Here is a 56,715-nt window from a genome sequence, read left to right as displayed (position 1 = left end):
CGCCGACGCCGCCATCGCAGGAGCGCTGCTGCAGGGACACGCGGTGCTGGCCGACTGCTCCTACACCACGTTCGGCACCAGCGTGATCCACGATGAGCAGACCGGCCGCACCCTGGTGGTCGCGGTGCTGGCCGGACCCTAGCGGCGTAGGTCCATCCACGGCGGGGTGAGCCAGGACCCGGCCGGGGTGAGCGCAAAACGCAACGGGCCCCGCTCGCAGTAGGTGGTGGCGTTCTCGGCGACCGCGCAGGTGGTGCCCTGATGTTCGATGGAGGTGCGTTCCGGCAACGACTTGGCGGCGACGGTGGCCGGCATCCGGAACGGCACGGTCCAGTCGTAATGCATGGCTCGGTCGCCGGTGACCCAACCCAATGCCTGGGTTCCGGGCGGGGCGCCCGGGATGTCACCGCGGCAGGCGAAGCTGCCGCGCCCCCAGATCCCGCAGTTCTGTTCGGTCGGCGCGGTGAACCAGACCCCGTCGGCACCGGGCACCGTGAACGTTGCGGCGTCGGCCTGGTCGAAGAACCGGATGGTGGGCCACGGGTCGACGACGTCGGGTTCGGCGTGCGCGGGGGCCGCCGCCAGGATCAGCGCCGCGGTTGCCAGCACGGTCCCCACCAGGCGTCGCTGAGACTTCACCCCGCGACCCTACCGCGGTCGAACGACGATTTGCTCGCTCACGATAGGCTATCTCGACCCGCACGCACATACGGAGGAGGTGTATGGCAAAGCAGCTGACTGACGAGCAGATCGTCAGCGAACTGGAGCCGATCGCCGAGGCTAACCTCAATCGGCACCTGTCTGCCACCACCGACTGGTACCCGCACGACTACGTGCCGTGGGACCGCGGTCGCAGCTACTCCGCCACCGGCGGCAACGACTGGGATCCGGAGCAGAGCGAGCTCAGCGACGTCGCGCGCGCAGCGCTGATCACCAACCTGTTGACCGAGGACAACCTGCCGTCCTACCACCGTCAGGCCGCCAAGTACTTCACCCAGGACGGCGCCTGGGGCACCTGGGTGGGTCGATGGACCGCTGAGGAGAACCGGCACGGCATCGTGATCCGGGACTACCTGGTGGTGAGTCGTGGCGTGGACCCCGTCGCGCTCGAGCAGGCCCGCATGGTGCACGTCACCAACGGCTTCGCGCCCACCGCCGAAGAAGAAGAGACCCACCGGACCGACTTCCTGCTGTCGATCGCCTACACCACGTTCCAGGAGTTGGCGACCCGGGTGAGTCACCGCAACACCGGCAGGGTGTGCAACGACCCGGTCGCCGACCGGATGTTGCAGCGGGTGGCAGCCGACGAGAACCTGCACATGATCTTCTACCGGGACATGTGTGGGGCGGCCCTGGAGTTGACGCCTGACCTGGCCATGGACGCCGTCGCCGCGGTGATCGAGAATTTCCGGATGCCCGGGCGAGGCATGCCCGACTTCCGCCGCAACGGCGTGCTGATGGCCAAGCACGGCATCTACGATCCGCGCCAACACCTCGAGGAGGTGGTGCGACCGAACCTGCGCAAATGGCGGATCTTCGAACGCAACGACTTCACCGCGCTCGGTGAGCGGCGTCGCGACGAACTGGCTGCCTACCTCGACGACCTGGAGCGGCAGGCCACCAAGTTCGAAGCGCAGCGCGACCGGCTGCTGGCTCGGGAAGCCGCCAAACGCCAAGCCGGCTGAGCAGAGTTCGGCGGCCGGGCTCGGTCGGCGCGACGCTGCCCGGATCTCGTGCGGTAAGTGCTACCGGGGGTCTGCATCGGTCGCCACCATTTCCAGGTAGGCGGCGGCGATGGCAGGTAGTTGGTAGGAGGTGTCGCTGTTGCTGCCCAGCGGGACCCGGTTGGGATCCAGATCGGACACCGCGTCGTGCAGATCAGCCGGCACGCCGTGCGCACGGTCCCGCAGTAAGGCCGACCGGGCAGCGCTGGAAAGCCGCCGCCACCATTGGGTCAGCCGGAGGCGTTCTTCCTCCAGGTGGATTGCTTCGGCCGAGCGAAGTTGCCACTTGCGCTGCGCTTCGTCACGGAAGAGCTGCCGTGCCCCTTTGGGGATCGCCGCGGCCACCGCGTCGGGGAGATAGCCGTGCGGTCGGGCCAGCAAGTCGGCTCGAGCCCGCAGGTCCAAATCGTCGAACCATGAGTGTGATTGTCTGCGGGGCATATTCAACAGTAGCGCAGCCGGCGTCCGGCACAGTCCGCTTCCTCGGTGGGCGGTGCAAGTGGATTGGCTGCGGGCGTCATCGTGATCGGTGACCTTGCGCCGTCGCGAAGAAACGCGACAGTCCCGGTAACGCAAAGAGCTGGCACGGCTGATGCCGTGCCAGCTCTGCGAAGTCTGAGTTACCCTCAGATGACGGAAACTCCCACCGCCTGAGGGCCTTTCGCGCCCTGCTCGATCTCGAACTGAACTCGAGCGTTCTCCTCCAGCGTGCGGAAGCCGCTACCGCTGATCTCGGAGTAGTGGACGAAGACGTCGGCGTCTCCGCTGTCCGGGGCGATGAAGCCGAAGCCCTTCTCGCCGTTGAACCATTTCACAGTGCCCTGTGTCATTGAAACTTACTTCTCTCATTTTGCGAGCGCGACAAGAAAATGCGCGCGACTGACGGTAACACGAATTCGATGCGTCGTCCTCATCGCGGCACTCGGCGGCAGGCTCAGACCACCGGGTTGGGCCGGGCCGGGCTGGCTCGGCCGACGGATCGCACCGTGCCATAATGCCTCGGTAAGGTGACGACGAAGTAGGAAGCCGGTGTGAGTCCGGCGCGGTCCCGCCACTGTCATCGGGGAGCGACCCTCAACCGCCACGGCGCAAGCTGGAAGGCGAGGCGAGCAGTGATCCGAGAGCCAGGAGATTCACGTCGTTGCATCCTGCTACCCGGGGCGGTGCACCCCGAGAAAGCCGATGAGCGTCCGTGTCAGTTCGAACGTGCGGTGGTCGGCTGTGACCGCACCCATGTACATGTCCGCACCGCCGGAGGTCTGGTCCGGCTTGCTGTCATCTGGACCCGGACCGGGTGCACTACACGCAGCCGCCGTCGCCTGGAGCACGTTGAGTGCCGAATACGCCGAGATTGCCGCCGAGTTGACCGCACTGCTGGCGGCGGTGGAGTCGGCGAACTGGGAAGGGCCCAGTGCTGCAACATATGCCGCAGCCCACGGCCCGTATCTGGCCTGGCTGACCCAACAGAGCGCGGAGAGTGCGGTACGCGCCGCACAGCATGAAACCGTTGCAGCGTCCTACAGTAGCGCGCTGGCAGCCATGCCGACGTTGGCCGAACTGGCCGCCAACCACGCCACCCACGCGGTGCTGATCGGCACGAATTTCTTTGGCATCAACACGATTCCGATCGCACTCAATGAAGCCGACTACCTGCGGATGTGGATTCAGGCCGCGACCGTGATGGGGGCCTACGACAGTGTCGCCACCACGACGCTGGCTGCCACCCCGGAAAGTATTGTGGCGCCGCAGATCCTGAACGCCAACACGTTGGCCGCCGCCGACCCGCCGCCGGATCAGACCAACGACTATCTGGAATTCTTCGACCAGATCGGCTACACCGAGTTCTACAACAACGTGCTGGATCCGCTGATCCAGGGCGTCTACAACGACCCGTTCTTCGCCGAACTGTTCGCCGGCATCGACCCGTATCTGCCCTGGACCGGCAATCCGCTGGCCTTCTTCCATCCGTTCAATCTGGCGTTCGCGCTGGGCTATCCGATGGACATCGCGCAGTACGTGGCCTACATCTCGCAGACCGCCGGCTACGTGGCGGCCGACCTCGGTATCGCGTTCGCCTCCGGCAACCCGGTCGCGATCGCCTACACGCTGCTGTTCGGTGCCGGCGCGATGTTCGTGGCGATCACCACCGACACCATCGCGCTGCTGAAGACCACGCTGCAGCAGGTGCTGCTGGCGGCGCTGCCCGCGCTGATACCGATCCTGGCCGCAACCGTCGCGGTGGCGCCGTTTTTGACCGCCGGCGGTCTACTGGGCGCGGGCGGGCTGGCCGCGCTGCACAACCCGGTGCCGGTGCTGCCGATGACGCCGCCCCCGGCACCGCCGCCGGTGGCGTTCTCGATGACGTCGGGCGGCGCGGCCCCGCCGCCCACCGCACCGGCGTCGACGCCGGCGACCTCGACAGTGACGGCCCCGCCGGCACCCAGCTCCGTGGCCAGCGCGCCGCCGACCGCCTCGCCGCCCACCCTGGGCAACATGGATGCCTTCGGCTATCTGCTCGGCGGGATACCGGCCGATGCCCGGCGCGCGGCCAGCAGCCGGGCCCGGCGGCGCTCAGCAGAGCGCCGTGACGCCGAGAACCCGGAGGGTTCGCCGGTCGCCGAGGAGCAGGAGCAGCAGCAGATGCAGCGCCGCCGGGCCAAGGCCCAGCAGCTGGGCCGTGGCTACGAATACATGGACCTCGAGCCCGAGACCACAGCGTCGGAGCAGGGCGCCGGACCGATGGGGTTCGCCGATGCCGTGGCGCGCCCGGACGGCGCGCAACCCAGTGGGTTCGCTTCGCTGCGTGGTGACGCATTCGGCAACGGTGTGCGCCGGCCCATGCTGCCGAGCAGTTGGGGCGAGTAGTACCCGTCGTTCAGATAGTGCCTGGGTAGGCCCGCGAGCCCACTTCGCCTACCTGGGCGCTATCTCGATGACATAGAGATCAGAAAACCCCGCCTACTCGCGTAGGCGGGGTTCCCGATATCGGGGTGGCTGACGGGACTCGAACGCGCGCAGGAGACTGATCGCAGTGCGTGAAACGCCCGTCAACCGCTTTGACCAGCGGCGCAGCTAGTGCTGACCAGCATTGTGGGATGAGTAATAGCGAAGAAGCCCTGTTGCAGAAATCGCGGCTCAGGTGTAGGCGACGTGGACGCCGTGGATGTGCCCCTCGAAAGGGAAGGGGGCCCGTTCTCGGTAGTCCAGCGAGACCGGCGATCCCAGACATATCCCGATGTCGAAGCAGTCGTTGGCGGTGAACAGCAGCGGAGCGCTGATGGGCACCTGCGCCTGCCCTACCACCTCACCGTCGACCCGCAGCGTGACGTCGAGCGGCCCGCCGGGGCGCTGCTCGGCGTAGCGCGTCTCGACGACAATCGTTGCGCGCCCGCCGGGCAACTTCGCAGTCGAGCGAATCTTGGTGCGCTGCAGGATGAACAGGTTGTACTCGTAGCACAGGTGACCCTCGTCGAGGTAACAGGTCAGCCCGCCGGCGCCCGCCCCGAGTGCGTACAGCACACCGTTCGCGCTGTCGGGCAGATCGGCCCCGATGGTAACAGTGTTGTTCTTGTTTCCCAATGCGGGCGCGCAGAATTCGGGCATTCGGACGGTGTCGCCGGAGAACTCCCATTCCCGGTAGGGCGGCGCGATGCGTAACTCGGGGTGGTAGACGGGGACCCACAGCCCGCCGCCGATGGGCAGCACCGAGTTCCGGGCGGCCTCGATCGCGAACATCTCCCGCATCTGGAGCAGTTTGTCGGGGTGTTGCTCGGCGAGGTCTGTCGCTTGTGACCAGTCTTCGTCCAGATGGTAGAGCTCCCACGTGTCGTTGTCGGGAGTCCACGACTCGATGCCCTCGGGCGCACCGGGCAACCAAGGCAGCCGAGGACCGCGCGCGGACGCGAGCCAGCCGTCGTGGTAGATCGCCCGGCTGCCCATGATCTCGAAGTACTGGGTCGGCTTCCCGCCGGAGGCGGCACGGTCGACCAGCGTGCTGGCGAAGCTTGCCCCGGCTATCGGGATCTGCGGTTCTCCGTTGACGGTGCGCGGCGGAACGATGCCGATGACGTCGTAGACGGTCGGCACGACGTCGTTGCAGTGCAGGAACACGTCACGAGGCGTCGGGTCGGGGTCGACTTTGGCCGGCCACTTAACCGCCATCGGGTTGCGGGTGCCGCCGAGGTGCGATGCCAACAGCTTCATGCCCTTGTACGGCGTGCTGCCCGCCCACGCCCATGCCGCGTGGTACTGGTTGTCAACCAGCGGCGACCCCAGCACGTCCAGGCCGCCCAGTTGCTCGAGGGCGTCGATGTGCTGGCGAACGGTGGTCGGAATGCCGTTCTGCGCCAGCAACTCTGCGATGGTGCCGTTCTGTCCCTCGCCGGACGAGCCGTTGTCACCCCAGATGTAGAAGAAGAGCGTGTTGTCGCCGTAGCCGAGCCGGTCGAGCTCGTCGGCGATGCGGCCGACCTGTACGTCGACGTGCTCGGCGTAGCCCGCCGCCACCTCCATGAGCCGACGTTGAAAGGGCTTCTCGTCGTCGGGGATGCTGTCCCACGAGGCCAGCGTGGCGTCGCGCTCGGTGAGTTGGCAGTCCTGCGGGATCCAGCCCTTCGCCTTGGATCGGGCGAACACCCGCTCTCGGTACGCGTCCCAGCCGTCGTCGAACTTGCCGGCGTACCGGTCGGCCCACTCCTTCATGACGTGATGCGGTCCATGAAGGCAACCGCTGGCCCAGTACATGAAGAACGGCTTGTCGACGCTGAAGGCCTTGTGCCGCCGCAGCCAGCCGATGGCGTCGTCGGCCAGATCCTCAGACAGGTGGTAGCCCTCTTCGGGAGTCTTCGGGGGAGCGACCACCGTAGTATTGCGCACCAGATGCGGCTCGTACTGCGACGCCTCGCCGGCGAGGAAGCCGTAGAAGTACTCGAATCCCAAGCCGGTGGGCCAGTTCTCGAACGGACCGGCCGCCGTCGTCTCCTCGGCCGGGGTGTTGTGCCACTTGCCGAACGCCGACGTGGCGTAGCCGTACTGCTTGAGCACCTCGGCCATCGTTGCGCTGCTGCGCGGGATCCTGCCGGCGTAACCGTCCCAGTCATTGGCCAGCTCGGCGATTTGGCCGTTGCCGATTTCGTGGTGGTTGCGCCCGGTCAGCAGTGACGCCCGGGTGGGTGAGCACATCGCCGTGGTGTGAAAGCGGTTGTAGGACACACCCTCCGAGCAGATTCGGTCCATGGTGTCGGTGCGGACCTCGCCGCCGAACGTGGTGGGCAGGCCCGGACCGGCGTCATCGATCAGCACGATCACTACGTTGGGCGCCCCGTCGCCCAGTCGCCGCGGGACGGTGCGCTGGGCGTAGGTGGATTCCTGCAATGTGCGTCCGGCGACACTCGCCGAGGGGACGGGCGCGAACGGCAGGGTCTCACCGCCGGGCAGTTTCGGAGCCACCACATCGTTGGTCATCGTCGTCCCTTCGCCGTGTTCGGGTGCGTTGTCACTGTAGGGAAGTCACATGGCGTTCGCTCGTTGGTCCAGGAACGGATTGTGTGACGGGAGCGGCTTGATCAGTGGATCGAGCAGTTTGGCCGACTGCTCGGTGTCCAGTACGTCGCCGGGCTGCAACGGGATGATCTCGCGCACCGTGTCGTCGTACTCCCAGACATCCTCGCCCGTCAGCCGGCCGCGGTCGTCATACGGCCAGATCATGTGCTCGGCCGTCTTCACCAGGAAGTACGCATTGGGGTCGACCGCGACGCCCTCGGCTGCCAACACGTGGCCAGGCGTCTGCTGGTAGATCAGCGAAGTGGAGACGATCATGTGGTCGCTCACGGCCAGCTTCTCGTCCTCCGCGTAGAAGATGCACTGCGCGGATTCCGACCATTCGTGATACACGGCCTTGACCGCCTCGGCGCCGTCAAGCGTGAGGGTCTTGCCCAACATGTTGAAGTGGTAGACGGGACTTTCGACGGTCATGTCGGGCGCGAAGATCTCCTCATAGCGGCCGGCCATCTCCAGGTAGCGGTGCCGGTTGTAGGCGTGCAGCAGATAAAGATGACGGGGGTTCTCCGTCGTCTCGATCAGTCGCTCCACCGCGCGGTTGGTCTGGGTGATGTCGAAGCGGTTCATGTCGGTTCCTTTCATGCTGTCGCGAACATCGTTCGCAGCTCGGTTTTCTTGAATTTTCCGGTGGCGGTGCACGGAAGCGCTTCCATGAACTCGAAGCGATCGGGCAGTTGCCACTTGGCGAACTCCTTGGCGAGGTGTTCGCGCAGTTCTTCAGACGACGCCTTCGCGTTGTCCCGTAGCACCACGACCGCGAGCGGACGCTCGCCCCACCGGTCGTCGGGCACCGCGATCACGGCGGCCTGCGCGACCGAGGGGTGCGACATGAGTTGGTTCTCCAGGTCGACCGAGGAGATCCACTCACCGCCGGACTTCACGAGATCCTTGGAGCGGTCGCAGATGCGGATGCAGCCGCGTGGATCGATGCGCACGACGTCACCCGTGCGGAACCAGCCGTCTTCGGTGAAGTTCTCAGTGCCTCGGCCACCGTGGTAGCCGGCGGCCACCCAGGGTCCGCGGACCTCGAGTTCACCCATGGCCGCATCGTCCCAGGCGATGGTCTCCCCGTCGTCGTCGCGGGCGCGGATTTCCACGAACGGGCTGGCCACCCCTTGGCGGCTGCGGTAGCCGTACCGCTCGTCCTGACTGCACGAGTCGAGCTGCTCCGGCAGCCGGCAGACCGCGCCGAGGGGGGCGGTTTCCGTCATGCCCCACGCCTGCACGACGGTCAGCCCGTGGCGGTCGAACCCCTCGAACATCGACCGCGGGACCGCCGCCCCCCCGACGATCAGCCGGTCCAACTCGGGCAGCTTCCATCGTGCGGGTTCGGCGTCGAGCGCGGCGAGCATGCCCATCCACACCGTGGGCACGCCCGCGGCCATCGTCACGCTCTCGGCCACGCACAGGTCCAGGACGCTGTGCGGGTGCAGCCGCGGACCTGGCAACACCAGCCGGGCGCCGGCGAGAGCGGCCGCGTACGGCAGGCCCCAGGCGTTCGCGTGGAACATCGGCACGACGGGAAGCACGGTGTCTCTTGCCGACACCGAAAGCTGGTCGGGCAGTGCGGCGACAAGCGAGTGCAGCACCAGGGCTCGGTGGGAGTACACGACGCCCTTGGGTCGGCCGGTCGTGCCGGAGGTGTAGCACATCGCCGCCGGCTGACGCTCATCCAGCGCAGGCCACTCGACCGGTTTGGCACCCGCCAGCAGCGACTCGTAGTCCAGCGTCCCGGCGGGAGACTCGCCGGTGTGCGTGACGACGATGACATCCGCGAAATCATGTGTGGCGCCGAAGCTCTCGAATACCTCCAGCAGCGAATCGTCGACGACGATCACGCTGTCGGCGGCGTCGTCGACGATGAAGCCGAGTTCGTCGGGGAACAGCCGTGGGTTGAGCGTGTGGATGACCGCACCCATCGCCGGCACAGCGAAGTACAGCTCCAGGTGCTCGCTCTGGTTCCACATCAAGGTGGCGACCCGGTCGCCGACGCCGACGCCGAGCGAACGCAGCGCGCCGGCGAGTCGGCGTGCGCGCATGGCGCATTCACCGAAGGTCGTCCTGCTCACCGCGCCGGATGGCCGACGCGAGATCACGCCCTGACCGGCGTGCAACCGCTCGGCCCGCTCGACTATTCCGGTCAGCGTGAGCTGGTGGTCGTCCATGCTGCCGCTGGCGATGTCGGGGTTCATGGGGTGGCCTTCCTACGGGTCGACGCCTTAGCGCGGAGGGGAGTGACGTGCGGCGGTGCGGTGTGCGCGGACGCGAGGTCGACGAGTTCGGCCAGTCCGGCGCGAAGCGCGTCGAGAATCGGCCAGGCGTCGTCAACCAGTTCGCGGTCGACGACGATGCCGAACTCGAGCGAGTCCAGGTAGCTCATTACGGTGATGTTGATGCCGATTCCGTCCAGCACTCCGGACACCGGGAATTGGGCGTTCTGGCGGGCGCCACCCAGATACAGCGGAGTCGACGGACCGGGAACGTTCGAAATCATCACGTTCGCAGGCTGATTCAGCCCGCGCACACCCGCCAACCGCGAGGTTGCGCGGGCGGCTTGTGCGAGCAGTGCGGGCGGGATGAAGTGGTTTGCGTCCTGCAACAACGACGCCGGCAACGCGCGGTGACGCTCCTTCGCCGCCCGCATCGCGTTGCTGATGCGGGTCAACCGCTGCAGGGGGTCGGCCTCATCCGTCGGTAGCTCGGTCAGCAGCACCGACACTCGATTGCCGAAGGTGCCCTTCTGCTCCGGGGTCCGCACCGACATCGGCACGAACCCGGCGAGTGGCTCGGCGGGCAGTTCATCGTGCTCGTTCAGCCAGGAGCGCAGTCCCGAGGTGCAGATCGCGATAACGACATCGTTGACCGTGCAGCCGAACGTGTTCTTGACCGCCTTGACCTCGCGCAGCGACAGCGACCCGAACGCAACGCGGCGGTGCGGGGACACCCGCGCCTGGAATCGGGTGCGGGGCGCAGTGATGTCGCTACCTGGTGCCGGCAGCGTTTTGGACGGGGCCGGTATCGCGCGTTTGATCACCCGGCTGGTGCGCGCGAGAAGCTTCACGCCAGGTAGGTGCCGGATGGTCGGGACGTCATCGAGGTGCGGCAGCGCGGTGGGACCCGCGCGCATCACCCGCAGCGGCTGGCACATCAAGCCGACCAGCCCGCGGCCGAGCATCTGGATATCGGAGGGGAACGGCTCGGCGACCACCGGGGAAGCCGGATCGCGTTCGCCCTCGGTGCTGTCGTCGAGCAGGATGCTCATGACCTCGGCGCCCGACACCCCGTCGACAGCGGCGTGATGCATCTTGGTCAGCACCGCCACGCGGCCATCGTCGAGTCCGCCGATGACGTAGACCTCCCAGAGTGGGCGAGCTCGGTCGAGCTGGCGGCCGATGATCCGGGCTACCTGTTCGGCAAGCTGTCGGTCGTTCCCGGGCGTCGGCAGCGCCAGTTCCCGGACGTGATACTCGATGTCGAAGCTGCCGTCGTCGACCCAGTACGGGTAGTCGAGGGACAGCGGTACCTGTGCCAGCCGCCAGCGGAACGTCGGCAGCAGGTGCAGGCGCCGGCTGATCAGCTCACGGACCAGCGCTGCGTCGAGCGGGCGGCCCGAATCGGTATAGGCGTCGTAGATTCCGAGAACGCTGACGTGCCCTTGCACCCGGTCGTTCTCCATAGCCAGGAACTGAGTGTCGAGGCTGGTCAGTTGTCGCATGCATTGATGGTCTGCGAGAGGACGTCCCCTTCTCTTGTCCGTGATCGCCAACGCTGTGTCCGGCTGTTGTCGAATATCCGCACTACTGCCGAAGGCGCGGCGCTAGCGTGCAGATCATGGAGCCGAGCTGGGACGGTGTCCGAGGTGACGACGAGCGTCGCGTATGGGCGACGGTGCTGCGGCCGGCGGGCGCCGAACTGGCCGAACGCGCCGGCGAGATCGCCGCCGTGGCGAACGAGCACACCAGTGCGCGGCTGCCCGAGCTGCTCGCAAGTCCAGAGGCGGTCGAAGTCAACCGGTCGAGCACCGAGGCCAGCATTCGGGACTTCGCCACGGTGCTCGTGGACGGAGCCGATCCGGCCGCTGCGGCCGACCTGCCCGCGCCGACTCTGGCCTACGCCCGCGACGGCGCACAACATGGGGTCGAACTGACCATATTGATGCGCAGCTATCGGCTCGCCCACGCCGTCACCGCGCGCTGCTTCAATGAGATCCTCGATGCGCATGCCACCAACGCCGACGATCGGAAACTGGCCGCGGAGTTGGGCTCGGCGTGGATGTTCGCCTACGTCGACGCCGCCTTATGCCAGGCCGAGCAGGTCTACTCCACCGAACGGGACCGTTGGGTACGCAGCGCGGCGGCCAGCCAAGTCGATACGATCACCACGATCCTCGCCGGCCAACCCATCGACACCGACTTGGCCACGCGCCGCCTGCGCCACGAAGTCCGGCGATGGCACGTCGCCGCCATCGCCTGGCTCGACACCCACGAGGAGGGGCGGAACACCCAGGCGATCCTCGAAGCAGCCATTCGCGACATCGCCTCCGCGGTCGGCAACCAGAACCCGTTGCTGTATCCCCTCGGTATCTTGTCGGTCGCGGCGTGGGTCAGCTCGCACAGCGAGATTGCGTCAAAGGTGTTGGACGAGTTGCGCATTCGCACCACGGCTGCGCCGGGCGTCCGAGTTGCGATAGGGGAGCCCGGCCGCGGGCTGGCGGGTCTGCGGTCCAGTCACGTCGAAGCGCTCGAAGCGCAACGGATCGCGCGGCTCGCGCAGCGGCCGTTGGGGACAGTGACCAGATACCAAGCCGTCTCGCTGTGCGCCATCGCCACGGTCGACATCGAACAGACGCGAACGTTCGTGCGGCGCGAACTCGGTCGGCTCGGCGAGGCGGACGAAACCACCCGCCGGCTGGCCGCCACCGTGCGCGCGTTTCTCGACGAGAACTGCAGCCGGGGCCGGACCGCAAAACGGCTGCACGTCCACGAGAACACCGTCGCCTACCGGATCCGACAGGCAGAGGAGCTGCTGGGCCGGCCCGTCGACAAGCGCACGCTCGAACTCCGCGTCGCGCTTGCGCTCGCCGACCTGATCCAGGATCACACGACGGCCAAATGATTACCGGTGGCCGAAAACGACTCGCGCGCAACCCGACTCGGTTCGGCTCTGCCGACGTCCTAGTCAACCGACTCCCGATTCAGCATCGCATCGCGGACCCGGCCCGCCCCGGCCCACCGCGCGAGGTCGCCGATGAACAGGGGTGCCACCGCGCCGATGCCCACCAGCATCCGCAGGCCGGCCGATGCGACGGTCGTCTCCGTCTTGCCGCGCTCGACCGCATCGGCTACCGCGCGGGCGACATCCTCCGGTGAGCTGGTTCCGAAATGCCGGGGAAGGGATACGCCCGTATCGGCCAGCATGCCGGCATCGCGCACCGGTCCGGGGAAGACTGTCGAGACACCGACACCCGAGCCACGAAGTTCCTGCCTGAGAGCCAGCCCGAGCCCACGGAGTCCCCACTTGGTGGCCGTGTACATGGTGCCGTTCCCCGGTGTCGCAATGAGTCCGGCGCCCGACGAGATGAACACGATGTGGCCGCGGCCGCGCTCGCGCATCGGCTCCATCGCCGCGCGAGCGAGGGCGGCGGGGGCCAACAGATTGACGCGGACCGCGTGTTCTATCTGTGCGTCACTCAACATGCCAAGATCCTCCGGAATGCCCACGCCGGCGTTGGCCACGAGCACGTCCACCGGACCAGCTCGGCTTACCAGATCACGTACTTCGCCGAGGTCGGTGAGATCGGCGGTCAGCGCACGTACGGACGGACCGAGCGATTCGGCCAGCAGGCGCAATTCCGGTTCCCGTCGACCGGTGACCGTGAGAAGACAGCCGCGCGAAACCATTTCGTGGGCGATGGCGCGGCCGAGGCCGCCGGTCGCGCCTGTGATCAAGACGTTGTGTCCGGCGAGCTTCATTGTTGATACCTCATCACTTGGAAGTCACTTCGAAAGTTCGGCGAGCCGGGTGGCCGCCCACCGAGCCACCGGCGGGGCGGCGCGCGAGAGCAGATACATCAGATGGGCTTCGGCCGCAATGGGGGCAACCGACCGATCCCTGTCAACCGCACGAAGGATGTTGCGAGCGACACGCTCGGGCGGGTAGCCGCGCTTCTGATATGTCGATGTCAGCCGGTTGCGCCGTTGCTCAGCGTCGCCGTCACCGCGGATAGCACTATTCTGTGTAATAGCGGTGTTGATGACGCCGGGGCATACGGCAGTGACACCGATGCGGTGCGGTGCCAACTCCATGCGCAACGCCTCAGACAATCCCAACACCGCGAATTTCGTTGCGCTGTAAGCAGTCAACTGCGGATTAGCCAGCAGACCCGCGGCCGACGACAGATTGACGACGTGACCTCCGCGGCCGGCGTCGATCATCGTCGGCAAGAATGCGTTGCAGCCGTGCACCACGCCCATCAGATTGATGCCGACCAACCAGTCCCAATCCTTGACGCTGGTATCAAGGAATCCACCGACCAGACCTACACCGGCGTTGTTGATTAACAGGTCCACCGCACCGTAATGGTCGAGCGTCTCCTGCGCGAAGCTCGACATCGCCTCGGAGTCAGAGACATCGACGCGCCCGGTCAACACCCGGCCGCCGAAGCTTCGCACCGTCGCGGCGGTGTCGGCCAGACCGTTCTCGTTGATGTCGCACAGGGCGAGGTCGGCGCCGCGTCCCGCACATGACAGCGCCAGCTGGCGACCAATACCGCTGCCGGCGCCGGTAATCACCGCGACTTTGTTGGTGAGATTCGCGGTACGCAACCGAGATAATTTCTTAGGCATGCCGGAAACGTACGGCGAGACGATGCGGTGCTGCTCGTGTGAATGCGCCAACACCGTCGGCGCCTGTTGTGCAATCGCGACAGAAGCGCACGGTGCGCCGCTCATTTCAGGAACTGAAAGAGGTGAGCGCCGATCAATCGCATCGCCGCGTGCGCCGAGGCGGCTTGGGATCGGGTGAATCCGTGGTCGACCGAGGGCAAACGGTGGTGGGTGACCGCGACTCCTCGGCCGGTCAGGTCGTATGCGAGGAGGTCACCTTCGGGGCCCAGCGTGTCGAGCTCGCCGGTGATGATCAGAGTTGGCGGCATGGCGTCGGCCAAGTCCGCGTCGAACACCGGCGATGCCAACGGTTGGCAACGGTCGCGCGGGTCGACTACGTAGGCGTCGATAGCGAGACGCTGAATACGACGCGATATGCGTGGACGCCTCTTGACCGAGGTCCGGTCGGCGCGCGAGAGGTCGACGACCGGAAACGCCAATGCCGCCGCGCGCAAATTGATCTCACCGGAGTGGTGTGCCTGCTGGCACACGTTGACCGCCAGCTTTGCGCCTGCGCTTGCGCCCGACACTGATATACGAGCGGCATCCCAGCCGCGCTTGGGCGCCTCGGTGTGGATCCAGCGTGCGACTTCAAAGCATTGCTCTTCGGCCACGGGATACTGGACCTGGGGTGCGGTCGCGTAGTCGGCGAGCACCACCACCGCGCCGACTTCGGAAGCGATGTACTCGGCGATGTACTCCTCTTGCCGCGGGTGGCGCACAATAAACGCGCCGCCGTGTAGGTGCAGGACTACCGGAAGGCAAGCACCACCGTGCGCCAGAGGGGCGCCCGGGTGCGGCCGATAGATCAGGCACCGGACGTCGCCGTGTGGGGTGGGCACATCGACGGACTGCGGCTCGGCGACCCGGCGGGTCGCGGTGCGGAAGCTGCGCGGCACTGGGACCAGGGGTAGCACTCGCTGCGCCGCATGGGCCCCGATCCACGCGGCGACCCGACGCTTCGGAATCCTGGGCACGCCCGTGGACTGGCAGGAGCGAGGAATCGTCAGACCGCCGGCCTCGTCAGCCGCTTGGCGCCTTTGTCGACTGCCTGCCCAGTGCTGATTTCGGCCGGCATCAGCGCCGGGGCAGCGGTGAGCAGAAAGAACAGGCGGGGGGAAAGGTACGACGACATATTGACTCGATTCTCCGCGGAGCGGAAGCTGCGGTATTTCCGATAAGTGTCGGGTGCGTGGGTCGGCGTTGGCTTGTCTCGTGTAGACGAGACGATGAGGCCTCGTTGTGGTGGACGCACAAGGAGTGGCCGGCGTTGAGCTGTCCGACGCCGCGTGCGTGCCAGCGTTCGAGGAGCTGAGGTGGTGAAACGACGGGATCGGCATTCGCTATTGCACGGTCCGTTGCATCGACCCGGAAACGAACACCGCCCCACCTGCGAATGCGCAGGTGGGGCGATGGTTTCAGTCGGGGTGGCTGACGGGACTCGAACCCGCGACAGCCAGGATCACAACCTGGTGCTCTACCAACTGAACTACAGCCACCATCGCTACCTGCGGGCGAACCCTCGGGCAGCGTGACGATCTTAGCCGGTCGGGTGCTCTGCTGCCGAATCGGTTTCGGTCGGCGGGCCCAATTCGGCCGCGACGGCAGCGATATCGCTGGTAGAAGGCCCAGGCTGGGGAACGAACGCGGTCTGCCGGTAGTACTTCAACTCCCGGATCGACTCGTGGATGTCGGCCAGCGCCCGGTGCGCCAGACCCTTTTCCGGCTGACCGAAGTAGATCCGCGGGTACCAGCGCCGGCACAGCTCCTTGATCGAACTGACGTCGATCATCCGGTAGTGCAGATGCTCGTCCAGCGCCGGCATGTCGCGGGCGATGAAGCCGCGGTCGGTGGCAATCGAGTTGCCGCACAGCGGCGCCACCTTGGCCTCTTTGACGTGCTGCTTGATGTAGTCGAGCACCATCGCCTCGGCGGTCGCGAGGTCCACCGTCGAAGCGCGGACCTCCTCGATCAACCCGGAGCGGGTGTGCATCTTGGTGACCACATCGATCATCGAATCCAGGGCGGCGTCGTCGGTGTGGATCACCACGTCGATGCCGTCACCGAGCACATTCAGCTCGGCGTCGGTGACCAGGGCCGCGATTTCGATCAGCCGATCCGATCCGAGGTTCAGACCCGTCATCTCGCAGTCGATCCACACCAATTCCTCACGCACAGCGATCAACAGTAGGCCACCCGGTCTGCACCAGTGCCGGCAAGTAATGTCGGGGATTGCCGAAACCGCCGATCCGAACGAATCCGGAGGGACACCGTCGTGACGTCAGAAGCCCCCAGCTCAAGCTCCGCGATGACCCCGGCGCAGCACATCGCGGGCGGCTATTCGGTCGACGGCGCCGCACTTGAGCTCGGTTCGGTGGTCGTCGACGGCGCCGTCGACCCCAAGGCTCGGGTGCGTATCCCGTTGGCCACGGTCAACCGGCACGGCCTGATCGCCGGGGCCACCGGAACCGGCAAGACCAAGTCGCTGCAGCTGATGGCCGAGCAACTGTCGGCAGCCGGTGTCCCGGTGCTGATGGCCGACATCAAGGGCGATCTGTCCGGGCTGTCCAAGCCGGGCGAGTCAGGCGACAAGGTCACCGAACGCGCAACCGACACCGGCGACGACTGGGCCCCGACCGGCTTCCCGGTGGAGTTCCTGTCGCTGGGCACCGAGGGCAGCGGAGTTCCGGTGCGTGCCACGGTGACCAGCTTCGGTCCGATCCTGCTGTCGAAGGTGTTGGGTCTCAACCAGACTCAGGAGTCCACGCTGGGCCTGATCTTCCACTGGGCCGACCAGAAGGGGCTGCCGCTGCTGGATCTGAAGGATCTGCGCGCGGTGATTCAGTACCTCACCAGTGACGAGGGCAAGCCCGAACTGAAGGCGCTGGGCGCGGTGTCCAGTGCCACCGCCGGGGTGATCCTGCGCGCCCTGGTCAACCTCGAGGCCGACGGCGGGGACACCTTCTTCGGCGAGCCCGAGCTGCGGCCCGAGGATCTGATGCGCGTCGACGCCCAGGGCCGCGGCATCATCACCCTGCTCGAGGTCGGTGATCAAGCGGCCCGGCCGGTGATGTTCTCCACCTTCCTGATGTGGGTGCTGGCCGATCTGTTCACCTTCCTGCCCGAGGTCGGCGACGTCGACAAACCCAAGCTGGTGTTCTTCTTCGACGAGGCGCACCTGTTGTTCAGCGATGCCTCCAAGGCGTTCCTGCAGCAGGTGGAGCAGACCGTCAAGCTGATCCGCTCCAAGGGCGTCGGGGTGTTCTTCTGCACGCAGTTGCCCACCGACGTGCCCAACGACGTGCTGTCCCAGCTCGGTGCGCGGGTGCAGCACGCGCTGCGCGCGTTCACCCCCGATGACCAGAAGGCGCTGAGCAAGACCGTGCGCACCTACCCCAAGACCGAGGTCTATGACCTCGAAGAGGCGCTGACCTCGCTCGGGATCGGCGAGGCCGTCGTCACGGTGCTCTCCGAACGCGGTGCCCCGACGCCGGTGGCCTGGACCCGGATGCGTGCGCCGCGTTCGCTGATGGACACCATCGGTTCCGACGCCATCGCCGCGGCCGCTGCGGCCAGCGGCCTGCAGGCCACCTACGGGCAGACCATCGACCGGGAGTCGGCCTACGAGAAGTTGACGGCCAGCATCGCCCCGCCCGAGCAGGCGCCCGCGGCCGACGAGGTTCCGGTGCCCACCGGCATCGAGTTGCCGCCGATGCCCGAACCGGTGGCCAAACCCGAGCCGGGATTCTTCGACAAGCTGATGGACAGCCCCGGATTCAAGAGCGCGATGCGTTCGGCGGGCACGGTGATCGGCCGTGAGATCACCCGCAGCATCTTCGGCACCGGCCGCCGACGCCGCTGAACCCCTTGCGATTTCGGTGCGCGCAGGGGCGCTCAGCGCCCCTAGACGCACCGAAATCGCAGCTTAGTCGCCGCCCAGTTTCTTGTAGACCGCGCCGACGATCGGTGCCACCACGGCGCGCGGGGCGTAGCCCGCGGCCACCGACATCGCCTTCGACGTCAGACCCGGCACCACCCGCATCCGGTTGCGGTCCAACGCATCCAGGGACAGCCGGGCGGTGTATTCGGTGTTGATCCACAAGAAGTCCGGGATCAGCTTCTCCACCAGCGAGCGCTCGGAGTCGTCGGGCAACTCGGTGCGCACCGGGCCGGGTGCCAACAGCGTCACGTGCACACCGCTGTCCTTGAGTTCACCACGCAGCGACTCGCTGAAGGTGTTGGCGAACGCCTTCGACGCCGCGTAGGTGGCGTTGTTCGGGATCGGCGAGTTACCGGCCGCCGAACCCGAGGTCAAGATGCCGCCTGCGCCGCGCGCGATCATGCCCGGCAGCACCGCCAGGGTCAGGTCGTGCACCGCGATCGCGTTGAGTGCCACCTGCGCCTTCTCGCCGGCCGGATCCAGCTTGGCCACCGGCCCGAAGGTTGCGGTCCCGGCGTTGTTGCACAGGATCGAGATGTTGCGTCCGGCCAACTCCTCGCACAGCGCGTCGCGCGCCGCCGTATCGGTCAGGTCCACCGCGCGCACCTCGACGGTGACGCCGTAGCGCTGGGTCAGCCGTTCGGCCAGCTCGGTGAGCACCTCGCCGCGGCGGGCCGTGACGATCAGGCTGTGGCCGCGCGCGGCCAACTCGGTGGCCAACGCCTCGCCGATGCCCTGGGAGGCGCCGGTGACGACGGCACGCGCGTCCGGACTGGGAGCAGGTACAGGCATGTCGGCAATCGTAGACAACGCCGCGCGGTGGTCCAGCGGGCGATCGGCACGGCTTAGAGTTCCGAGGATGAGCGCACCTGGCCCGGCCAAGTCCCGGGTGCTGGCGTGGGCACTGTGGGATTCCGGCTCCACCGGGGTGAGCGCGATCGTCGTGACGTTCGTGTTCTCGGTGTATCTGACCGAGGCGGTCGGTGAAGGCCTGGTGGCCGGCGCCTCACCGGCCAGCTGGCTGGGCCGGGCGCTGGCGTTGGCCGGCCTGACCGTCGCGGTGCTGGCCCCGATCACCGGCGTGTGGGTGCAGGCCCCGCACCTGCGCCAGCGCGCATTGACCACACTGACGTTGGCCGCCGTCGCACTGACCGCGCTGATGTGGCTGATCCGCGACGACTCCGCCTACCTGTTCGCCGGTCTGGCGCTACTGGCCGCCACCACGGCCTGCTGCGATCTGGCCAGCGTGCCCTACAACGCCATGCTCAAACAGTTGTCCACCCCGCAGACCTCCGGCCGGATCTCGGGATTGGGCTGGGGTGCAGGTTATCTGGGCAGCGTCGTGCTGCTGTTGCTCATCTACGCCGGGTTCATCGCCGGCTCCGGCGAGACCCGCGGATTGCTCGGATTGCCCACCGCCGACGGTGTCAACGTGCGGGCGGCGATGCTGCTGACCGCGGTGTGGTTCGCGGTGCTGGCCGCCCCACTGCTGTTCACCGCGCACCACATCCTGCCGCCGGCCGAGCCGACCCACACCACGGTCGGCGTGCGCGGCGCCTACCGGCAGGTGTGGGCCGACATCAAGACCGAGTGGCAGCGCGACCGCAGCCTGGTCTACTACCTGCTGGCCAGCGCGGTCTTCCGGGACGGTTTGGCGGGTGTGTTCGCGTTCGGGGCCGTGCTCGGCGTGAGCGTGTACGGCGTCTCGGAAGCCGACATCCTGATCTTCGGGGTGGTCGCCAGCGTGGTTGCTGCAGTCGGCGCCGTGCTGGGTGGACTGATCGACGACCGGATCGGATCCAAACCGGTGATCGTCGGATCACTGATCGCGATGATCACCGTCGGCATCAGCATGCTGTTCGTGTCCGGACCGGGTGCCTTCTGGTTGTGCGGCCTGCTGCTCTGCATATTCCTCGGGCCCACCCAATCCTCGGCGCGCACCTTGTTGCTGCAGATGTCGGCGCTCGGCCGCGAAGGCGTGGTGTTCGGTCTGTACACCATGACCGGGCGGGCGGTGTCGTTCCTGGCGCCCTGGCTGTTCTCGATCTTCGTCGACGTGTTCGGAACGGTGCGCGCGGGCCTGGGCGGCATCCTGCTGGTACTGGCCGCCGGGCTGACCGGCATGGTGCTGGTGCGGGTTCCACGCAGCCGCCGCCCCGCCGACCAACCGCCGGACCACTAGCGCCGGGGCGCGGCGCGCCGGCTCAGCCGACCGCCGAACAGATGGTCAGCCCCTGGCCGGAGCGTTGACTGACCTGGACGCCGTCCACGGTGACGGTGCACGTCACCTCGCTGCCCATGTGGACGACGGTGACGCTGGCGGCGTCGGAGGCCGGCGGGGTCAGCGACACCTCCCGGGTCCACGGCAGCGCCACGTTGAACTCCATCTGCAGCACCCCGCCGGTGTCGATGTAGGTGATGCTCAGCGCAGGCCGGGTCCCTTCGACCCGGTAGACCACGGTTTGCGGCACGTCGGAATCGGTGGTGGTGGTCGTCGGCGGTGATGTTTCGGTGGTCCCCGGGGCACCCGGCGTGGTGGTCGGGGTCCGGGTGGTCGTGGGGCGCCGGGTAGTGGTGGTCGGCGCACGCGTCGTGGTGGGTGCGGTCGGCTCGGTGACCGACGGCAGCGGCGCCAGCGTGGAGTCTCTCTTGTCGGCGCTGTTGGCGATCACCAACGCGATCACCAGACCGATCACCAGCAACACCGCCACCCCGGCCAGCAACCACAGCCAGCGCGGCGTCCCGCCACCGCTGGGCGGTGGGCTCTCGGGTTCGGGTTCGGGCTGCGGGTATTGGGTTTGCGTCCAGTACGGCGGCAACGGCTCGGTGGGGTTCGGTGGCGGGGAGTAGCTCGGGTACGAGTATTGGCCCGCGTACGCCGGATCGGTGTACGAGGGATATTGCTCGCCCGGGGTTTGGGGCCGCCCGTACTGGTTCGGGTCCGACCCGTCGGGCCACCGTGGATCGCTCATGCCAACCTCACCGTTGCGAGGCTACCCGCGCGGCAAACCTGCTTGGGTGGCGAAGCGTCATTTCGGCGCGTCACCGGAGGAATCGGTGAGATTGGGTAACGTGCCGGTGGGGAACGGAACCGAAAGGCTCAAACGAGGTCATGGTGGGACCGCAGGTGCGCGCCATCTACGGACCGTCGCTGTCGCCGGACGCCACCGCGTTCGCCAACATCGTCGACGACGGTGGTTACCCGCGCGCGGTGCAGCGGTTCCTGCGCGGCTGGCGGGCCAGTTCGTCTCGCGACGTCGAGTTGCCGATCGAAGGTCCGATCACCCGGGTGCTGCACTCGGCCGACGGGCACTGGCTGGCCTGCGAGCTGGCCCCCGACGGCGGTGAACGCACCCAGATCTGGGTGGTCACCACCGACCCCGACGACCGCGACGCGCGGCGTATCGACGGCGTCGGTCTGGAGACCGAGCAAGGCACCGCCGAGCTGATCGCCTGGGACGGTGCCCATGTGGCCGCCATCATCACCGGTCCGGACGGGGTCGGTCAGTCCTGTCTGATCGACCCGGCCACCGGCAACCGGGTGGTGCTGGACCGGCGCTCCGCGGGGCGACTGGTGGACTCCTGGGCCGGGGCATCCCTGATCCGGGTCGGTCCGCGCGGCTACCGGGAGATGCTGATGCTGCACGGCCGCACCGAGATCGCGCTGCTGCCATACGATCCCGGATCGGTCACCGACGCCGGCGTGATCCTGGACGACCACAGTCCGCGCCGGTTGCGCTCGGGTCCGGACGGTGAGGAAACCCAGCTGTACTACCCGGCAAAGAGCTACGGCCCCAACAGCACCCAGGGTTTCGTCCGGGCCTTGATCCGCAGCGACAACGGCACCGACCACGCCCGGCTGCTCGAGGTGATCACCACCGAAGACGGTGTGACCTACCAGGTGATGGCCGAGCGGCCCGGCATCGAACTCGACGAATTCGTGGTCAGCGATGACCTGTCCACCATCGCCATGCTCTGGAACCTCAACGGGTGCAGCGAATTGCAGATCATGCAGTACCCGGATCGGGTGTTGAGCGACCCGATCCCGTTCCCCGGTTCGGTGGCCTCCCAACTGTCGATCAGCGCCGGTGGGTCGATGGTGGCGATGACCGTCGAAAGCCCGTCGCAACCGCGCACCGTCGAACTGGTCGACACCCGCACCCTGGAATGGGAGATGGTGGACCGGGTGCCGATGTCCGGTCCGCTGGCCGAGCATCCGGTGCTCGAAACCGTCACTGCGCGCGACGGTCTGCAGTTCACCGGCTGGCGCTACCGACCCCCCGCCGGGGTGTCGCAGATCGGTACCTTGATCTACCTGCACGGCGGGCCCGAGGGGCAGTCCCGGCCCGGCTACAGCGAAGTGTTCCCGGTACTGCTCAACGCCGGTATCGCGGTATTCGCGCCCAATGTGCGCGGCTCGGGTGGGTTCGGCCGCTCGTTCATGCATGCCGACGACCGGGAGAAGCGGTTCGCGGCCATCGACGACGTCGCCGACTGTGTGCAGCACCTGATCGCCAACGGCCTCGCACATCCGGACCGGATCGCCTGCGGCGGCTGGTCCTACGGCGGCTACCTGACCATGGCGGCGCTGACCTTCCACCCCGAACTGTTCGCCGCCGGGGCCAGCATCTGCGGCATGAGCGATCTGAACAGCTTCTACCGCAACACCGAGGCCTGGATCGCCGCGGCGGCCTATCCGAAATACGGCCACCCGGTCAGCGACGTGGAGTTGTTGGAGCAGCTTTCACCGTTGCAGCGGGTGGATGCGTTGACCGCGCCGCTGCTGCTGGTGCACGGCGCACACGACACCAACGTGCCGGTCAGCGAATCCGAGCAGATGGCCGAGGCGCTGGCGGCCCGCGGTCGCACCGTGCGCTACCGGCTGTTCGAGGACGACGGCCACGAGATCGCCCGGCGGGAGAACCGCGTGGAGCTGGCCATCGAACTGCGTGAATGGCTCTCGGCGGCGTTCGGCCGGCAAACCTGATGTTTGGGAAGCTCTCGCACGGGTAAACCTTCTCCCGCCAGATGTGTGGACGAAGGGAGGCCTGCGATGCGCGCGATCGGCATCGTCGTCGTGGTGTGGCTCCTCATCGGAGTGTTCGCCACTTATCAACGTGGGTACTTCGAGACCACCGAAACCAACTGCGCCACAGCGGGGTCTATAGCTCTGACGGTATTGGCTGGGCCGTTGAACTATGCCGGTGTGAACCCAAAGGTCGTGGACTGCAACATTCCTCAGCCAAGCCCGTAGCCCGCGACAGTTGTCAGTAGTTCGTCCCTCGAGATCGGAGTCATCATGATCGTCCTCGGAATCATCCTGCTCATCCTCGGATGGGTACTCAACGTGCCGTTGCTGAACACCATCGGCATCATCTTGCTGGTGATCGGTGCGGTGCTGTGGATCCTCGGTGCGGTTGGCCGTCCGGTCGGTGGCCGCAAAGTCTGGTATTAACGCAACGCCGCCAACGCGGCCAGTGTCATAGCCCGCAGCACCACGCGGGAACGCGAGCCGGTCGGCCCTGTGCCGGCCGGCTTCGTGCTGTACGGGGTGGAGTTCATCAGGCCGAACGCGGCGTGCGCCATCAGCCGCGCATCGGCTTCGGCCAGCCCCGGATCGAGCTCACGCAGCGTGCGCACCCACACTTCGACATATTGCCGCTGACTGCGCCGCACCTGACGCAGCGCAGCGGCCGGCAGGTTGTCCAGGTCGCGGTCCTGGATCCGGATCAGATCCGGCTCGCCGAGGGTGAAGTCGAGATGGAAATCGACCAGGCCGGCCAGCGCTGCTTGCGGGTCGGCTGCCGCCTCGACCACCGCGCGACCGCCGGCCAACAGTCGGGTGCTGATCCCGACCAGCAATTCCACCAGTAGCGCTTCCTTGTTGGGGAAGTGCCGGTAAATCGCCGGGCCACTGACTGCGGCAGCCGCGCCGATGTCCTCGAGTCGCACCGCGAGAAAGCCGCGCTCGGCGAACTGGCGTTCGGCGGCGGCCAGCAACTGGGTGCGGCGGTCGGATTTCTGCCGGCTGCGTCGGGTGACGGCGGGATCGGCGCCGTCGGGCGCGGTGGATGCGATCATCTCGCCTCCCATCGCTCGTCGGGTCCGGCGGATCGGCTGCGCCCCGCACCAGCCCCGCACACCGATGCGGGTGGACAATCTCGGTTAATCGTGACTAACATACCATGAGTTAGTCGTCATTAACTCAATTCGATGGGCGGCAAAGATGGCATCGGCGGCGCAGAACCGCGACGATCACCTCGCGCTGGTTGCGCAATTGCGCGAGAAGTTGGCTACCGCAGCGCTCGGCGGCTCGAAGCGCTCCCGCGAGCGCCATGTCGCGCGCGGCAAGCTGTTGCCGCGCGACCGGGTCGACGGTCTGTTGGATCCGGGCAGCCCGCTGCTCGAGATCGCCCCGCTGGCCGCCGACGGCATGTACGACGACGAGTGCCCGGGGGCCGGCATGATCGCCGGCATCGGCAGGGTGTCCGGACGCGAATGCGTGATCGTCGCCAACGACGCCACCGTCAAGGGCGGCACCTACTACCCAGTGACGGTCAAGAAACATCTACGGGCCCAAGAGATCGCACTGCAGAACAAGCTGCCGTGCATCTACCTGGTGGACTCCGGTGGCGCATTCCTGCCCCGTCAAGATGAAGTGTTCCCCGACCGCGAACACTTCGGCCGCATCTTCTACAACCAGGCCACCATGAGCGCGCAGGGCATCGCGCAGATCGCTGCGGTGCTCGGATCCTGCACCGCCGGCGGCGCCTACGTACCCGCCATGAGCGACGAGGCAGTCATTGTCCGCAACCAGGGCACCATCTTCCTGGGCGGTCCGCCCCTGGTGAAGGCGGCCACCGGCGAGGTGGTCACCGCCGAGGAGCTCGGTGGTGGCGACCTGCATTCCAAGACCTCCGGGGTCACCGACCATCTGGCTCATGACGACCGCGACGCACTGCGCATTGTGCGCCGCATCGTGTCGACCCTGGGTCCGGTCGAACCCCGACCGTGGGAGGTGGCGCCCACCGTCGATGCGATCGCTGATCAAACCGAGCTCTACGACGTCGTCCCGGTCGACGCCCGGGTGCCCTACGACGTACACGAAGTGATCACCCGGCTCGTCGACGGCGGCGAATTCAGTGAGTTCAAGGCCGAGTACGGCACCACGCTGGTAACCGGCTTCGCGCGCATCCACGGCCATCCGGTCGGGATCATCGCCAACAACGGCGTGCTGTTCGGTGAATCCGCGCTCAAGGGAGCACATTTCATCGAGCTGTGCGACAAGCGCACGGTCCCGTTGGTGTTCCTGCAGAACATCGCGGGGTTCATGGTGGGCCGCGACTACGAGGCTTCCGGCATCGCCAAACACGGCGCCAAGATGGTCACCGCGGTGGCCTGTGCACGGGTGCCCAAACTCACCGTGGTGATCGGCGGATCCTACGGCGCGGGCAACTACTCGATGTGCGGTCGCGCGTATTCGCCGCGGTTCCTGTGGATGTGGCCCAACGCGCGGATCTCGGTGATGGGTGGCGAGCAGGCCGCGTCGGTGCTGGCCACCGTGCGCGGCGACATGTCCGCCGAAGAGGAAGGGGCCTTCAAGGCCCCGATCCGCGCGCAGTACGAGCACCAGGGCAACCCCTACTATTCGACGGCGCGGCTGTGGGACGACGGGGTGATCGATCCGGCCGACACCAGAACAGTGCTCGGGCTTGCCCTTTCGGCAGTGGCAAACGCACCGGTGGAACCGGTGTCCTACGGCGTGTTCAGGATGTGAGTGCGATGTCTGCGATGAAGTTCGACACCGTCCTGGTCGCCAACCGCGGCGAGATCGCCGTGCGCGTGATCCGCACGCTGCGCAAGTTGGGCATCCGCTCGGTCGCGGTCTACAGCACGGCCGACGCCGGCGCCCGGCACGTCGCCGAGGCCGACACCGCGGTGCTGCTCGGCCCGGCCCCGGCCCGGCAGAGCTACCTGAACATCGACGCCGTCGTGGACGCGGCGCGGCGTACCGGCGCCCAAGCTGTGCACCCGGGCTACGGGTTCCTTTCGGAGAACGCCGAATTCGCCGCCGCGCTGGAACAGGCCGGCATCGTCTTCATCGGACCGCCGGCGCGGGCAATCGCCACCATGGGCGACAAGATCACCGCCAAGGCCACCGTGACCGAGTTCGGTGTGCCGGTGGTGCCCGGCATCGCCCGGCCGGGGCTGACCGACGACGAGCTGATCGCCGCGGCCGACGACATCGGCTACCCGGTGTTGGTCAAGCCCTCGGCCGGCGGTGGCGGTAAGGGCATGCGGATGGTGGAAGACCCCGCCGAGTTGCCGGCCGCGCTGGTCGGCGCGCGGCGTGAATCGGCTGCCGCGTTCGGCGACGACACGCTGTTCTTGGAGCGATTCGTGTTGCGGCCCCGGCACATCGAGGTGCAGGTGCTCGCCGACAGGCACGGCAACGTGATCCACCTCGGTGAGCGGGAATGCAGTCTGCAGCGCAGGCATCAGAAGGTGATCGAGGAAGCGCCCTCGGCGCTGCTGGATCCGGCCACCCGGGCGCGGATCGGCGCGGCGGCCTGCGACACCGCCCGCAGCGTCGACTACGTGGGCGCGGGGACCGTCGAGTTCATCGTCTCGGCCGAGAAGCCGGACGAGTTCTTCTTCATGGAGATGAACACCCGCCTGCAGGTGGAGCATCCGGTCACCGAGCTGGTCACCGGCTGGGATCTGGTGGAGTGGCAAGTGCGGATCGCGGCCGGCGAGAAGCTCGACGTCAGCCAGGACGACATCGAATTGCAGGGGCACGCTATCGAGGCTCGGCTCTACGCCGAGGATCCCGGCAACGGCTTCCTGCCCACCGGCGGCACCGTGCTGGGCCTGACCGAACCCCGCGGTCCCCGGGTGCGGGTGGATTCCGGCATCCAGACCGGCACCGTGGTTGGCAGCGACTACGATCCGATGCTGGCTAAAGTCATTGTGGCCGGCGAGGATCGCGCGGCGGCGTTGCGCGGACTGGATGCCGCGCTGGCCGACACCGCGGTACTCGGGGTGGTCACCAACGTCGACTTCCTGCGCTTCCTGCTCGCCGATCCCGACGTGGCCGCCGGTGCGCTGGACACCGGGTTGCTGGACCGCCGGGTCGGTGACTACCAGCCCGACAAGGCCGGCGACGACGAGTTCGTCGCGGCCGCGGCCTACCTGTGGCTGCGGCGCTGGGCGGACTCGGGTGCTGATCTGTGGAGCCAACCGTCGGGCTGGCGAATGGGTGCTGCGGCAGCCGTGGTGGCGCGGCTGCGCAGCGGTGAGCGCACCGACCACGTCCGGATCACCGGCAGCCCGAGCGAGGCCACCGTCGTCATCGAAGATGGTGAAAGGCGCTCGCTGGCAGCAACTCTCGCCGATGACCAACTGGTGGTCACTCTGGCCGGGTTGCGCACCGTCTACCGGGTGGCCGCCGACGATCACCGGATCTGGCTGGCCGGCCCACACGGCGTGGCGGTGCTCGACGAGGTGCGTGAAGCGCCGGTCCGTCCCGACGACGAGCACAGCGGCGACGCCGAGTTGGTCAGCCCGATGCCCGGCGCGGTGGTCGCGGTCAACGTCGAGACCGGCGCGCAGGTGCCGGCCGGGACCGTGGTGGTCGCCGTGGAGGCCATGAAGATGGAGCACTCGCTGAGCTCACCGGTCGACGGTGAGGTGGAAGTTCTTGTCGCCGTGGGCGATCAGGTCAAGGTGGGCCAACCGCTGGCCCGAATCAAGGCAACGCAGAAAGAATCGACCGATGACTGATTATCTGTCCACCGGGAACCTGCCCGAGGACTATGCAGAACTGGCCAAGACGGTCCGGGACTTCGCCCAGAGTGTGGTGGCGCCGGTGGCGGCCAAACATGATGCCGAACACAGCTTCCCGTACGAGGTGGTCGACGGTATGGCCGAGATGGGCCTGTTCGGTCTGCCGTTCCCCGAGGAGTACGGCGGCATGGGCGGCGACTACTTCGCGCTGTGCCTGGCGCTGGAAGAACTCGGCAAGGTCGACCAGAGCGTGGCCATCACGCTGGAGGCCGGCGTGTCGCTGGGTGCGATGCCGGTCTACCGGTTCGGCACCGAAGCGCAGAAGCAGGAGTGGCTGCCGATGCTGACCAGCGGCAAGGCACTGGGCGCGTTCGGTTTGACCGAGGCCGGCGGCGGCAGCGACGCCGGCGCCACCAAGACCACCGCGAAACTGGACGGGTCGGGCTGGGTCATCAACGGCAGCAAGCAGTTCATCACCAACTCCGGCACCGACATCACCAAGCTGGTGACGGTCACCGCCGTCACCGGCGAGAAAGAGATCTCCTCGATCCTGGTGCCGGTGCCGACCGACGGCTTCACCGTCGAACCGGCCTATGACAAGGTCGGCTGGAACGCCAGCGACACCCATCCGTTGAGCTTCGACGACGTGCGGGTGCCGGAGGAGAACCTGCTGGGCGAACGTGGCCGCGGCTACGCGAACTTCCTGCGTATCCTCGACGAAGGCCGGATCGCCATTGCGGCGCTGTCGGTGGGGGCCGCGCAGGGCTGCGTCGACGAGAGCATCAAGTACGCCAAGGAGCGCAGCGCCTTCGGTCAGCCGATCGGCAAGTACCAGGCCATCGAGTTCAAGCTGGCCCGGATGCAGGCCCGCGCCCAGGCCGCCCGGACCGCCTACTACGACGCGGCGGCACTGATGTTGGCCGGCAAGCCGTTCAAGACCCAGGCCGCCGTGGCCAAGCTGGTGGCCAGTGAGGCCGCGATGGACAACGCCCGCGACGCCACCCAGATCCACGGCGGCTACGGTTTCATGAACGAATACGCCGTCGCACGCCACTACCGCGACAGCAAGATCCTCGAAATCGGCGAGGGCACCACGGAGGTACAGCTGATGATCATCGCGCGCGAGATGGGACTTTAAGGCATGGCCGAAGATTCGGAACAGCGCGTGGTGCGCCAGCGCGGCCTGTGGTACGAGGAGTTGGAGCCGGGGGTGCGCTACGTGCATGCGCCCGGTCGCACCATCACCGAGGCCGACAACGTGCTGTTCACCACGGTCTCGATGAACACCCAGGCGCTGCACCTGGACGCGGCCTGGTCGGATGCCCAGCCGCCGTTCAACGCCCGGCTGGTCAACTCGATGTTCACGCTGGCCACTCTGGTGGGCTTGTCGGTTACCCAGATGACCCAGGGCACCACGGTGGGCAACCTCGGCTTCTCCGACATCGCGTTCCCCAAGCCGATGTTCCACGGCGACACGCTGTACGCCGAGACCGTCGTCACCGAGAAGCGGGAATCCAAGAGCCGTCCCGGTGAGGGCATCGTGACCTTCGTGCACACCGGGCGCAACCAGCACGGTGAGGTGGTGGCCACCGCCACCCGCAAGGCCTTGATGCGCAAGCAGCCCAGCGAGGAGAGCTAAGTGCCGTTGGACAACGCCGGCCCGGCGTGGATCTTCTGCCCGGCCGACCGACCGGAGCGGTTCGAAAAGGCCGCCGCCGCAGCCGATATCGTCATCCTCGACCTCGAGGACGGCGCGGGCGACAAGCCGGCGGCGCGCGAAGCGATCGTCTCGACCCCGCTGGATCCGAACCGCACCGTGATCCGGATCAACCCCGCTGACACCGAAGAGCAACGGCTGGATCTCGAAGCGCTGCAACGCACCCCGTACACCACCGTGATGCTGCCCAAATGCGAGTCGGCCCAGCAGGTCACCGCCCTGGCGCCGCTGGACGTGGTGTTCATCGTGGAGACCCCGCTGGGTGCGCTCAAGGTCACCGAGTCCGCCGCGGCGGCCAACACTCTCGGGGTGTTCTGGGGTGCCGAGGACCTGTTCGGGTTCCTCGGCGGCACCGCCAACCGCTATCCCGACGGCAGTTACCGCGAGGTGGCCCAGCACGTCCGGTCACAGTCGCTGCTGGCCGCCAAGGCGTTCGGCAAGTTGGCGCTGGACTCGGTCTACATCGACATCAAGGATCTCGACGGTCTGCGCCGTGAGGTCGACGACGCCGTCGCCGTCGGTTTCGACATCAAAGTGGCCCTGCATCCCACCCAGGTGGCGGTGATCCGGGAGGGTTATGCGCCGTCGGCCGAGCAGGTGCAGTGGGCGCGACACGTGCTGGCCGCCGCAGCCGATGAGCGGGGCGCCTTCGCTTTCGAGGGCATAATGGTAGATGCACCAGTGCTACGGCGAGCAGAGCGAATCGTTCAGCTTGCGCCCTGATCCGGACGCCGGCTGAGCACCGCCACAAGCGGAGCTGCCCGGCTGGCCCGGCTCTGGAGCTGACTTATAGGTCTGATGGCGATACATGCCGATCAGCGACCTTGAGGAGGCGCGATGGCTGGTTCTGCTTCGGCACCGCCGACCGGCGGCTGGACACTGGGTCCGCCGCATCTCGCGCCCCTGGGCCTGATCGACGCCGACGGTGCGCCGACCCCGGAGTCGCGGCTGTCCCGTGCGCTGCCGCCCGAAACGTTGGGCTGGCTCTACGAGATGATGGTCGTCACCCGTGAACTCGACGACGAGTTCATCAACCTGCAGCGCCAAGGCGAACTCGCGCTCTACGCGTCTTGCCGCGGCCAAGAGGCAGCCACCATCGGTGCGGTGGCCGGTCTGCACAAGACCGACTGGCTCTTCCCGCAATACCGCGAACTCGGCGCGTTCCTGGTGCGCGGTATCACCACGGCCCAGATGGCAGCGGTCTGGCGCGGTAGTTGGCACGGCGGACTGGGTTTCACCGACAAATGCTGCGCACCGATCTCGATCCCGATCGGGACCCAGCAGCTGCACGCGGTCGGTGCGGCCATGGCCGCCCAGCGGCTCGGTGAGGATTCGGTGACGGTGGCGTTTCTCGGCGACGGTGCCACCAGTGCGGGTGACGTGCACGAGGCGTTGAACATGGCGGCCGTGTTCGGCGCGCCGTGTGTCTTCTACGTGCAGAACAACGGCTGGGCCATCTCGGTACCGACCGACCGGCAGGTGGCCGCGGAGTCCATCGCGCACCGCGCGCACGCCTACGGCATGCCGGCGATCCGGGTGGACGGCAACGACGTGCTGGCCTGCTATGCGGTGATGGCCCACGCCGCGGCCTACGCCCGCGCCGGCGGCGGCCCGGTGCTGATCGAGGCGGTGACTTACCGGATGGGCCCGCACACCACCTCCGATGACCCAACCCGCTACCGCACCCAGGCCGACCTCGACGCGTGGCAGGCGCGGGACCCGATCACCCGGTACCGGGCTTACCTGCAGAGCATCCAGGTGTGGACCGAACGCCTCGAACAGCGCGTGCAGGCACATGCCCTGCGATTGCGTACTGACCTGCGTGCGGCCACCGTGGGCGCCCCCGATCCCGACGTGCTCGACATGTTCGACACGGTCTATGCCGAGCCGACCCCGACCCTGGCGGCGCAGCGCGCCGAACTGGTCGCCGAATTGGGCAGGGAGAACTGAGATGACGCAACTCTTCGAACGCCCCCCGGCCCTGACACCGGTACCGCCCACCCCGACGGTGACCATGGTGTCGGCACTCAACCGCGCTCTGCACGACGCGATGGCCGGCGACGAGCGGGTGCTGGTGTTCGGCGAAGACGTCGCAGCACTCGGCGGGGTGTTCCGGATCACCGAGGGTCTGGCCGAAACATTCGGGCCGACAAGGTGTTTCGATACCCCGCTGGCCGAATCGGGCATCATCGGTATCGCGATCGGGATGGCGTTGCGGGGTTTGGTACCGGTGCCGGAACTGCAATTCGACGGCTTCAGCTATCCCGCGTTCGACCAGATCGCCAGCCATTTGGCCAAGTACCGCATGCGTACCCGGGGCAATGTCGGCCTGGGGGTCACGGTGCGGATCCCGTCGTTCGGTGGGATCGGGGCCGTCGAGCATCATTCGGAGTCCACCGAGACCTACTGGGCGCACACCGCGGGGCTGAAGGTGGTGGTGCCGGCCACGCCGTCGGATGCGTACTGGCTGCTGCGGCACGCGATCGCCGACCCGGATCCGGTGATCTTCCTGGAACCCAAGCGCCGCTATTGGGGCCGCGGCGCGTTAGACACCAGCTCACCGGGGTTGCCGATCGGGTCCGCGGCGATCGCCCGCAGCGGTACCGACGTCACGGTCATCACCTACGGCCCCCTGGTGGCGACGGCGTGCAGTGCGGCCGAACTGGCCGCCGAGCAGCACGGCTGGAGTCTCGAGGTGGTGGACCTGCGGTCGCTGAATCCGTTGGACTTCGACACCGTCGCGGAGTCGGTGCTGCGCACCGGCCGTTGTGTGGTGATGCACGAGGGCCCGCGGACCTTGGGGTTCGGTGCGGAGCTGGCAGCCCGGATCTCCGAGGAACTGTTCTACGACCTGGAGGCTCCGGTGGCACGTGTCACCGGATTCGACACGCCGTATCCGCCGGCGCGGCTGGAGAAGTTGTGGCTGCCCGGGGTGGATCGTCTGCTGGACAGCGTCGAGCGGACGGTCAATGCGCCATGAGTGCGGTGTGGAGACCTGACCATGAGTGACTTCCTGGTGCCCGATCTGGGGGAGGGTCTCGAGGACGCCATGGTGTCGAGTTGGAGCGTTGCGGTCGGCGACGTCGTCGAACTCAATCAGACGCTGTGCACCCTGGAGACCGCCAAGGCTGAGGTCGAGATCCCGAGCCCGTACGCCGGTCGGGTGGCCGAACTCGGCGGCGTGGTGGGGGAGGTGTTGCCGGTCGGTGCGCTCCTGGTGCGCATCGACACCGACGCGGCCGAGCCGCAAGCACAGCACGAGCGGCCGGTGCGCAGCGGATCGGCGGAAGCGGACTCGGCTGTGCAGCAGCGAAATCCGGTGCTGGTCGGTTACGGCGTCGACACCGACGGTGACCGCAGCCGCCGACCTCGGGCGCGCCCACGGGCCAAACCGTCGGTGCGGAAACTCGCGGCCGAATTGCTGGTCGACCTGACCCGGCTGGCACCCGGACCGGACGGGCTGATCAGCCGCGAGGCGGTGCTCGCAGCGGCGGGCTCGGGGGCCGCGTCGCGCTCGGCGGGGGACTTCGACGTGCTGCCGGTGCGCGGCGTGCAGGCCGTGATGGCCAAGCGGATCGCGCTGTCCCGCAGTAGCATTCCCGACGCGCATGCCAGCGTCGAGGTGGATTGCACCCGGCTGCTCGAACTGCGCGACCAACTCCAGCTAGCACCGTTCGCGTTGAGTCTGCGGTTGGTGGTCGTGGCCCTGCAGCAGCACCGGGTGCTCAACTCGACCTGGGTCGACGGACCCGACGGTCCGCAGTTGCACCTGCAGCGCAGTGTGCATTTGGGTGTCGCCACCGCCACGCCGCGTGGTCTGCTGGTTCCGGTGATCCGGGATGCCCAGGCCAAGCGCACGCGTGAACTGGCCAGTGCCCTGGACCATCTGGTGGCCACGGCGCGAGCGGGCACCGTGCAGCCGGCGGAGTTGGTGGGCTCCACCTTCACGGTGTCCAACTTCGGTGCGCTGGGAATCGACGACGGCGTGCCGGTGATCAACCATCCCGAAGCGGCGATCCTCGGGATGGGCGCGATGCGCCCGCGGGCCGTCGTCGTCGACGGTGCACTGGCCGTGCGCACCACGATGAATTTGACCTGTGCCTTCGATCATCGGGTCGCCGACGGCGCGCAGGTGGCGGCATTCCTGACCGAATGCCGCCAGCTGATCGAAACGCCGCCGTCGTCGTTGTGATTTCGGTGCGTTTACGGGCGCTGAGCGCCCCCAAACGCACCCAACTCACCTGGCGAACGAGGCCAGCAGCGCCCGCATCGACCGGGCCACTGCATGCCGGGTGGCAACCGGGTCCTCGGAGTTCGCGATCAGCATCGATCCGCGGGTCAGCGCTCCGAGCATGAGCCGGGTGACGGTGTCGGGGTCCTGGACGCGCACCACTCCGGCCTGCTCGGCGGTGCGCAGCTTCTCCGACATCACCGCAAAGGAATAGCGCTCGTCGAGTTCGGTGTAGCGGGCCAGCCCGAGCACCGCCGGGCCGTCGATCACCAGGATGCGCTGCACCTCGGGCTGCAGGACGCCGTCGAGGAAGGCCTCGATGCCCGACGCGATTTCCTCGAGGATGTTCGACGCATTCGCCGCCGCCGCCTCGGCTGCGGTCACCAGCTCGGTGTGCGAATCCTGGAACACCGCCTCGAACAGCTCGGTCTTGGTGCGGAAGTGATGGTAGAGGGCCCCGGTGGTGACCCGGGCCGCGCGGGCCAGGTCCTCGACCGACGTCGCCCGGAATCCGCGCGTCCCGAACAGCTCGCGGCCGGCCCGCACCAACGCGGCGCGCGTTTGCGCGACCTGTTCGGCGCGGAGCGACGGCCGGGACTCATCGGAGTTCTTGGGCATAGTGGTAGTCTATTGACATAGTAACAATATGTGCGATAGTAGGTATATCTGAATTGTATTTTCTTTGTTAGAGGACCAGTCCGATGACCACGAGTTACCACGTCATTGTCCGGCCGGCCCCGTCGCGCAGGCCCGGGCCAACTACCTATCGACGCTCGAAGCGCTTCGGCGCGTCGCAGTACCTTGATCTGGCCGCCGAGGTGGACCCGGCCACTCCGGTCGCGGCCCCCAACGGTCTGCCGGTCGATGCCGCCACGCTGGCCATCGCGCGCTCGGCCGGGCGCACCTGGGCCGTCGACCCCGACGAAGCGCTGTTGACCATCCCGGCCGTGCTCAACATCGCCCCGGAGTACCTGCGGCCCAAGCAGGCACATCAGCGAGTGAGTTTCGAACTGCGCATCCGCGGGGGAGCGGACTACCGCTTTGCAGCCTGCAACGGTTCGGCGATGGTCGGCGCTGCCGGAGCGCCGGTGGACTACGTGATCACCACCGACCCGGTGACCTTCCTGCTGGTCGGTTCCGGGCGGGTGCCGATGTGGTCTCAGGTGCTACGCGGCAACCTGCGGATCGGCGGCCGCCGGCCGTGGCGGGCAGGCACGTTCAAGAAGCTGCTGTCGCACCTCTGACAGTTGCGATTTCGGTGCGTCCAGGGGCGCTGAGCGCCCCCCGGCGCACCGAAATCACGAGGACTCGGCCGCCTCGGCAGCCAATCGGGTGTTGTGATCGGCTAGCGCGTCAAATCAGTCCGCACCCGAACCTATTTCGACTTCGACTTCGCCGCTGCCAACCGACGCTGGAACTCCGGTGAGGTGATCGAGGTGGCCTGCGGTCCGAGTTCGATCCGCAGTGCGGCCTGGTGCAACTCGGTGTCGACCGAACCCGGGGCGGCGGTGGCCCGCATGCTGGCCTTGGTTGCCAGCACCACCTCCCGCGGTGCGCCGGCCGGGCCGGCGGCCAATTCCAACGCCGCGACCAGGGCATCGTCGGCCTTGGCCAACGCCAGCCCGTGTGCCACAGCGGCGTCGGCGTCAAAGCGCATCCCGAACAGCAGGGCTGCCCGCGCGACCTGCGGCCCGACGCCGCGCTGCAACATCCAGGTGGCGCCGCCACCGGGATGGATTCCCAGCTTCTGGAACCGCGGATCGAACAATGCGTGCGGACCGGCGATCCGTACATCGGCGGCCAAGGCGAGGTTCAACCCGGCGCCGACCGCCGCGCCGTTGACCGCGGCGATGGTCGGCAGCGTGCAATTGGCCACCGCCATGAACCCGTCGTAGATCCGCAGCAGCCCCTCCTCGGCGGCCACGCCGAGCGCACTCAGGTCCGCTCCGGCGCAGAACGCCTTACCCGCCCCGGTGATCACCACGGCGTGCACGTTCTGGTCAGCCTCGGCGCGCTCGACCGCGGCGCGCAACTGTGCCGACATCGCATCGGTGACCGCGTTGCGGCGATCCGGATCGTTGACAGTGAGCACGGCGATCCCGTCGGCGGCGGCATACAGCACCAGGTCTGAACTCATGGCTGGCACGCTACCTCGTACCTGTCCGCCGCTGGCCGCGGCGATGGTCGGGGGTGTTGGCACTAACCTGGTCCCACCATGCCTCGCCGTGTCATCGTCGCGCTGACCATCGTTTCCCTGCTGGTAGCGGGCTGCGACCAGGTGATTACCGGAAACCCGGTCCAGATGGTGACACCGGAGACCGCGCCGTCGGCGGATCCCGGAACGCTGCCCGCCGATGGTCCGGCGAACGTCGGCGGGGTTGCTCTACCGGCCGGTGAACGGATCTATCAGCGAGACGACGGCGGCAATCCGGTATCGGCCGCGCGGGCTTGGCTGACCGAAATCCCGACGGCACAGGCCAACGCAACCTGGGTGGCGTTGGCGAAGGCCTACCGGAGTACCGGACTGTGGCCGGTGCTCACCGAGGGCCTCGACGGTGAGATCGACCGGCCTTGGCGCGTCGGCGAATTCGAGGAGACCGGTTGGTCCGACGACGGTGATGTCGATCAGTGGTTTCGGCAGCAGGACGCGCTCTACGAGGGTGAGCAGGATCCGCACTGGGGACCGCGGTATGCGGGTCTGGCGACGGGGAGCTCCGGACCGGCGGCCGGGGCACCAGAGACGGTTCCGGCTGACCCCGACTACCGGCGCAGGAGCCCGACCTTCGAGACGTCGAGCATCGGGCTGCTGCTGGTACCGGTGGACCGTCCGGCCGGTGTGTTGGCTGCCGTGGGCTGGCTCGGCGGGACCAACTACGCGTTGTCGGGGGCCGAGTTGTCGGCGGTGTTGCGTTCCTGGGAGGACCGCTTCGGTGCCACTGTATTGGCGGTCGGTTTCGACACCGTCGAGCTCTACGTGACCCGCCCGCCGACTGCGAGCGCCGAATGCCGGGCGGTGGCCAAGGAACACGCCCTTTTCGACCCCGATGTCTTGGCGGTCCGGCCGTTCGATGAGTACGCGGTGGACCTGTGCGCTGCCGACACCTGGTCGTTCTGGTGGGACTGAGCTCAGTGTTCGGCCGGCTCGGGATGCGCGTCGGCGTCGTGGTGCTTCTTGGGCCACGGCAGCACGTGCATGATCGCGACCACGACGGCCCCGACCACGAGGCCGATCACGGCTGAGGCTGCGGTGTTGGTCAGCCAGGCCAGTGCGCCGCCGCCGGCGCCGGTCGCGTGCCGGACGGCCTCCTCGGCGTGATGCACCACGTCGTAAAGACCGTGCCAGCCCAGGTTTTTGGTGCCGACCAGCAAGATGTGGCCGCCTACCCAGAGCATGGCCACCGTGCCGACCACGGTCAGCGTCGACATCACCTTCGGCATCCCGGCGACCAGGCCGCGGCCCACCCGTTGCGCCAGCTGCGACGAACGCTGGGCCAGGCCCAGACCGATGTCGTCCATCTTCACGATCAGGGCGACCACGCCGTAGACCGCCACGGTGATCACGATCGCGACGACGACCAAGATGATCAACCGCGGCCAGAACGCCTCGCTGGCAACCTCGTTGAGCGCGATCACCATGATCTCGGCGGACAGGATGAAGTCGGTGCGGATGGCGCCGGTCACGGTCTTGTTCTCGGCGTCGGCTCCGTTGATGCTGCCGGGCAGCGGCGCCGCGTGCGCGGTGTGCCCGCGGATTCGGCCCCACACCTTCTCGGCGCCTTCGAAGCACAGATAGGTGGCGCCGAGCATCAGGATCGGGGTCAGCAGCTGGGGAGCGAACTGGCTGAGCAGCAGCGCCGCCGGCAGGATGAACAGCAGCTTGTTGCGTAGCGACCCCATCGCGATGCGCTTGACGATGGGCAGCTCGCGGTGCGCGGCGATGCCCTGCACGTACTGCGGTGTGACGGCGGTGTCGTCGACGACGACGCCGGCGGCCTTGGCGGTTGCCTTGCCGGCCGCGGCACCGATGTCGTCGATCGAGGCTGCGGCCAGCCTGGCCAACGCCGCGACGTCGTCGAGTAGCGCGAACAGTCCACCACTCATCGCAGGCTCACCATGGTTGGCAGATTACCTGCCGCCCGCGGGGCCGGCGGCACCCAACTACCGGGCGCGCTCAGATGAGCGTCTCCTCGGGTGCCCGCTGGATCGGCTTGGGCCAGGGCTGCGGGGGTGGGCGTTGCCGCACCCGTTGCGGCCACCAGAACCAGCGGCCCAGCAGCGCGGCGATCGACGGCGTCATCAACGAGCGGACCACCAGGGTGTCGAACAGTAGGCCCAACCCGATCGTGGTGCCGACCTGGCCGATGATGATCAGCTTGCTGACCGCCATCGACATCATGGTGAATGCGAACACCAGACCGGCCGAGGTGACCACCGAACCGGTGCCCACCATGGCCCGGATGATGCCGGTGTTCAGGCCCGCGTGGATCTCCTCCTTGATCCGTGCGACCAGCAGCAGGTTGTAGTCGGCTCCTACGGCCAGCAGCACGATCACCGACATCGGCAGCACCATCCAGTGCAGCGGGATGCCCACGATGTGTTGCCAGAGCAGGACCGACAGCCCGAACGCCGACGCCAGACTGAGTACCACGGTGCCGACGATCACCGCCGCCGCGACCACCGCCCGGGTCAGCAGCAGCATGATGATGAAGATCAGGATCAGCGCGGCGGCCCCGACGATGATCAGGTCGTAGTTGGCGCCCGATTGCATGTCGTTGTACATCGCCGCGCTACCACCGAGGTAGACCTTGGCGCCCTCGAACGGCGTGCCCTTGATCGCATCGGCAGCCGCGATCTTCAGCGGCTCGGTGCGTGCGGTGCCCTCCGGGGTCAACGGGTCGCCCTGGTGAATGATGGTGAACCGCACCGCATGTCCGTCCGGGGACATGAACAGTTTCATGCCGCGCTGGAAGTCCGCGGTCTCAAAGGCTTCCGGCGGCAGGTAGAACGAGTCGTCGTTCTTGGCGGTGTCGAAGGCCTCACCCATCGCAGTGGCGTTGTCCTGCATCGCCATCGCCTGGTCCTGCTGGGCCTTCTGCATCTGATACTGGTTGAGCAGCGTCTGCTTCTGGTTCTTCATCGACTGGATCTGTGCCGGCATCACCGCGACCATCTGTGGCATCAGTTCGGCCATCCGATGCATCTCCGGGACCAGGTCTTCGAAGTTGTTCGACATGGTGTCGAGGCCGTCGATGGTGTCGAAGATCGACCGCATCGCGTGGCAGACCGGGATGTTCGAGCAGTGCGGCTCCCAGTAGAAGTAGTTGCGCAGCGGCCGGAAGAAGTCGTCGAAGTCGGCGATATGGTCGCGCATGTCCGACATGTCATCGGAGGTGTTCTGCATCTTGTCGGCCATCCGTTGCGACACCACGGCCAGATCCGCCTGGATGCTCATCATCTCGGTCATCGCGTCGATGCTGGCCTGCAGGTCGTCGGCCTGCGCGAGCAGATTGTCCAGATTGGTCTGCGCATAGTCGTTGTTCATGATCTGCGCGGTGCCGCTCTGGCCGACGGTGTAGGCGATCGTGGAGTGTTTGATCGGATCGCCGTCGGGGCGGGTGATGGTCTGCACCTGCGCGATGCCGTGCACGTTCTTCAGCGCCTTGGCGATCTTGTCGATCACCAGGAAGTCGGCCGGGTTGCGCAGGTCGCGGTCGGTTTCGATCATCATCAGATCGGGGTTCATCTTGGCCTGCGAGAAGTGCCGGAACGCGGCGTCGTACCCGACGTTGGCGGGGACGCTCTTGGGCAGATAGATCCGGTCGTTGTAGGTGGTGTGGTAGCCCGGCAGCGCAAGCAGCCCGATCAGCGACGCGATGATGGCGCACACCAGGACCGCGCCCGGCCAGCGCACCGTGGTGGTGCCGACCCGATGCCAGCCGCGGGTCTTGGCGCGGGTTCTGGGTTCGAGCACTCGGCCGAAGCGGCTGCACACCGTGATGAGGGCGGGCCCCAGGGTCAGCGCCATGCCGACCACCACCGTCATGCCGATCGCCAGCGGGATGCCCATGGTCTGGAAGTACGGCAACCGGGTGAAGTGCAGGCAGAACGTGGCGCCGGCGATCGTCATCCCGGAGGCCAGCACCACGTGCGCGGTGCCGTGAAACATGTTGTAGTACGCCGATTCCCGGTCCTCGCCGGCGCGTCGGGCTTCTTGGTATCGGCCGATCAAGAAGATCGCGTAGTCGGTGGCTGCGGCGATCGCCAACGTCACCAGCAGGTTGGTCGCGAACGTCGTCAACCCGAAGGCCTCGTGATAACCGAGGAACGCGATGACGCCGCGGGCGCCGGACAGTTCGAGCACCACCATGGCCAGCACGATCAGCGTGGTGATGATCGATCGGTAGACCAGCAGCAGCATGACGGTGATGACCGCGAAGGTGACCATCTCGATGGTCCGCATGCTGGTGTCGCCGACCTTGTGCTGGTCGGTACTGGTTGCCGCGGGCCCGGTGACGTGCACCTGGAGACCCTCGGGAGTGGGTCGTTCGGCGACGATCTCGCGCACCCGGTGCACTGAATCGTTGGCCAGGGTTTCGCCCATGTCGCCGGCGATGTACACCTGCACGTAGGCGGACATGCCGTCCCGGCTCTGGGCGCCCTTGGCGGTCAGGGTGTCACCCCAGAAGTCCTGGACGTGCTGCACGTGGGTGGTGTCGGCGCGCAGATCGAGCACCATCTGGTCGTAGAACTCGTGTGCGGCCGCGCCCAGCGGTTCCTCGCCCTCGAGCACGATCATCACCGAGCTGCTGGTCTCGTATTCCTCGAACTTCTTGCCTACCTGCTTGGTGGCGATCATCGACGGCGCGTCCATCGGACTCATCGACACTGCCCGCAGCTTGCTGACTTCCTCGAGCTGCGGGACCACGGTGTTGAGCACCGCGACGACCGCGATCCACATCAGGATGATCGGGATGGCGAACATCCGGATGAAGCGCGGCAACCGGCCGCGAGTTGCGCGGTGGCTGCCCGGGGCCTGGGTCGGCGTGCTCATGCTGCCTTCACGAAGCAGAAGGTCTGGGCGTTGTATCCGGTCACGGTTCGCTCCTCTTTGACCTCACCGTCGACGGTGACCCGACAGCTGATGGTGTCGCCGTCGCTTTGCGCCATGATGTTGGGCTGCACCGACGGCAGGGTGGTTTGCAACGTCAACGTCCACGGCAGCGGGACGTCGGGCGCGCGCTGTGGCTTGCCTTCCAGGTCCATGTAGTTGACGACGGCGGTGCTGCCGGTGCCGAACACCTCGTAGGTGACGAACGTCGGGTTGAAGTCCTCGGCGGTGTCCGAGGTGCGTTCGGTGATCAGCACTGGGTGCGCGCCGAAGACCTTGCGGACATTCGTCACGACCAGTGCGCCGGCGGTCAGGGCCACGATGATCAACAGCGGTAGCCACATTCGTCGAAGTGCAGTCACGGTGGCCTTCCGACGTTCCAGTGCGATCCGGACGGCCGCCGCAGCGACCGCCCGCAAAGTTTTTCCAAGGGGAGAAGTTAGCGGAATAAGTGGATGAGTTCAATCCACTTAGTCCGCGATGAGCCTAGACTGGCGGCCGATGAACATTCCCGGGGGCCCCAATCGACCGCTACGCAAGGATGCCGAACGCAACCGGCAGCGGATCATCGCTGCTGCCCGCGACCTGTTCGCGATCAAGGGCCTGGAGCCCAATCTCAACGAAGTGGCCCGGCATGCGGGCGTGGGTGTGGGCACCGTCTACCGGCGTTTCGCCACCAAGGAAGAACTGATCGAAGCGATCTTCGTCGACGGCCTCGATCAACTCATCGGACTCGCTGAAATCGCGCTGTCCCAAGATGATTCCTGGCAATCGTTCGTGTGGTTCGTCGAGCAGATGTGTGCCATCACGGCCACCGACCGGGGCCTGCGCGAGATCGTGTTCAGCCATCGCTACGGCGGTGAGCGGGTGCGGCTGGCCCGTGAGCGGCTCAGTCCGGTGCTGACCGAACTGGTGGAACGAGCCGAGCGCGACGGCCACCTGCGGCCGGGGGTGGCCGCCAGCGATCTGCCGATCTTCGCTCTGCTGGCGGGCACGGTCAGTGAATTCGCCGGCCATGTCGGCACCCAGCTGTGGCGCCGCTACGTGGTGATTCTGCTCGACGGCATCCGCAACCGCGATCGGCAGTCGGCGCTGTCAGTTAATGCGCTCACCGCCGACGAGATGGACGCGGTGATGCAGAACTGGGAGCCGGCCGGCCCACAGTGATCGACCCGATCAGCTCCCGGCGGTAGGTGCGGGGTCCCGGCGTGCGGTGACGAGCAGCGACGCCACCAGGACCACGGCTCCGGCCAGCCCAACCACCAGGATCGGGGTGGTCTCGTGCAGCCGCACTGCGACCGCCACCAGCGCCCACACGATCACCGCGACGTACCCGACGTCGCCGTGCAGCAGGCTCATCGCCAATCCCAGCGCCGTGGCCACCACGACCATGATCACGCCCCAGGTGGGCTCGGACAGACCGAAGCCGTTCCAGCCGGCGTCGTCGAGGGTGATGGTGGCATTGGCGATGGTCGCCACCGAGATCCAACCCAGGTACACCCGGAACGGGATGTGCACGGTCCACAGTTCCAGCTTGTTGGCCGCCGGACGGCGCAGCTGGATGCGGTAGATGACCAGCAGCGAAGCCAACAGCACGAGCATCAGCAGCATGCTGAGCGGGAACTGGTTGTGATGCCAGGCAAACAGCCAGGCGCAGTTGGCCGCAGCGGCCAGCAGATACCACGGTGCGATGGCTCGCGCGGTCGCCGAGTTCCGGCCGCGCGCGACAGCCAGACTGAGGTACACGCTGTAGGCGATCAGGCCCAGATAGATGAGGCTCCAGATGCTGAAGGCGTAGCCGGCCGGAATGAAGTAGACGTCGAAATTCTCGGTGACTTCGCCGGTGGTCTGGCCGTTGATCGGCAGGCCATTGGCCAGGAAGTTCACCAACAGGGTGGCTGCGGTGGCGACGCTGACCAGGGTGGCAAGTGTCAAACCGGTCAGCGTGGTCTGCTGCGGGTTGTCGGGGCCGGCGGTCGCAGATGGCACAGCGGCTACTCCTTCTTCCGGGTGGGTCACATGGCCGTGCGGTGCATGCACAATGCCCATTTCCCGCGGATTTCAACCCACTTCGACGCGCGGGCCCCGATTCAGGCTCGGCTGGGCAACGTGAGCTTGCAGGCCTGGCCGATGTCGAGGGTGCGCAGCACCCGGCCCATCCCGACCCACATGGCACAGGACAGGGCCAGATCAGCCAGCAGCTCCTCGGAGAAGTGCACGCCGGCCCGCTGCCAGAAATCCTCGTCGTCGCGCAGCTCGGTGTGTTCGGTGCCGAACCGGTGCGCGAATTCGGCGGCGATGCGTTCCTGCTCGGTGTAGCCGGGCCAGCTGCGCCACTCGGCGATGTGCTCGTAGAGATCCTCATCGACCCCGGCGGCCGCGCCGTCGGCATCGCGGGTGTTGACGCACACGGCGCATTCGTTGTCGTGGGCGATCACCATCCGGGCGACTTCGCGCACCCGCATCGGCAGCCGGTTCTCGTTGTAGACCGCGTGGCTGAATCCGGCCAGCGCCGTGCCGATCGCGGGGGATTTCTGCATCCAGCCGGCCACGTCGTCGTCGGGAAAGTCTCCGATTCGGCTCATATCCGGGAGCCTACGACGGCCACCGCAGGTTCGGGCCATGTTGTCGGGCGGGCGGGCGCCTCGGCGGCGCAGAGGAGAACGACCTGCGATGACGCTATTGCACGAACTTTGCACGGCATCGCATCGCCGCAGGTCAAGTGGCGCCCCCGGCAGGAATCGAACCTGCGACCTAGGGATTAGAAGGCCCTTGCTCTATCCAACTGAGCTACGGAGGCAGCGCGCACGCAGTCTAATCCAACCAGTGGTGCGCAATATGCTCCGCGACGGCCGTCCGGTGGAGGTTCATGTGCCCTGGTTGCACACCCTGTGCGGTCAGGGCGCGTGAAAGGGCTGTTCGGCGTACCTTGCTTGCACACTGTGTGCGGGCAGGGCGCGTGAAAGGGCCGTTCGGCGTACCTTGCTTGCACACTCTGTGCAGGCAGGGGCCGTGAAAGGGCCGTTCGGCGTACCTTGGCTGCACACTGCGTGCAGGCAGGGCGCGTGAAGCCCGCTCCATGTCGCCCCCGGGACGCCCTGGCGAGGGGTCCTGCGATCGCCAGCGCCACGCGCACCCCAAATGACGGACTCGTCAGCATAAGTCCGCTAATGTGTGACCGGCGGCACACCGGAAGGTCGTTCCGGTGTCGAGCGCGGGCAACAACGCCCACCGGAAACGCGAGGGTGCAATGAGCATCGTTACTGACGTGTCCAAGAGCTGTGCCTGGGCCGGTTCCCAGACCCTGCGGTTGGCGGCTGACCCGTCCGAGACCTGGCGAGCGGCCAGCATTCTGCTGCGTGGCGCACCGCAGCTCGCAGCCTGGGTGGCCGGCTGGGCCGCCACCGAATTCCCCGTGCCGGTCTTGACCGGGCATGCACTGTCGACCCTCGATGTGGGCCCGGTGCACCGGGTCACCCGGGCACTGGCAGCCCAGCGCGCCGACGCGGTGCTACGCGAAGCGCTCACCCAGGCGCACGGCGACGGCTACCACGAGCGGGTGGTGCACCCGGTGCAGTCCGCGGTCCGCCGGCACAGCGTTCACGGCATGCTGCACGCAACCCGCCGACGCCGCTATGCCACGGCCACCAAGGACATCGCCTACGGCCCCGAACGGCGCGACCATCTGCTCGACGTGTGGCGCCGTCCCGATCTGCAACCCGGCGATCGCGCCCCGGTGCTGCTGCAGGTGCCCGGCGGGGCATGGGCGATCAGCGAGAAGCGCGGACAGGCCGTGCCGCTGCTGAGCCGGATGGTCGAACTGGGCTGGATCTGCATCACGATCAACTACAGCCGCAGTCCGCTGACCCCGTGGCCGGCCCACGTCCACGACGTCAAACGCGCCATCGCCTGGGTACGCCAGAACATCGCCGACTTCGGTGGCGACCCGGACTTCATCGCACTCACCGGGGGTTCGGCGGGCGCGCATGTCGGCTCGCTGGCAGCGTTGACCGCGCAGGATCGCACATTGCAGCCCGGATTCGAAGACGTCGACACCTCGGTGCAGGCCGTGGTGCCCTATTACGGCGCCTACGACCTGACCAACCCCGAGCACATGTGCGAGTTGATGCTGCCGTTCCTGGAACGGTTCGTGATGCGTACCCGCTTCGAAGACGATCCCGAGTTGTACCGGTTCGCCTCCCCGGTGACCCACGTGCACCGCGACGCGCCGCCGTTCTTCGTGCTGCACGGCCGCAACGACGCCGTCATCCCGCACACCCAGGCGACCGGCTTCGTCGAGGCGTTGCGCAGCGCGGGTGCCCCGGTGGTCGCGCACGCCGAATTGCCCAACGCCCACCACGGGTTCGACGTGCTGGCGACCGTCCGCTCGCAAATGGTCACCGACTCCGTCGCCGACTTCCTCGGCGTCACTTACGGACGGCATGCCATGTCTCACGCAGTGCAGCACGTCAGCTAGTTCCACCGGGACCAATTCTTCCGTCCGGCACCAGCTTTGGTGTCCACGACGAATCTCATCCGGCCACCGCGGCGTCGGGATCCGTAGAATCGGGTCCCACCGCGACGACCTGCGGGCTAGCGTGGTGCTGGCAAGCCAGGTGAGCAAACAGGAGGGTGGAGTCGCCCGTGAGTGAACCCAACGGCGCTGCTCCGCCGTCCGACCAACTCAGCGCCGTCGACCAGCTGCTGCATCGCGGCGAAGCCAACCCGCGTACCCGCTCGGGCATCATGGCCCTCGAACTGCTCGACAGCGCTCCGGACTGGCAGCGCTACCAGAGCACCTTCGAGAACGCCTCACGACGCATCCCGCGGCTGCGGCAGAAGGTCGTGATGCCCACGCTGCCGACGGCCGCGCCGCGTTGGGTGATCGATCCGGACTTCAACCTCGACTTCCACGTCCGCCGGGTCCGGGTTCCCGAACCGGGCACCCTGCGCCAGGTGTTCGATTTGGCCGAAGTGCTGCTGCAATCACCGTTGGACATCTCCCGGCCACTGTGGAGCGCCACCTTGATCGAGGGCCTGCCCGACGGGCGCGCCGCGGAACTACTGCACATGAGCCATGCGGTCACCGACGGTGTGGGCAGCGTGCAGATGTTCGCCGAACTGTTCGACATGACGCCCGATGCGCCACCGAAACCCGAGGCCCCGCTGCCGATTCCGCGTGATCTCTCACCCAATGACCTGATGCGGCAAGGCATCAGGAACCTGCCCGGGGCGGTCGTCGGTTCGGTGCGCGACGTTCTCACCGGCACCGTGGGTGCGGTGGCCAAGGCGATTACCGACCCGGGCGCGACGGTCGCCGGCGTGCTCGACTTTGCCTCTTCCGGTCGGCATCTGATGCGGCAGGCCGCGGCGCCGTCGCCGCTGTTGCGCCGGCGCAGCCTGTCGAGTCGCAGCGAGGCGATCGACATCCCGTTCGCCGATCTGCACCGTGCCGCCAAGGCCGGCGGCGGTTCGATCAACGACGCCTATCTGGCCGGCCTGTGCGGCGCCCTGCGGCTCTATCACGAGGCCCGGGGCGTACCGATCGCAACCTTGCCGATGGCCGTTCCGGTCAACCTGCGCGCCGACTCCGACCCGGCCGGCGGCAACCGGTTCTCCGGCGTCAACCTCGCGGCCCCGGTCGGCACCCCGGACCCGGCCGTGCGGATGGCCAAGATCCGCGAACAGATGACCAAGAAGCGCGAAGAGGCCGCACTCGACGTGATGGGCGCGGTGGCGCCGCTGGTGTCGCTGCTGCCCGATTCGGTGCTCGAGGGCATGACCGGTTCGGTGATCTCAGCCGACGTGCAGGCCAGCAACATCCCGGTGTTCTTGGAAGACACCTACATCGCCGGATCGAAGGTGTTGCGCCAGTACGGACTTGGCCCGCTGCCCGGCGTGGCGATGATGGTGGTGCTGGTTTCGCGCAGCGGCTACTGCACCATCAGTGCGCGCTATGACCGGGCTTCGGTCATCGACGAGGCGCTGTTCGCGCGCTGCCTGCTCGACGGTTTCAACGAAGTCCTGGCGCTCGCCGGCGATCCGGCGCCGAGGGCGGTGCCGGCCACCTTCGCCGTCGAGACCACGAATGAAGAGGTGCCCCGATGAGCACGCCCAAGAACCTGCGACTGCCGGGATCGGTCGCCGAGATTAAGGCCAGCCCCCAGGGGCCGAAGATCGGGGCGTTCTTCGACCTGGACGGCACCTTGGTGGCCGGCTTCACCGGTGTACTGCTGACCCAGGAGCAGTTGCTGAGTCGGCAGATGGGTGTGGGCGACTTCCTGAACATGCTGTTCGCCGGGATCAACCATCAATTGGGCCGCTCGGAGTTCGAGGATCTGATCACCACCGCATCCTCGGCGCTGCGTGGTCGTTCGATCACCGACCTGGACCAGGTGGGCGAGCGGTTGTTCCGGCAGAAGGTGGAGTCGCGGGTCTATCCGGAGATGCGCGAGCTGGTGCGCGCGCACCTGGAGCGCGGGCACACCGTCTGCCTGAGTTCATCGGCGTTGACCATCCAGGTCGAGCCGGTCGCCCAGTTCCTGGGCATTCCCAACATGCTGACCAACCGGTTCGAGCTCGACGACGACGGCATCGTCACCGGCAAGATCGAACGTCCGATCCTGTGGGGGCCGGGTAAGGCCAACGCGGTGCAGAAGTTCGCCGCCGAACGCGGAATCAACCTGGCGGACAGCTATTTCTACGCCGACGGTGACGAGGACGTCGCCTTGATGTATCTGGTCGGCAATCCACGGCCGACCAACCCGGAAGGCAAGATGGCCGCGGTGGCCCGCCAGCGCGGCTGGCCGATCCTGCGGTTCTCCAGCCGAGGCGGCACCGGTATCACCAGCGCCGTGCGTGCGATGGCCGGCATGGGTGCGATGTTGCCGATCGCCACCGGAGCCATCGGCTGGGGCATGCTGACCCGCAGTCGGCGTCGCGGGGTCAACTTCTTCACGGGCAACTGGGGTGCGATGTTGTTGGCCGCCAGCGGTGTTCGGCTCAACGTACGTGGACGCCCGAACCTGACCGCGCAACGGCCCGCGGTGTTCATCTTCAACCATCGCAACAACTTCGACCCGGTCATCACCAGTGCGCTGGTACGCAGCGACTTCACCGGCGTGGGCAAGAAGGAGTTGGCCGACGATCCCGTGCTGGGCACACTGGGCAAACTGTTGGACGCGGTGTTCATCGACCGGGACGACACCGCGTCCGCGGTGGAATCGCTCAAACAGGTAGAAGACCTGGCGCGCAAGGGATTGTCCGTGGTGATCGCGCCGGAGGGCACCCGCATCGACACCACATCGGTGGGCCCGTTCAAGAAGGGCCCGTTCCGGATTGCGATGTCGGCGGGCATCCCGATCGTGCCCGTCGTCATCCGCAACGCCGAGGTGCTGGGCGCGCGGGATGCGATGGTGATGAACCCGGGCAGCGTCGACGTCATCGTCTATCCGCCGGTGTCCGTGGCTGATTGGACGGTAGACGACCTGGATGAGCGGATCGCCGGTATCCGCCAGCTCTACGTCGATACGCTGGCCGACTGGCCCGAGGACGAGTTGCCCGACATCTCGACCTACCTGACGGGTCCCGCCAAGCGGGTCACCGCCAAGAAGGCCGCAGCGAAGAAGGCGCCGGCCAAGAAGGCCGCAGCGAAGAAGGCCCCGGCCAAGAAGACCGCCGCCAAGAAGGCCGCAGCGAAGAAAACCGCAGCCAAGAAGACGCCGGCCAAGAAGACTGCGCCGCAACCGGAACCGACTCCGGATGCCCCGGCCACACAGCCGTCGGCCCAACAAGACCAGGACCGTCGATGAGCAAGCGCCCGGCCGACCTGCCCGAGGTCGAGATCACCGGAGACACCTTGGTGTTGGCGTCGGCGTCCTCCCCGGCCGAAGTGGATCTGTTGGACCGCTGGGTGGATCGGCACCGCCGCGAGAATCCGGACGCCAGCATCGAAGTCTTGCAACTGCCCGCCGACGAGCCACCGCCGGACGCGTTGGCCGCCCTGGTCGGTGAACTGGAATCCGGTGCCGAGCGCACCGTGGTGCCGGTGCGGGTGTTCTGGGTTCCGGGCGGGTTACCCACCCGGGTCAAGGTGCTGGGCCTGCTGTCCGGCCGTGACACCTACCGCCCACCCGAACGTCTGCAGCGCCGAATCCTGCGTCGCGACAACAGCCGGGCCACCGTGGTCGCCGGCGAACCCGCCACCGTCGGTGAGCTGCGCAAGCAGTGGCAGGAGCTCACCGTCGGCGGCAGCCCGGGTGACTTCGCGCGGTTCGTACTGCGCCGGGCCAGCCTGGCCATCGAACGGATCGAGCTGCGCCTGCTGGGGCCGGAATACAAGTCACCCCGGCTGATCAAACCCGAGATCATGGCCTCGACCCGGTTTGCCGAAGGGCTACAGCAGATTCCGGGCGCCACGGCGGAGAAGGCCGGCGCGATGCTCGACGAACTCGCCACCGGTTGGAGCCGGTTCTCGGTCGACCTGATGCCGAATCTGGGCCGCGCCATCTTCAGCCGCGGCTTCGACCCCAACATCGACTACGACGCGGCCGAAATCGAAGAGCTTCGCCACGACCTCGAAGCCCACCCCGCGGTGCTGCTGTTCTCGCACCGCTCCTACCTCGACGGGGCCATCGTGCCGGTGGCCATGCAGGAGAACCGGCTCCCGCCGGTGCACACCTTCGCCGGGATCAACCTGTCATTCGGCTTCATGGGCCCGCTGATGCGCCGCTCCGGTGTCATCTTCATCCGCCGCAAGCTCGACGATCCGTTGTACAAGTACGTGCTGCGACAGTTCGTCGGTTACATCGTGGAGAAGCGGTTCAACCTGTCCTGGGCCATCGAAGGCACCCGGTCGCGGACCGGAAAGATGTTGCCGCCCAAACTCGGTCTGCTGTCCTATGTGGCCGACGCCTACCTGGACGGCCGCAGCGACGACATCCTGTTGCAGCCGGTGTCGATCAGCTTCGACCAACTGCACGAAACCAGCGAGTACGCGGCGTACGCGCGTGGCGGCGAGAAGACCCCCGAGGGCCTCGGCTGGCTGTACAACTTCATCAAGGCGCAAGGCGAACGCAATTTCGGCAAGATCTACGTGCGGTTCCCGCCCGCGGTGTCGATGCGCCAATACCTGGGTGCCCCGCACGGCGAGACCGCCACCGACCCGGCGGCCAAACGGCTGGCGATGCAACGGATGGCCATCGAAGTGGCCTGGCGGATCCAGGCGGTCACCCCGATCACCGCGACCGGCTTGGTCTCGGCACTGCTGCTGACCGCGCGCGGGGCCGCGCTCACTCTCACCCAGGTGCACCACACCCTGCAGGATTCCCTGGATTACCTGCAGCGCAAGGGAACACCGGTGACTGACAGTCTGCTGCGCCTGCACACACCCGACGGGGTGCAGTCCGCTCTGGATGCGTTGTCCGGCGGGCACCCGGTCACGAGGGTCGGCGGCGGACGGGAACCGGTATGGCGGATCGCTCCCGAAGACGAACTGGAAGCGGCGTTCTACCGCAATTCGATCATCCACGCGTTCTTGGAGACCTCGATCGCCGAGCTCGCGCTGGCGCACGCGGCCCGGGCCGAGGGGGACCACCTCGACGTCTTCTGGGCCCAGGTGATGCGGCTGCGTGATCTGCTGAAGTTCGAGTTCTACTTCGCCGATTCGGCGACCTTCCGGGAACACATCGCCGAGGAGATGTCCTGGTACGAGGGCTGGGAGAAACTGGTCGCCGACGGCAGGCCCGGCGTCGAGCAGCTGCTCTTCGCCAAGAGTCCGCTGATGTCGCACGCCATGCTGCGACCGTTCTTCGAGGCCTACGCGATCGTCGCCGACGTGCTGCGCGACGCGGCCCCCGACATCAGCGAAGCCGATCTCACCAAGCGGGCCTTGGGAGTTGGCGGCCAGCTCGCCGCGCAGCGCCTGGTGCGCAGCAACGAGTCGGTATCGGCGTTGCTGTTCGCGACTGCCCGACAGGTGATCGCCGACCAGAAGCTGCTGGAAGCGGCGCCCGACCTGCGGGAGCGCCGGGAAGCATTCCTGGCCGAACTGCGCGCCATCCTGGACGACATGCAACGCGTGCACCGGATTTCGCGGCGCCAGTTCGACGAACGCGAACGGGCGATCCGGCAGGCCTGACCGCCGATCGCGCAGCGGTCAGTCCACGGCGCCCGCCGCCAGGGCCGCCGGCCAGCTTCCGTAGCCGCTGATGTCGGTGCCGGCCGCGGCTGCTGCGCCGTCGCAGCCGAACGCGGTACGCCAACTGCCATCGGCGAACTCGACCTTGCCCAGCTGCATCGGGTGCGGCAGCGCGGCCAGGAAGCCGCCCAGTGCAGCCGGCGACAGCACCCAGCGCTGCCCGGTCAGCGCGGCGCCGGCAGCGTCGTCGGGAACCCGGGTGATCCCAGGTTTGATCGGTCGGCTGTCCAACACCGCCATCCGGTAGCGCGCGGCCGTGGTCAGTTCGCCGGCCCAACGCGCACCCGCATCGGTCAGCTGGTGCGCCAGCGGCCCGCCGCGCAGATGGGCACCGAACACAACCAGCTCGGTGTGCGCGGCCGCCGCCAAGGGCCAGACATCCGGTACCGCAGCGGTTTCGGTGAACAGCGCGGCGACGTCGAGAACCACTGCGTCGTGGAACGCCCGGCCCAGCACGGTTACGCCGAACTGGGCGTCGCCGACGGTGCCGGCCGGCACCGACACCGCGCACAGATCGAACAGATTGCAGAAGTTGGTGTAGGTACCCATCTTCGAGTTCACCCGCACCGGGTCGACGGCCACTTCGTCGATGCGCGGATGCGCCGGAGCGGTCGGCACCAGCAGCACATCGGCGTTGCCGAGCGCGGCCAGCGCAACCTCCCGCAGCCGCGCCACCTCACGGCGATCGGCGAGCAGCTGGTGGGCGGGCAGATCCCGGGCGTTGCCGATGATGGCGCCCACCACCGGGTCGATCGTGGCCTCCGGGTGAGCGTCCAGGAAGGCGCCGACGGCCGCGTACCGCTCGGCCACCAGCGCGCCGTCGTAGAGCAACCGGGCGGCCGCCAGGAACGGCTCGATGTCGATCTCGACGATCTGCGCGCCGGCCGCCGCCAGGCGCTGGGTGGCCGCGGCGAAGGCCGCGCGCCAGTCCGCGTCCAGCTCGGGCAACGCGGCCGGCACCGCGACCACCGGGCGCGGGGGAGCAGCCAGCGGGGTGTCGGCGGGCCAGGGCCGGCCGGCGGCTCCGGCGGCCATCGCGGCCATCGCGCGGTTGGCCAGTGCCAGGTCGCCGGCGAAGATCGTCACGCAGTCATAGGACTCGCACGCGGGCACCACGCCGTCGGTGCGGATCACCCCGACCGTCGGTTTGATGCCGACGATGCCCTGCAGACCCGCCGGGACCCGGCCGGACCCGGCGGTGTCGGTGCCGATCGCGATATCGGCCTGCCCGAGTGCGACGGCGACCGCCGAACCCGAACTTGACCCACCGCTGATGTAGTCGGGTCGCCGGCTGTCGGGGACTGCGCCGTAGGGCGAGCGGGTCCCGACCAGACCGGTGGCGAACTGATCGAGATTGGTCTTGCCGACCACCACCGCACCGGCTGCCCGCAAGGCGGCCACCGCGGCGGCGTCCGCCCCGGGTGCGTAGCTGAATTCCGGGCAGCCGGCCGTGGTGGGCAACCCGGCGACGTCGACGTTGTCCTTGACCGCCAACCGCAGGCCGGCCAGCGGCCCGTGGCTGGTCGCCAACTCGGCGTCGACGTCGGCTTGGGCGCGACGGGTGATCCAAACAGCCTGTTCAGCAGCCATCAATCAAACCTAGCGGTTGACAGGTATTAGCGCGACTCCACAGTTCCGACTTCATCCACAGGCCGGCCCGGTTGCTGGGCCACCGCGCACGTATTCGTCGCCGCCCAGGGGCTTAGTGGAGCCATCACATCCAGTGAGAAGTGCAGGAAAGGAAGCACAATGTCAGACACACAGATGACCGTCGTCGGGCGGCTCGTGAGTAACCCGACCAAGCGACAGGTCGGCAATGATGACGTCGTCAAGTTCCGAATGGTCAGCAATGCCCGTCGCCGCAACGCCGAGGGCGTGTGGGAGTCGGTCAACTCGTTGTTCTTGAACGTCAACTGCTGGGGCAAGTTGGGCACCGGCGTGATCTCCAGCCTCGGCAAGGGCACCCTCGTCGTGGCGGTCGGCACGGTGCAAACCAATGAATACGAGGACCGCGACGGCGTCCGGCGCAACTCGCTCGAGATGCGGGCCACCGCGGTAGGGCCGGACCTTTCGGTCTACTTGGCCAAACTGTCCAGGGTGGAAGGGGTTGATCCGCCCGAGCCCACCGCCGAGGTGAGCGACGGTGAGTCCGCCCCGGACGAAGCCGTCCCCTACCCGGTCGAGCCGGCGGTCCCGCTGTCGGTCTGAGCCGCTGCGGCCGGGGCGTGGCTGCATGAGCTGAGTGCGCCCCGGTCATGCCGGTGTTTGCACACGCCTAGGATGGTCTGCGAGCAATCCCCAATGATCAGAAAGGCGACACTGCGGCATGGCTGAGTTCATCTACACGATGAAGAAGGTCCGCAAGGCGCACGGCGACAAGGTCATCCTCGACGACGTCACGCTGAACTTCCTCCCCGGCGCCAAGATCGGCGTGGTGGGCCCCAACGGGGCCGGTAAGTCCAGCGTGCTGCGGATCATGGCGGGCTTGGACAAGGCCAACAACGGCGAAGCCTTCCTGGCCACCGGTGCAACCGTCGGCATCCTGCAGCAGGAGCCGCCGCTGGACGACACCAAGACGGTCCGCGAGAACGTCGAAGAAGGCGTGCCGATCAAGGCCAAGCTCAACCGGTACAACGAGGTCGCCGAGCTGATGGCCACCGACTACACCGACGAGCTCATGGAAGAGATGGGCAAGCTGCAGGAAGAGCTCGACGCCGCCGACGCCTGGGACATCGACTCCCAGTTGGAACAGGCGATGGACGCGTTGCGCTGCCCACCGCCGGACGAGCCGGTGACCCATCTGTCCGGTGGTGAACGGCGCCGGGTGGCGCTGTGCAAGCTGCTGCTGAGCAAGCCGGACCTGCTGCTGCTCGACGAGCCGACCAACCACCTCGACGCCGAGAGTGTGCAGTGGCTCGAACAGCACCTGGCCAACTATCCGGGCGCCATCCTGGCCGTCACGCACGACCGGTACTTCCTGGACAACGTCGCCGAGTGGATCCTGGAACTCGACCGCGGCCGAGCCTACCCGTATGAGGGCAACTACTCGACCTACCTGGAGAAGAAGGCCGAACGGCTCGAGGTCCAGGGCAAGAAGGACCAGAAGCTGCAGAAGCGGCTTAAGGACGAGCTGGCCTGGGTGCGCTCCGGCGCCAAGGCCCGGCAAGCCAAGAACAAGGCCCGACTGCAGCGCTACGAGGAGATGGCCGCCGAGGCCGAGAAGACCCGCAAGTTGGATTTCGAGGAGATCCAGATCCCGGTCGGCCCGCGGCTGGGCAACCTGGTCGTCGAGGTCGAGCACCTGGACAAGGGCTTCGCCGGACGGCAGCTGATCAAGGACCTGTCCTTCACCCTGCCGCGCAACGGCATCGTCGGCGTGATCGGCCCCAACGGCGTCGGCAAGACCACGCTGTTCAAGACCATCGTCGGCCTCGAAGAGCCGGACAGCGGCACCGTCAGGGTCGGCGACACGGTCAAGTTGTCCTACGTCGACCAGAGCCGCGCCGGCATCGACCCGAAGAAGAACGTCTGGGAGGTGGTCTCCGACGGCCTCGACTACATCGAAGTCGGGCAGAACGAGATCCCGTCCCGGGCCTACGTCTCGGCGTTCGGATTCAAGGGCGCCGACCAGCAGAAGCCGGCCGGGGTGCTCTCCGGCGGTGAACGCAACCGGTTGAACCTGGCGCTGACCCTCAAGGAGGGCGGCAACCTGATCCTGCTCGACGAGCCGACCAACGATCTCGACGTCGAAACGCTCAGCTCGCTGGAGAACGCGCTGGAGAACTTCCCCGGGTGTGCCGTGGTGATCAGCCACGACCGCTGGTTCCTGGACCGCACCTGCACGCACATCCTGGCGTGGGAGGGCACCGACGACAATCCGGCCAGCTGGTTCTGGTTCGAGGGCAACTTCGGTGCCTACGAGGAGAACAAGGTGGAACGGCTCGGTGAGGAAGCAGCGCGTCCGCACAGGGTGACCCACCGCAAGCTGACCCGCGACTAATGTGACCCTCGGGTGCCCGCCAACGGAGCCGGGTCCCGGGGCGAGTCAGGAGTCGTGCGCATGACGGGTGCCGGACAGGGTAGCGACAGCGCGACGGGCCAGTCGGCCCTGCGGTGGGACCAGCTCAAACCCGACCGGCGCGACGCCCTGCGTCAGGCCTACCTGGACAGCGTGCTGCTACCAGGCGGCGACGGCCAGTACGCCGACGCCGCCGCGACCGGCGGACCGGCACAGTCACCTGACACCGAGCTGCTTGCAGAAGCAGTGCTGGAAGCCCACTTCGATTTGGCTGCCCAGCGCGCCCCCGGACAGGTGCTGACCGCGGTGGCCGGTTCGGCGGACGGCAGTGGCGCCGGGTTGGCGCTGCAGGTGATCAGCGATCAGACCGCGATGTCGATCGATGCGGTGACCGTGCTCTTGCACCGGTTGGGCGTGCCCTACCTGGCGATCATGCATCCCAGCTTGCTGGTGCGCCGCGGATCCGACGGCGCGCTGCTGGATCTGCGCTCAGGTGACGAACCCGGCCCCGGCGAGTGCGCCGAGGTCTGGCTGCACGTGCCGCTGGGCCCGGCGGTGAACCGCGGCGCACTGCAGACCGCGCAGCGTTCCATCCCGGATGCGCTGGCCGACAGTCAACAAGTGGCCGCCGACGCCGACGCGATGCGCAAGCACCTGCTCGCGGTGGCCGCCGAGTTCGACGACGCAGACTTGGACCCGGCGCCGTCGGATCAGTACGACATCGCCGAGTTCCTGCGTTGGCTGGCCGCCGACAACTTCGTGCTGCTGGGATATCAACGCTGTCCGCTGGTCGACGGCGACGGCCAGCCCGACCCGGCCAGCCGTCTCGGGGTACTGCGGTTGCGCGAGGGTGACCTGCCGCCGCTGACCGATGTCGAGCACCCGGTGGTGTTGGCGCATGCCAACATTGCCAGCTATCTGCGCTACGGCTCCTACCCGTACGTGGTGGTGGTCCGCGACGGCGGCTCGGGCACCCCGGCCGAACATCGCTTCGTCGGGCTGTTCACCGTCGCCGCGATGAACACCAACGTGCTGGACATCCCGATGATCGCCGGCCGGGTGCACGACGCTGTGACGATCGCCAATGCCGACCCGGCCCGGCCGCCGCAGTTGCTGCTCGACGTGATCCAAACCGTCCCGCGGGCAGAGTTGTTCGCGCTGACCGCACGCCAGTTGCACGACATGGCGATGGCGGTGATCGGCCTGGGCTCGCGGCGCCGCACGCTGCTGTTCGCCCGCACCGACCAGCTCGGCCACTTCGTATCGTGCCTGGTGTACCTGCCGCGAGACCGCTACACCACCGCGGTCCGGCTGCACATGCAAGACATCTTGGTGCGTGAATTCGGCGGTGTGGGAATCGATTACGCCGCGCGGGTCAGCGAGTCGCCGTGGGCCGTGGTGCACTTCTCGGTCAAGATGCCCGACGGTGGTGCCAGCGCAGACGTCACCAGGGCCAACCAGAACCGGATCCAGGCGTTGCTGGCCGAAGCGGCACGCACCTGGGCCGATCGGCTGCTCGCCGCGCTGGGGACCAGCGACGTATCGCAGAG

49 protein-coding genes, 2 tRNA genes and 1 riboswitch (2 of these 52 running past the window's edge) are annotated in these 56,715 nt (G+C 67.3%); of the genes, 27 read left to right on the top strand and 24 right to left on the bottom strand.

What is annotated here, in order from left to right; translation table 11 throughout:
* Positions 1 to 142, top strand: the end of a protein-coding gene (locus tag AC5Y3P_RS12545; RefSeq protein ID WP_500046217.1) for a hypothetical protein. It extends 293 nt beyond the left edge of the window; only the last 142 of its 435 coding nucleotides appear in the window; its start codon lies beyond the left edge, outside the window; it ends in the stop codon at positions 140 to 142.
* Here the strand turns inward: AC5Y3P_RS12545 and AC5Y3P_RS12540 are convergent.
* On the bottom strand, positions 139 to 639 hold the full coding sequence (locus AC5Y3P_RS12540; protein ID WP_500046216.1) for a hypothetical protein: 501 nt from the start codon (positions 637 to 639) through the stop codon (positions 139 to 141). The two genes, AC5Y3P_RS12545 and AC5Y3P_RS12540, sit on opposite strands and share 4 nt — an antisense overlap.
* 83 nt (positions 640 to 722) lie before the next feature.
* Here AC5Y3P_RS12540 and AC5Y3P_RS12535 point away from each other — a divergent pair, with 83 nt between their 5' ends.
* Entirely contained in the window at positions 723 to 1,685 is a 963-nt protein-coding gene (locus AC5Y3P_RS12535; RefSeq protein ID WP_500046215.1) for an acyl-ACP desaturase, read from the top strand.
* Between the two features lie 60 nt (positions 1,686 to 1,745).
* On the opposite strand, the gene AC5Y3P_RS12530 is transcribed toward AC5Y3P_RS12535, so the two are convergent.
* Both AC5Y3P_RS12530 and AC5Y3P_RS12525 read right to left on the bottom strand, forming a co-directional pair.
* Entirely contained in the window at positions 1,746 to 2,129 is a 384-nt protein-coding gene (locus AC5Y3P_RS12530) for a hypothetical protein (RefSeq protein ID WP_500046214.1), read from the bottom strand.
* 221 nt (positions 2,130 to 2,350) lie between these two features.
* Positions 2,351 to 2,554 carry a cold-shock protein gene (locus AC5Y3P_RS12525; protein ID WP_500046213.1) on the bottom strand — a complete coding sequence of 68 codons (204 nt, stop codon included), beginning with the start codon at positions 2,552 to 2,554 and terminating at the stop codon, positions 2,351 to 2,353.
* A gap of 147 nt (positions 2,555 to 2,701) precedes the next feature.
* A riboswitch (cobalamin riboswitch) is annotated at positions 2,702 to 2,879 on the top strand.
* Between the two features lie 66 nt (positions 2,880 to 2,945).
* Between AC5Y3P_RS12525 and AC5Y3P_RS12520 the strand changes: the two genes are divergently transcribed.
* Positions 2,946 to 4,589: a PPE family protein gene (locus tag AC5Y3P_RS12520; protein WP_500046212.1), complete on the top strand. Its 1,644-nt coding sequence runs from the start codon at positions 2,946 to 2,948 to the stop codon at positions 4,587 to 4,589.
* Positions 4,590 to 4,859: 270 nt separating this feature from the next.
* Here AC5Y3P_RS12520 and AC5Y3P_RS12515 read toward each other — a convergent pair whose 3' ends face one another.
* From AC5Y3P_RS12515 to AC5Y3P_RS12500, 4 genes are read right to left on the bottom strand one after another with little or no spacing between them, the layout of a single operon-like run.
* Positions 4,860 to 7,187, bottom strand: a complete 2,328-nt coding sequence (locus tag AC5Y3P_RS12515) for an arylsulfatase (protein ID WP_500046211.1) — start codon at positions 7,185 to 7,187, stop codon at positions 4,860 to 4,862.
* A 45-nt stretch (positions 7,188 to 7,232) separates the two neighbouring features.
* A complete protein-coding gene (locus AC5Y3P_RS12510; RefSeq protein WP_500046210.1) occupies positions 7,233 to 7,850 on the bottom strand; it encodes a hypothetical protein in 618 nt (205 codons plus the stop codon).
* Positions 7,851 to 7,861: 11 nt separating this feature from the next.
* Entirely contained in the window at positions 7,862 to 9,475 is a 1,614-nt protein-coding gene (locus tag AC5Y3P_RS12505; protein ID WP_500046209.1) for a long-chain fatty acid--CoA ligase, read from the bottom strand.
* Positions 9,472 to 10,998 carry a WS/DGAT/MGAT family O-acyltransferase gene (locus tag AC5Y3P_RS12500; RefSeq protein WP_500046208.1) on the bottom strand — a complete coding sequence of 509 codons (1,527 nt, stop codon included), beginning with the start codon at positions 10,996 to 10,998 and terminating at the stop codon, positions 9,472 to 9,474. The genes AC5Y3P_RS12505 and AC5Y3P_RS12500 overlap by 4 nt, the downstream gene beginning before the upstream one ends.
* Before the next feature lie 116 nt (positions 10,999 to 11,114).
* Between AC5Y3P_RS12500 and AC5Y3P_RS12495 the strand changes: the two genes are divergently transcribed.
* Positions 11,115 to 12,398, top strand: coding sequence for a PucR family transcriptional regulator (locus AC5Y3P_RS12495; protein WP_500046239.1), 1,284 nt, complete (start codon positions 11,115 to 11,117; stop codon positions 12,396 to 12,398).
* A gap of 59 nt (positions 12,399 to 12,457) precedes the next feature.
* Here AC5Y3P_RS12495 and AC5Y3P_RS12490 read toward each other — a convergent pair whose 3' ends face one another.
* The 5 genes from AC5Y3P_RS12490 to orn form a co-directional block, all read right to left on the bottom strand.
* On the bottom strand, positions 12,458 to 13,255 hold the full coding sequence (locus AC5Y3P_RS12490) for an SDR family NAD(P)-dependent oxidoreductase (protein ID WP_500046207.1): 798 nt from the start codon (positions 13,253 to 13,255) through the stop codon (positions 12,458 to 12,460).
* Positions 13,256 to 13,279: 24 nt separating this feature from the next.
* On the bottom strand, positions 13,280 to 14,233 hold the full coding sequence (locus AC5Y3P_RS12485) for an SDR family NAD(P)-dependent oxidoreductase (RefSeq protein WP_500046206.1): 954 nt from the start codon (positions 14,231 to 14,233) through the stop codon (positions 13,280 to 13,282).
* Positions 14,230 to 15,066 (bottom strand): alpha/beta hydrolase fold domain-containing protein, encoded by an 837-nt coding sequence (locus tag AC5Y3P_RS12480; RefSeq protein WP_500046205.1) that lies wholly within the window; start codon positions 15,064 to 15,066, stop codon positions 14,230 to 14,232. Before AC5Y3P_RS12480 ends, AC5Y3P_RS12485 begins: the two co-directional genes overlap by 4 nt.
* A 527-nt stretch (positions 15,067 to 15,593) precedes the next feature.
* A tRNA-His gene (locus AC5Y3P_RS12475) sits at positions 15,594 to 15,666 on the bottom strand.
* Between the two features lie 41 nt (positions 15,667 to 15,707).
* Complete coding sequence (gene orn / locus AC5Y3P_RS12470) at positions 15,708 to 16,343, bottom strand: oligoribonuclease (RefSeq protein ID WP_500046204.1); 636 nt, start codon at positions 16,341 to 16,343, stop codon at positions 15,708 to 15,710.
* A gap of 132 nt (positions 16,344 to 16,475) precedes the next feature.
* Here orn and AC5Y3P_RS12465 point away from each other — a divergent pair, with 132 nt between their 5' ends.
* Complete coding sequence (locus tag AC5Y3P_RS12465; protein ID WP_500046238.1) at positions 16,476 to 18,029, top strand: helicase HerA-like domain-containing protein; 1,554 nt, start codon at positions 16,476 to 16,478, stop codon at positions 18,027 to 18,029.
* Between the two features lie 63 nt (positions 18,030 to 18,092).
* Here the strand turns inward: AC5Y3P_RS12465 and cmrA are convergent, their stop codons facing one another.
* Positions 18,093 to 18,899: a mycolate reductase gene (gene cmrA, locus AC5Y3P_RS12460; RefSeq protein ID WP_500046203.1), complete on the bottom strand. Its 807-nt coding sequence runs from the start codon at positions 18,897 to 18,899 to the stop codon at positions 18,093 to 18,095.
* Between the two features lie 67 nt (positions 18,900 to 18,966).
* On the opposite strand from cmrA, the gene AC5Y3P_RS12455 reads away from it, so the two are divergent.
* Entirely contained in the window at positions 18,967 to 20,289 is a 1,323-nt protein-coding gene (locus AC5Y3P_RS12455; RefSeq protein WP_500046202.1) for an MFS transporter, read from the top strand.
* Positions 20,290 to 20,311: 22 nt separating this feature from the next.
* Here AC5Y3P_RS12455 and AC5Y3P_RS12450 read toward each other — a convergent pair whose 3' ends face one another.
* Positions 20,312 to 21,079 (bottom strand): MmpS family transport accessory protein, encoded by a 768-nt coding sequence (locus AC5Y3P_RS12450; RefSeq protein ID WP_500046201.1) that lies wholly within the window; start codon positions 21,077 to 21,079, stop codon positions 20,312 to 20,314.
* Between the two features lie 140 nt (positions 21,080 to 21,219).
* Between AC5Y3P_RS12450 and AC5Y3P_RS12445 the strand changes: the two genes are divergently transcribed.
* From AC5Y3P_RS12445 to AC5Y3P_RS12435, 3 genes are all read left to right on the top strand, one after another.
* Positions 21,220 to 23,094, top strand: a complete 1,875-nt coding sequence (locus AC5Y3P_RS12445) for an alpha/beta hydrolase family protein (protein WP_500046200.1) — start codon at positions 21,220 to 21,222, stop codon at positions 23,092 to 23,094.
* Positions 23,095 to 23,160: 66 nt separating this feature from the next.
* Positions 23,161 to 23,361: a hypothetical protein gene (locus tag AC5Y3P_RS12440; RefSeq protein WP_500046199.1), complete on the top strand. Its 201-nt coding sequence runs from the start codon at positions 23,161 to 23,163 to the stop codon at positions 23,359 to 23,361.
* A gap of 45 nt (positions 23,362 to 23,406) precedes the next feature.
* On the top strand, positions 23,407 to 23,562 hold the full coding sequence (locus AC5Y3P_RS12435; protein ID WP_500046198.1) for a hypothetical protein: 156 nt from the start codon (positions 23,407 to 23,409) through the stop codon (positions 23,560 to 23,562).
* Here the strand turns inward: AC5Y3P_RS12435 and AC5Y3P_RS12430 are convergent.
* On the bottom strand, positions 23,559 to 24,185 hold the full coding sequence (locus AC5Y3P_RS12430) for an SACE_7040 family transcriptional regulator (protein ID WP_500046237.1): 627 nt from the start codon (positions 24,183 to 24,185) through the stop codon (positions 23,559 to 23,561). The genes AC5Y3P_RS12435 and AC5Y3P_RS12430 overlap by 4 nt on opposite strands.
* A gap of 148 nt (positions 24,186 to 24,333) precedes the next feature.
* Here AC5Y3P_RS12430 and AC5Y3P_RS12425 point away from each other — a divergent pair, with 148 nt between their 5' ends.
* From AC5Y3P_RS12425 to AC5Y3P_RS12390, 8 genes are all read left to right on the top strand, one after another.
* Positions 24,334 to 25,884: a carboxyl transferase domain-containing protein gene (locus AC5Y3P_RS12425; protein WP_500046197.1), complete on the top strand. Its 1,551-nt coding sequence runs from the start codon at positions 24,334 to 24,336 to the stop codon at positions 25,882 to 25,884.
* Between the two features lie 14 nt (positions 25,885 to 25,898).
* Positions 25,899 to 27,890, top strand: coding sequence for an acetyl/propionyl/methylcrotonyl-CoA carboxylase subunit alpha (locus AC5Y3P_RS12420; RefSeq protein ID WP_500046196.1), 1,992 nt, complete (start codon positions 25,899 to 25,901; stop codon positions 27,888 to 27,890).
* Positions 27,883 to 29,031: an acyl-CoA dehydrogenase family protein gene (locus AC5Y3P_RS12415; protein WP_500046195.1), complete on the top strand. Its 1,149-nt coding sequence runs from the start codon at positions 27,883 to 27,885 to the stop codon at positions 29,029 to 29,031. Before AC5Y3P_RS12420 ends, AC5Y3P_RS12415 begins: the two co-directional genes overlap by 8 nt.
* A gap of 3 nt (positions 29,032 to 29,034) precedes the next feature.
* Positions 29,035 to 29,532, top strand: a complete 498-nt coding sequence (locus AC5Y3P_RS12410; RefSeq protein WP_500046194.1) for a MaoC family dehydratase — start codon at positions 29,035 to 29,037, stop codon at positions 29,530 to 29,532.
* Positions 29,533 to 30,333: an HpcH/HpaI aldolase/citrate lyase family protein gene (locus tag AC5Y3P_RS12405; protein ID WP_500046193.1), complete on the top strand. Its 801-nt coding sequence runs from the start codon at positions 29,533 to 29,535 to the stop codon at positions 30,331 to 30,333. It abuts the gene before it with no gap.
* Between the two features lie 114 nt (positions 30,334 to 30,447).
* The gene (gene pdhA / locus AC5Y3P_RS12400; protein ID WP_500046192.1) at positions 30,448 to 31,560 is read left to right on the top strand and encodes a pyruvate dehydrogenase (acetyl-transferring) E1 component subunit alpha; all 1,113 of its coding nucleotides are present in this window, start codon (positions 30,448 to 30,450) and stop codon (positions 31,558 to 31,560) included.
* A 1-nt stretch (position 31,561) separates the two neighbouring features.
* Positions 31,562 to 32,590 carry an alpha-ketoacid dehydrogenase subunit beta gene (locus tag AC5Y3P_RS12395; RefSeq protein WP_500046191.1) on the top strand — a complete coding sequence of 343 codons (1,029 nt, stop codon included), beginning with the start codon at positions 31,562 to 31,564 and terminating at the stop codon, positions 32,588 to 32,590.
* Between the two features lie 21 nt (positions 32,591 to 32,611).
* Positions 32,612 to 33,802, top strand: a complete 1,191-nt coding sequence (locus AC5Y3P_RS12390; RefSeq protein WP_500046190.1) for a dihydrolipoamide acetyltransferase family protein — start codon at positions 32,612 to 32,614, stop codon at positions 33,800 to 33,802.
* Between the two features lie 45 nt (positions 33,803 to 33,847).
* Here AC5Y3P_RS12390 and AC5Y3P_RS12385 read toward each other — a convergent pair whose 3' ends face one another.
* A complete protein-coding gene (locus tag AC5Y3P_RS12385) occupies positions 33,848 to 34,459 on the bottom strand; it encodes a TetR/AcrR family transcriptional regulator (RefSeq protein WP_500046189.1) in 612 nt (203 codons plus the stop codon).
* 83 nt (positions 34,460 to 34,542) lie between these two features.
* On the opposite strand from AC5Y3P_RS12385, the gene AC5Y3P_RS12380 reads away from it, so the two are divergent.
* A complete protein-coding gene (locus AC5Y3P_RS12380) occupies positions 34,543 to 35,085 on the top strand; it encodes a hypothetical protein (RefSeq protein WP_500046188.1) in 543 nt (180 codons plus the stop codon).
* 131 nt (positions 35,086 to 35,216) lie between these two features.
* Here AC5Y3P_RS12380 and AC5Y3P_RS12375 read toward each other — a convergent pair whose 3' ends face one another.
* Positions 35,217 to 35,978 carry an enoyl-CoA hydratase gene (locus AC5Y3P_RS12375; RefSeq protein ID WP_500046187.1) on the bottom strand — a complete coding sequence of 254 codons (762 nt, stop codon included), beginning with the start codon at positions 35,976 to 35,978 and terminating at the stop codon, positions 35,217 to 35,219.
* 78 nt (positions 35,979 to 36,056) lie between these two features.
* Here AC5Y3P_RS12375 and AC5Y3P_RS12370 point away from each other — a divergent pair, with 78 nt between their 5' ends.
* Positions 36,057 to 36,965, top strand: coding sequence for a DUF4253 domain-containing protein (locus AC5Y3P_RS12370; RefSeq protein WP_500046186.1), 909 nt, complete (start codon positions 36,057 to 36,059; stop codon positions 36,963 to 36,965).
* Between the two features lie 2 nt (positions 36,966 to 36,967).
* Here the strand turns inward: AC5Y3P_RS12370 and AC5Y3P_RS12365 are convergent, their stop codons facing one another.
* The 3 genes from AC5Y3P_RS12365 to AC5Y3P_RS12355 form a co-directional block, all read right to left on the bottom strand.
* On the bottom strand, positions 36,968 to 37,942 hold the full coding sequence (locus tag AC5Y3P_RS12365) for a DUF808 domain-containing protein (protein WP_500046185.1): 975 nt from the start codon (positions 37,940 to 37,942) through the stop codon (positions 36,968 to 36,970).
* Positions 37,943 to 38,012: 70 nt separating this feature from the next.
* Entirely contained in the window at positions 38,013 to 40,892 is a 2,880-nt protein-coding gene (locus tag AC5Y3P_RS12360; RefSeq protein ID WP_500046184.1) for an MMPL/RND family transporter, read from the bottom strand.
* A complete protein-coding gene (locus AC5Y3P_RS12355; protein WP_500046183.1) occupies positions 40,889 to 41,293 on the bottom strand; it encodes an MmpS family transport accessory protein in 405 nt (134 codons plus the stop codon). The genes AC5Y3P_RS12360 and AC5Y3P_RS12355 overlap by 4 nt, the downstream gene beginning before the upstream one ends.
* Positions 41,294 to 41,450: 157 nt before the next feature.
* Between AC5Y3P_RS12355 and AC5Y3P_RS12350 the strand changes: the two genes are divergently transcribed.
* Positions 41,451 to 42,116: a TetR/AcrR family transcriptional regulator gene (locus AC5Y3P_RS12350; protein ID WP_500046182.1), complete on the top strand. Its 666-nt coding sequence runs from the start codon at positions 41,451 to 41,453 to the stop codon at positions 42,114 to 42,116.
* A 9-nt stretch (positions 42,117 to 42,125) separates the two neighbouring features.
* Here AC5Y3P_RS12350 and AC5Y3P_RS12345 read toward each other — a convergent pair whose 3' ends face one another.
* From AC5Y3P_RS12345 to AC5Y3P_RS12335, 3 genes are all read right to left on the bottom strand, one after another.
* Positions 42,126 to 42,938 carry a TspO-related membrane protein gene (locus tag AC5Y3P_RS12345; protein ID WP_500046181.1) on the bottom strand — a complete coding sequence of 271 codons (813 nt, stop codon included), beginning with the start codon at positions 42,936 to 42,938 and terminating at the stop codon, positions 42,126 to 42,128.
* A 101-nt stretch (positions 42,939 to 43,039) separates the two neighbouring features.
* A complete protein-coding gene (locus AC5Y3P_RS12340; RefSeq protein ID WP_500046180.1) occupies positions 43,040 to 43,534 on the bottom strand; it encodes a carboxymuconolactone decarboxylase family protein in 495 nt (164 codons plus the stop codon).
* A gap of 138 nt (positions 43,535 to 43,672) precedes the next feature.
* Positions 43,673 to 43,749 (bottom strand) — tRNA-Arg (locus tag AC5Y3P_RS12335).
* Between the two features lie 450 nt (positions 43,750 to 44,199).
* Here AC5Y3P_RS12335 and AC5Y3P_RS12330 point away from each other — a divergent pair.
* The 4 genes from AC5Y3P_RS12330 to AC5Y3P_RS12315 all read left to right on the top strand — a co-directional run bounded on the left by AC5Y3P_RS12330 (position 44,200) and on the right by AC5Y3P_RS12315 (position 51,087).
* On the top strand, positions 44,200 to 45,426 hold the full coding sequence (locus AC5Y3P_RS12330; RefSeq protein ID WP_500046179.1) for an alpha/beta hydrolase fold domain-containing protein: 1,227 nt from the start codon (positions 44,200 to 44,202) through the stop codon (positions 45,424 to 45,426).
* 167 nt (positions 45,427 to 45,593) lie between these two features.
* Positions 45,594 to 47,057 carry a wax ester/triacylglycerol synthase family O-acyltransferase gene (locus AC5Y3P_RS12325; protein WP_500046178.1) on the top strand — a complete coding sequence of 488 codons (1,464 nt, stop codon included), beginning with the start codon at positions 45,594 to 45,596 and terminating at the stop codon, positions 47,055 to 47,057.
* Entirely contained in the window at positions 47,054 to 48,760 is a 1,707-nt protein-coding gene (locus AC5Y3P_RS12320) for an HAD-IB family hydrolase (RefSeq protein WP_500046177.1), read from the top strand. Before AC5Y3P_RS12325 ends, AC5Y3P_RS12320 begins: the two co-directional genes overlap by 4 nt.
* Entirely contained in the window at positions 48,757 to 51,087 is a 2,331-nt protein-coding gene (locus tag AC5Y3P_RS12315) for a glycerol-3-phosphate 1-O-acyltransferase (protein ID WP_500046176.1), read from the top strand. The genes AC5Y3P_RS12320 and AC5Y3P_RS12315 overlap by 4 nt, the downstream gene beginning before the upstream one ends.
* 18 nt (positions 51,088 to 51,105) lie before the next feature.
* On the opposite strand, the gene atzF is transcribed toward AC5Y3P_RS12315, so the two are convergent.
* A complete protein-coding gene (gene atzF, locus AC5Y3P_RS12310; protein ID WP_500046175.1) occupies positions 51,106 to 52,737 on the bottom strand; it encodes an allophanate hydrolase in 1,632 nt (543 codons plus the stop codon).
* Positions 52,738 to 52,896: 159 nt separating this feature from the next.
* On the opposite strand from atzF, the gene AC5Y3P_RS12305 reads away from it, so the two are divergent.
* The 3 genes from AC5Y3P_RS12305 to AC5Y3P_RS12295 all read left to right on the top strand — a co-directional run.
* Positions 52,897 to 53,355, top strand: a complete 459-nt coding sequence (locus AC5Y3P_RS12305; RefSeq protein WP_500046174.1) for a single-stranded DNA-binding protein — start codon at positions 52,897 to 52,899, stop codon at positions 53,353 to 53,355.
* 118 nt (positions 53,356 to 53,473) lie between these two features.
* Positions 53,474 to 55,147 carry an energy-dependent translational throttle protein EttA gene (gene ettA / locus AC5Y3P_RS12300; protein ID WP_500046173.1) on the top strand — a complete coding sequence of 558 codons (1,674 nt, stop codon included), beginning with the start codon at positions 53,474 to 53,476 and terminating at the stop codon, positions 55,145 to 55,147.
* A 60-nt stretch (positions 55,148 to 55,207) separates the two neighbouring features.
* Positions 55,208 to 56,715 carry the 5' end (the start) of an NAD-glutamate dehydrogenase gene (locus AC5Y3P_RS12295; protein WP_500046172.1) on the top strand. It continues 3,352 nt past the right edge of the window, so 1,508 of the gene's 4,860 nt are visible here — the first part of the coding sequence; its start codon is at positions 55,208 to 55,210; its stop codon lies off the right edge, out of view.

This window comes from Mycobacterium sp. NGS45, from assembly GCF_059812645.1.
Note: the sequence above shows the minus strand (reverse complement) of the source record. Positions and strands in the feature narration are given on the sequence as shown.

Bases quoted from the DNA above. Each gene is read 5' to 3' on its own strand.
- AC5Y3P_RS12535 (WP_500046215.1), top strand. From the start codon at position 723: ATGGCAAAGCAGCTGACTGACGAGCAGATCGTCAGCGAACTGGAGCCG.
- AC5Y3P_RS12525 (WP_500046213.1), bottom strand. From the start codon at position 2,554: ATGACACAGGGCACTGTGAAATGGTTCAACGGCGAGAAGGGCTTCGGC.
- AC5Y3P_RS12515 (WP_500046211.1), bottom strand. From the start codon at position 7,187: ATGACCAACGATGTGGTGGCTCCGAAACTGCCCGGCGGTGAGACCCTG.
- AC5Y3P_RS12510 (WP_500046210.1), bottom strand. From the start codon at position 7,850: ATGAACCGCTTCGACATCACCCAGACCAACCGCGCGGTGGAGCGACTG.
- AC5Y3P_RS12505 (WP_500046209.1), bottom strand. From the start codon at position 9,475: ATGAACCCCGACATCGCCAGCGGCAGCATGGACGACCACCAGCTCACG.
- AC5Y3P_RS12500 (WP_500046208.1), bottom strand. From the start codon at position 10,998: ATGCGACAACTGACCAGCCTCGACACTCAGTTCCTGGCTATGGAGAAC.
- AC5Y3P_RS12495 (WP_500046239.1), top strand. From the start codon at position 11,115: ATGGAGCCGAGCTGGGACGGTGTCCGAGGTGACGACGAGCGTCGCGTA.
- AC5Y3P_RS12490 (WP_500046207.1), bottom strand. From the start codon at position 13,255: ATGAAGCTCGCCGGACACAACGTCTTGATCACAGGCGCGACCGGCGGC.
- AC5Y3P_RS12485 (WP_500046206.1), bottom strand. From the start codon at position 14,233: ATGAGCGGCGCACCGTGCGCTTCTGTCGCGATTGCACAACAGGCGCCG.
- AC5Y3P_RS12465 (WP_500046238.1), top strand. From the start codon at position 16,476: ATGACCCCGGCGCAGCACATCGCGGGCGGCTATTCGGTCGACGGCGCC.
- cmrA (WP_500046203.1), bottom strand. From the start codon at position 18,899: ATGCCTGTACCTGCTCCCAGTCCGGACGCGCGTGCCGTCGTCACCGGC.
- AC5Y3P_RS12455 (WP_500046202.1), top strand. From the start codon at position 18,967: ATGAGCGCACCTGGCCCGGCCAAGTCCCGGGTGCTGGCGTGGGCACTG.
- AC5Y3P_RS12450 (WP_500046201.1), bottom strand. From the start codon at position 21,079: ATGAGCGATCCACGGTGGCCCGACGGGTCGGACCCGAACCAGTACGGG.
- AC5Y3P_RS12445 (WP_500046200.1), top strand. From the start codon at position 21,220: ATGGTGGGACCGCAGGTGCGCGCCATCTACGGACCGTCGCTGTCGCCG.
- AC5Y3P_RS12440 (WP_500046199.1), top strand. From the start codon at position 23,161: ATGCGCGCGATCGGCATCGTCGTCGTGGTGTGGCTCCTCATCGGAGTG.
- AC5Y3P_RS12435 (WP_500046198.1), top strand. From the start codon at position 23,407: ATGATCGTCCTCGGAATCATCCTGCTCATCCTCGGATGGGTACTCAAC.
- AC5Y3P_RS12425 (WP_500046197.1), top strand. From the start codon at position 24,334: ATGGCATCGGCGGCGCAGAACCGCGACGATCACCTCGCGCTGGTTGCG.
- AC5Y3P_RS12420 (WP_500046196.1), top strand. From the start codon at position 25,899: ATGAAGTTCGACACCGTCCTGGTCGCCAACCGCGGCGAGATCGCCGTG.
- AC5Y3P_RS12415 (WP_500046195.1), top strand. From the start codon at position 27,883: ATGACTGATTATCTGTCCACCGGGAACCTGCCCGAGGACTATGCAGAA.
- AC5Y3P_RS12410 (WP_500046194.1), top strand. From the start codon at position 29,035: ATGGCCGAAGATTCGGAACAGCGCGTGGTGCGCCAGCGCGGCCTGTGG.
- pdhA (WP_500046192.1), top strand. From the start codon at position 30,448: ATGGCTGGTTCTGCTTCGGCACCGCCGACCGGCGGCTGGACACTGGGT.
- AC5Y3P_RS12395 (WP_500046191.1), top strand. From the start codon at position 31,562: ATGACGCAACTCTTCGAACGCCCCCCGGCCCTGACACCGGTACCGCCC.
- AC5Y3P_RS12390 (WP_500046190.1), top strand. From the start codon at position 32,612: ATGAGTGACTTCCTGGTGCCCGATCTGGGGGAGGGTCTCGAGGACGCC.
- AC5Y3P_RS12385 (WP_500046189.1), bottom strand. From the start codon at position 34,459: ATGCCCAAGAACTCCGATGAGTCCCGGCCGTCGCTCCGCGCCGAACAG.
- AC5Y3P_RS12380 (WP_500046188.1), top strand. From the start codon at position 34,543: ATGACCACGAGTTACCACGTCATTGTCCGGCCGGCCCCGTCGCGCAGG.
- AC5Y3P_RS12375 (WP_500046187.1), bottom strand. From the start codon at position 35,978: ATGAGTTCAGACCTGGTGCTGTATGCCGCCGCCGACGGGATCGCCGTG.
- AC5Y3P_RS12370 (WP_500046186.1), top strand. From the start codon at position 36,057: ATGCCTCGCCGTGTCATCGTCGCGCTGACCATCGTTTCCCTGCTGGTA.
- AC5Y3P_RS12365 (WP_500046185.1), bottom strand. From the start codon at position 37,942: ATGAGTGGTGGACTGTTCGCGCTACTCGACGACGTCGCGGCGTTGGCC.
- AC5Y3P_RS12360 (WP_500046184.1), bottom strand. From the start codon at position 40,892: ATGAGCACGCCGACCCAGGCCCCGGGCAGCCACCGCGCAACTCGCGGC.
- AC5Y3P_RS12355 (WP_500046183.1), bottom strand. From the start codon at position 41,293: ATGTGGCTACCGCTGTTGATCATCGTGGCCCTGACCGCCGGCGCACTG.
- AC5Y3P_RS12350 (WP_500046182.1), top strand. From the start codon at position 41,451: ATGAACATTCCCGGGGGCCCCAATCGACCGCTACGCAAGGATGCCGAA.
- AC5Y3P_RS12340 (WP_500046180.1), bottom strand. From the start codon at position 43,534: ATGAGCCGAATCGGAGACTTTCCCGACGACGACGTGGCCGGCTGGATG.
- AC5Y3P_RS12330 (WP_500046179.1), top strand. From the start codon at position 44,200: ATGAGCATCGTTACTGACGTGTCCAAGAGCTGTGCCTGGGCCGGTTCC.
- AC5Y3P_RS12320 (WP_500046177.1), top strand. From the start codon at position 47,054: ATGAGCACGCCCAAGAACCTGCGACTGCCGGGATCGGTCGCCGAGATT.
- AC5Y3P_RS12315 (WP_500046176.1), top strand. From the start codon at position 48,757: ATGAGCAAGCGCCCGGCCGACCTGCCCGAGGTCGAGATCACCGGAGAC.
- atzF (WP_500046175.1), bottom strand. From the start codon at position 52,737: ATGGCTGCTGAACAGGCTGTTTGGATCACCCGTCGCGCCCAAGCCGAC.
- AC5Y3P_RS12305 (WP_500046174.1), top strand. From the start codon at position 52,897: ATGTCAGACACACAGATGACCGTCGTCGGGCGGCTCGTGAGTAACCCG.
- ettA (WP_500046173.1), top strand. From the start codon at position 53,474: ATGGCTGAGTTCATCTACACGATGAAGAAGGTCCGCAAGGCGCACGGC.